The sequence below is a fragment of the Alteromonas sp. BMJM2 genome, from assembly GCF_027257845.1.
Taxonomy (GTDB): Bacteria; Pseudomonadota; Gammaproteobacteria; order Enterobacterales; family Alteromonadaceae; genus Alteromonas.
The window spans coordinates 173015-230685 of sequence record NZ_JAPVOT010000005.1 but is presented as its reverse complement, the minus strand read 5'-3'; the positions used below and the strand labels follow the sequence as shown (position 1 = coordinate 230685).

The following is a 57671-nucleotide window of genomic DNA, read 5'->3' as shown; positions in this document are numbered from 1 at the left end:
TTCAGGTGCGAAGGTAGCTAAAAGAGTTTTAGTACGCGGCAACAATGACAAGTTAGTAGGTGTGGTATCGGTATTTGAAAAAAGTATTGATAGTAATTAAAAGTGGTAACAATGACCGAAGCTGAAAATAGAATAGCAAACATAAAATCGAAGCATGGCGAGTACATCATTGAACTCCTTGGCAACATCATACGAGTTGATGGTAAAGGCGTGGTGACTAAGCCAATACTAGAGCAGTACCTTGAGGATGTTAAAACAGTCACACGAGTGTTAAACGGGAAACCTTGGGGTTTCATAGGGTTTGTCTGCGGTACAGGTATTCTCACACCAGAAGCCGAGCACGCATTGGTTTTATCTATTAATGCGCGCAAGCAAGTGGGTATGAAGGCATGCGCCCTAGTGACTACTAATGCAGATATTCCAAGTCTGGTAAAAAGCCAATTTGAACGGGTTTATCAACGTGCACAAATTGATTACCGTTTTTGTGCAAGCGAAGATGAAGCCTACATATGGCTTGATACGCAAGGGTGCTCAAGCTCTTTTACGTACTAACTGCTCACGAATTAATATAGCCAGTAGTTTGCACTCGGGGCCGGAGTCAGAGATTGACACGCGCTCTTAAGCGCGCATCAACATAGTTACAATAGCGGCCGCTAATATATGTAGTCATGTATGTAGTGGCTTATTTAGTAGCTTATGCAGTAGCCTTGTCTTTTAACTCAGGCTCAAGCGGTGCAACCGCATCGTTGGCGGTTTGCAAGTGCGCTGGCGTAAATTCTACACTATCCATATTGCGCTGCGCCATAAGGCGCTTAACCGTATCTTCACAGTATGCTTTTCTGCAACATTGCGACAATAACAATTCATGGCGCTTAACCCGTTCACGAATAAATTTTACGACCAGCCCCCGCAACCATTGCAACCCAGCGTCTTGATCTTGGCGTTTATGCCACATTATCGAAAGCGGTGAGCTGACAATTTCCACCGGCGTTTCGAACACAGCCAACTCGCCAGAAAATATTTCTTTTTCTACCACCAGAGATGGCGCAACGCAGATAAGATTACTCTCCTTCAAAAGTGGGGTGGCGTTATAAAACTGATTAACCGACATGGCAACCCGTCTTTTCAAGCCAAGATTAGCCAGTACCTGATCGGTTGGGCCAGTGACATCGCCTGTGACCGACACCAGCAAGTGATCGGCTGCTACAAAATCATCCAGTGTAAGTTGAGACGCAGCAAGAGGATGATCGGGGCGCATTATTACCACCCAACTCGGATCTAACACATGCTCTGCACGTATCACTGAATCAGGCTCTTGATGCTTTGAAAACGTTAACTCAGCCTCGGCATCTTTTAATATTTTGTCCGTTTCCATATCGTAATTAGGAATAGCGTGAATATTAATGCCAGGTGCTTCATTCTCAATCACCTTTCGAAGCGGGCCCCATACCATAGATACAATACTGTCAGTGGCGGCTATACGAAAGGTGCGTTTGGCAGTAGCCGGATTGAAATCGGTGGGGTTAACCGCCACTTCAAGCTCACCCAGTGGCCCTTGAATTTGACTCCAAAGATTCTTTGCGTAAGACGTGGGCTGTATGCCTCTGCCGTCTTTTACAAACAGCTCATCTTTCCATGCGGTGCGCATTCTAGATAAGGCGTTCGATACAGCAGGCTGGGTCATCGAAAGCCTATCTGCTGCACGCGTAATCGCGCCCTCTGTCATGATGGCATCGAAAATCATCAATAAATTTAAGTCATGTGGACGCATTGCAGTCTCCATTAAAACCTGAATATAGCCTCAATATTAAGCGTTTATAGCCAATTTTTACGCTATATATATGTGCGGTTAACAAGGGTGTTACATACTCTCAAAGCATCATATTAAATGATGTGTTGCATATGAAAAGATAATTATTTTTATTGTTTAGACTTTAGCATAATGCGCGCCATCAAACCTATAGCTAATTTCAAAAGAGTATCTTGCAATGAAAAGTTTAACCCGTTTTATGGCAGTGGTAGGTCTCACTGCACTTATCGCTGCATGCGGTGATAAGCAGGAATCTGATCAAATGATGCAAGCGAGTAAAGGTGTACCGGTAGATGTAGCTACTGTGGTATCACAACGCTTGACCGAGTGGGACAACTTTACTGGTCGCCTAGAATCGCCGCATATTGTAGCGCTTCGCCCTCGTGTATCAGGCTATGTTGATTTTGTTGCCTATGAAGAGGGTGAATATGTTGAGCAAGGACAAACCCTATTTCTTATCGACAACAGAATGTTTAAAGCAGAGGTATCCCGTTTAACGGCGCAGCTTGAAGAAGCCAAAAGCCGACTATCTCTTGCCAAGCAAAATTACGACCGTGCCTTTAAGCTGCGCAAAACTCAAGCGGTATCAGAAGAAGTGTTAGATGCTCGACTAGCCGAAAAGAATCAAGCGACGGCGAGTTTAAATCAAACTCAAGCTTCTTTAGAAGTTGCTAGATTAAATCGCGGTTTTGCCCGTGTTGAAGCACCTATTTCAGGTCGTGTATCGCGCGCCAATATCACCGAAGGTAACTTTGTTACCGCAGGGCAGACCGAACTTACCCGTATCGTGTCTACCGACCGTCTGTATGCCTACTTCGATATTGACGAGCAAACCTACCTTAATTACCTATCTGATAAAACTAATACCTCTACCGCGGTGAGTGAGCAGCCAGTAGCAATGCGCCTAGCGAATGAGACCGATTATATGCACTGGGGGCAAATCGACTTTATTGACAACCAGGTTAATGCAAATACCGGCACTCTTCGCGTACGCGCTGTGTTCGACAATGAAAACGGCCGTTTAATTCCAGGTTTGTTCGCTCATTTGAAACTTGCTGGTGATACCAATGAGAAGGGTATATTAATTAAAGAAAGAGCCATAGGAACCGACCTTAATAATAAGTATGTACTTGTGGTAAATGATGACAATAAAGCGGAGTACCGCCCAGTCACGTTAGGCGACAAAGTAGGAAGCATGCGCATTATTAAACAGGGACTGTCTACAGACGACACGATTGTAGTTAACGGACTTCAACGAGTTCGCCCAGGCGCAACCGTAGCCAGAAACAAAGTTCCCATGAGTGATGAAGATGCCCTTGCAAACCTAAAGCATTGGCAGTCTCGCGTTGATAGCGCAACGCAAGTGTCCCAAAACATGGCGCAAGTGGAAGACGTGTTATCAGGAGGTTCATTTTCTACCGGTTCAGCAACGGCAGGCCTTAAGTAATGAATGTTTCGCAATTCTTTATTAGCCGGCCAATATTCGCCGGCGTATTGTCCTTACTTATTTTCATCGGTGGTGCCATTGCGGTATGGCAGCTACCCATTACTGAATACCCAGAAGTGGTGCCACCCACAGTGGTAGTCACGGCGAACTATCCTGGTGCTAACCCTGAAGTAATAGCAGAAACCGTGGCAACGCCGTTAGAGCAAGAAATTAACGGCGTAGAAAATATGTTGTATATGTCGTCGCAGGCTACAAGCGACGGACGTATGACGCTCACTATCACTTTTGCCATTGGTACCGACCCAGACGATGCCACAACCCTAGTACAAAACCGTGTTAATCGCGCGACCCCTCGATTGCCACAAGAAGTACAGCGCCTTGGTGTAGTGACCGAAAAGTCATCCCCAAATTTAACCATGGTGGTGCATTTAACGTCACCGGATAATCGTTACGACATGCTGTACTTGTCGAATTATGCCGATCAAAATGTGAAAGATGAACTAGCCCGAATTGATGGTGTTGGTCAGGTGCGTTTATTTGGCGCAGGTGAGTTCAGCATGCGTGTATGGCTTAACCCAAATAAGCTAGCTGCACTGCAAATGAACCCCGGCGACGTGGTTGCTGCCATTGCTGATCAAAATCAACAGGCTGCGGCTGGTAGTTTAGGTGCTCAGCCTACAGGAACGAGTGAATTTCAACTGTTAATCAACGTTCGCGGACGTTTAAAAGACGAGTCAGAGTTTGAGAATATCATCGTTAAAACTGGCGATGACGGTGAAATTACGCGATTAAAAGATATAGCGCGCATAGAGCTGGGAGCAAACACTTACTCGCTGCGTTCGCTGCTTAATAATAAGCCGGCTGCGGCAATCCCTATTTTTCAGGCCCCAGGTTCAAATGCAATACAGATCTCTGACGATGTCCGCGCTCGCATGGATGAATTATCTCAGCTGTTCCCTGAAGGGCTAGAGTTCGACATTGTTTACGATCCCACTGTGTTTGTTAGGGGCTCCATAGAAGCGGTAGTGAACACCCTTTTTGAAGCCGTGTTGTTGGTGGTACTGGTCGTGGTTCTGTTTTTACAGACGTGGCGCGCCTCAATTATTCCCTTAGTAGCGGTTCCTATTTCCTTGGTAGGTACCTTTGCATTTATGCAGCTAATGGGCTTTTCCCTCAATGCGCTGTCTCTGTTCGGGTTAGTACTGGCAATAGGTATTGTTGTTGACGATGCCATTGTGGTGGTGGAAAACGTTGAGCGAAATATCGCAGACGGTAAAACACCTTTTGATGCCACCGTACAGGCGATGAAAGAGGTAACTGGGCCTATCATTGCCACCACGTTAGTACTGGCTGCAGTATTTGTTCCCACTGCCTTTATGAGCGGTTTAACGGGGCAATTCTATAAACAGTTTGCATTAACCATTACCATTTCTACGGTTATCTCTGCGATAAACTCTTTAACGCTTAGCCCAGCGCTGTCTGCGCTTTTGCTAAAACCTCATGGCAAGTCTAATGATTGGCTAACACGAGGCATGAACAAAGTGTTTGGCAGATTTGTGTTTGCCCCGTTCAATCGCTTTTTCGAACGCAGTGCAAAAGGGTATACCAATGCGGTTGGGGGATTAATCCGCAAAAGTAGCATTGTATTAGTGCTATACGCCGGCCTTATTGCGCTAACTTACAATCAATTTGCTACCACGCCAACGGGGTATGTGCCTCCTCAAGATAAGCAATATCTTGTGGCGTTTGCTCAGCTTCCTAATGCAGCAAGTTTGGACAGAACTGAAGAAGTTATTCGAGAGATGTCGAGTATTGCTATGGAACACCCTGGCGTTTCAGACGCGGTAGCATTTCCTGGGCTAAATATTAACGGATTTACCAACAGTCCCAGCTCGGGCATCTTGTTTACGCCGTTAAAACCTTTCGATGAGCGCGAGTCTCCAGAGCTATCGGCAGGTGCCATTGCCGCTAAATTGAATCAACAGTTTGGCTCGATTAAAGGCGCCTATGTGGCTATTTTTCCACCGCCTCCGGTAAATGGGTTAGGTACGATTGGTGGCTTTAGACTGCAGGTTGAAGATAGAGGCAATCTTGGGTTTGAAGAGCTAGAGCGAGTCACTCAAGAAGTGATTGGCAAAGCGTGGCAGCATCCTGCGCTTACCGATGCCTTCACCAGCTTTACTGTTGCCGTTCCGCAATTAGATGTAGATGTGGATCGGGAAAAAGCAGTGAGCCAAGGAGTGAACATAGATACGTTATTCACCACTATGCAAGCTTACCTAGGCTCGCTGTATGTGAACGACTTCAATCTATTTGGGCAAACTTATCAGGTGAACGTGCAGGCCGATGCACAATACCGTCAAGATATAGAGGATATTAGCCAATTCAAAATACGAAACGCTCAGGGCGACATGATCCCACTTGGTTCATTTTTAGATGTTGAGCATAGCGCCGGCCCAGACAGAGTGATGCATTACAACGGCTACATTACGGCGGAAATTAATGGCGCACCTGCACCTGGCTATTCCTCTGATCAGGCTAGAGCCGCTATTGAGGAGATTCTTGCCGAGACATTACCGTTAGGCATGACCTACGAATGGACAGAGCTCACCTACCAGCAAATACTGGCAGGTAACGCAGCGGCTTACATTTTCCCACTTGTTGTGCTGTTGGTGTTTCTTGTACTCGCGGCGCAATATGAAAGCTTGCGTTTGCCGTTAGCCATTATTCTTATTGTGCCTATGACCCTGCTAAGCGCGTTAATAGGGGTTAAGATTTATGGTGGAGATAACAACATATTCACCCAAATAGGGTTAATCGTGTTGGTTGGCTTGGCAACTAAAAACGCCATTCTTATTGTGGAATTTGCGAAAGAGTTACAAGACAGCGGCATGAGCGCGCTAGCGGCAATAAAGGAAGCAAGTCGACTGCGTTTACGCCCTATTTTAATGACTTCAATCGCATTCATCATGGGTGTACTGCCAATGGTGCTCTCTACTGGTGCTGGGGCTGAAATGCGTCAAGCCATGGGCGTGGCAGTTTTCTCTGGCATGATAGGAGTTACCGTCTTTGGCCTTATCCTTACACCGGTGTTTTATTACCTACTGAAACGGAAAGGCTAGAGCGTATCGATTAGCGCTTTTAATCTACGTTTCTATTAATTGAACATTCCCGTCTACCCAAGCGTTGCTCTCTTAAAGAGCATTTTTAGGCCACTCTATTGAGTGGCCTTTTTTTAGCTAACGGTTTTTCGCATCTTCAAATTTTGTCTTCGCCTCTACGTATTGAGTATAGCGCTTGGTAAGTTCAGGGTGTGAGTTGATAAGCTCAGCCATTTTAGTGGCCATCTGTTTTTTCTTCTTCTCATAAACTAAGCGCAAGCCGGCACGGTCGGGAACAGCGCCTAAGAAAGACGCTGCGTCAACCCGGCCATTTCTCAGTGCCGCTTCTCGTAACTGTTTGGCATTTTCAATCTCTACATAACGGGGTATACATTCTCGTTTCTTTACTCTTGTATCAAGGTGCCTTAAACGCATTTCACAATCCATGCGAAATTGATTTTCATCCACAAGTTCGTTGTAAAGGTCAAAAAAATTATCTTCATGGCGATAGAAAGCTTTTCGCAAAAGGTTGGGAGGTTGCTTTCCTATTACATCAATTTTCTCTATTTCTTTAGCAGCCGTTATTTCTTTTTCTGCTTGCCAGCCCTCTTTTTGATAAGCCTCTGTTTGAAGTGTCGCCGTCTTAAAAATAGTATCTGCCTGCACATGACAGGCCACCAATAAAAGCATCAAAGCAGTGCATTGGCCTATTACGACAAACGTTTTATCCTTACTCATCATTTCGTCCTTTTTATGAATTCATTACAACCATAGACGAGTGAAGGTAGAAATCAAACGGGACTAAACGTCCTTGTCGTTTTCTATTTATTAGAGTCTATCGTTTCAAACGTGTATATTAACTGGTGGTTTCCTGTGTGGCATGCAAAGCAAACATGAGCAAATTAAGCCAATTTTATTCGCTCTACCACAACCAAGCGCTAGAATTCATTATAGCCTTTATATTTTATGCCTAAGCGAAAATGGCAAACGAAAGAGCACAGGTAATAGAGCGCAATGAAAATCTAGCTGGTAAACATACATACTGAGTACAAAAGCATAAAGGAGGTCAGTCACATGAAAGTAGGTGCGGCAATTGTTATCGCAGTAGGTATGATCCTCGCTGTTGCGTTTCTTGGTACGACGATATCTGCATCGATGAAAGATATGCAAACTTGGAATAGGGTGGTGACGGTAAAGGGGTTGTCAGAGAGAGAGTTTGTAGCCGACCAAGTTATTTGGCCAATTCAGTTTGTGGATGCCGGTAACGACTTACCCGAGCTTTACGATCGTATTGAGTTAAACAGTGAAACAGTAGTACGTTTTTTACAAGATAGCGGTATTAAGTCAGATAGCATTACTACCGGCAAACCCCAGATAACAGACAAGCTTGCACAGCAGTATGGTGGAAGCGAAAGAGCGCCATTTAGGTATAGCAGCGTACAAACCATTACGGTTTTTTCATCGCAGGTTGAAACGGTTCGCACAGCGATGCAGCAAATGGGTAAACTTATTAAGTCGGGAATAGTGTTATCTGAAAACCGCTACGAGGCCCAGCCCGACTATGTGTTTACACGGTTAAACGAAGTGAAGCCCTCTATGATTGAAGAAGCCACATTAAACGCGAGGGAAGTGGCTGAAAAATTTGCAACAGATTCCCAGAGTACGTTGGGCAAAATTAAGCGAGCCAATCAAGGTCGCTTTAGCATTAGCAGCAGAGATAGCTACCACCCTCATATCAAAAAGGTGCGAGTGGTATCGACCATAGATTATACGTTAGTCGATTAGTAGAACTGAGCTACTGGCGTTATTTATTGGCTATCCAGATTTCTTCGGCACCCTTATCGGCATCAATTTGATGCTAATGTCTAGTGGCGCAATAGTTACGTATAGTGTTTAATCGCGCCCGTGGCGCAGCGAGTGTTAATAAATGCATCTATTAGCAATAAAAATTGAGAGATAATGTCACAGCAGAAGCCACAGTCTGAACAACTGGAGTTCTTTGAGATACCAAGCCCGTGTATTGGGGTTTGTGAGTCTGGGCCTCGTGGTTTTTGTAAAGGCTGCTTGAGAAGCCGAGATGAACGGCTCTATTGGCTTCAAGTTAACGATGCTACCAAACGCCAAATTATTAACGCGTGCAACCGCCGAAAGCGCGCCATTATTGCCAGAGCACGCAAGCAGCAAATAGAAGCACAAAATACGAAAGCAAATAGCCAAATAGGTCTATTTGAGAATGAACAACGCGATGGTAGATAGCTACTGAGCAGAGATGCATAAGGCGTTAGTGTCCGCGTCCAGTAGTTACATTTGCTAGCCACTGTCATTAGTCGTGGCCGCGTCAAATACCAACTGAGAATGAGTTAATGTCGATAAAGAAATACGTAAAATTTGCCACTAAATCTTATGCGCTTCCTGATGTTTGTGTAAAGTTACGTGAATTAATCGACTGTCCGCGCTCAAGTGCTGAAGATATTGGCAATTTAATCAGCGTAGACTCTTCGCTTACGGCAAAGGTACTTCGCCTTGCTAACAGTTCTTTGTTCCGCTTTCCCTCTCAAATCGACTCGGTGGCTAAGGCTATAAATGTGATTGGCGGCGAGGCGCTATATAATTTGGTAGTGTCCGAAACCGCTAGTAGCGCATTTAAATGTTTCGATTCCGAGTTGATAGATTTACAGCAGCACTGGTATGAATCTGTCTATTTAGGCATGTTAGCGAAACACATAGCGATGCGCAGTAATGTAAAAGTGGTAGAGCGTTTTTTTGTAATGGGAATATTGCAAAACTTAAGTGAGCTTGTAGTGGCAAAGCGTTCGCCTGAACTTTATCAGCAATATTTAAATACGGATAAGTCATTGCTCCCTTACCAGCGGCAGATGCAGGTTTTCGGTTTTACCTTCTCACGGTGTAGCGGTATCATATTAGAGGGATGGAATTTACCCATTAGTTTGTTTTATCCAATTACCCATGTTAACGACGAAGCAAGACAACAATCAGATCGAGAAATTGGGTTGCTGGCACTGTCTAACCGGATTGCATTAAGCCAGTTAGATAAAGAAAATTATGCCGATATTGAACTTTTCTCACCTGAAATAGCCAATATTATTGGTTCAGACATAGAAATTGTAAGCAATGCCACTGACTATGCGGAACAAGAGACTGCGAAAATCGCAGAATTAATAAATTAGTTTTTAGGTAAACTTCGGTGTTTTTAGTTGAATAGTGTTCGTTATTAAGTTGCTGGTAACTAAAGGGTGAGCATGAAAAAACATCGTCGATCTTCGCTTTTTCGCGAACAGTGCGTCTGAACACACGCCTAACAAGCGAGAGTTGAAAGCAACGATCAAAAGCCTATAGTAAGAACGAATACCAATAATCAAAACTAAGAACGAATAATAATAACGAATAAGCCCAACATTAATTTATTTATGCTCACTGATCTCATTAAAATTTGCGTCGCGCTTTGTGTAATGAGCACTAGTCATTACTCGTATGCGCAAGCGACCGATCTCATTCAAACTCTGTATCATGCTGATTATACGCCTGATACAGATGATTCTATTCCTCGGTTTAATCTTGATGGCGAGTTGGGTGTGTTGGTGAATACCGGAAATACATCAGCAGCAAGTGTTAAGGCAGCGGTTAATGCCGACCATGAAACGGAAACATGGAGCAGTGTTTACTTTGCTGAGCTTCTTTATAAAGAAAGCGCAACCATTGGTGCTAAGCGAGATATCAGCGCGCAACGCTTCTATAGCAGCGCACAATTTGATTACAAGCTTGTTGCTAGCGGACGCCGAGTTTTTATGTATGGCGACTATGAAGACGATAGATTTACTGGTTACGAACATCGCGCGTCTCTGGCAGCAGGTTATTCAGAGCGTCTTTGGCGTAATGAAGACAGTGAGTTTCGCTACAGTATAGGGCCGGGTTACAGCTTTATTGAAGCGGTTGCTGATAATAACACTATGGTGAACGACGGCATAATAGTGAGGGCGTCAGCAGAATACAAATACCGCTGGAACTCAGGTGCCAAACTTAGGCAGTTTGTGAGCACAGAAGCCGGGGAGGAGAATACCAAGTCACGCAGTGAAACATCGCTATCTGCTAACGTTTTTGGCTCCCTTGCCATGAAGCTATCATTCATTTTAAATCACGAAACCGATACCGCAGAAAACATAGCCCCCCTAAGTACTGAAACCTCAGTGGCCCTTGTTTACCAATTTTTTTAAATCGTATAAATTTCTTCGTCGCTTTTATTATTTTTGTTGGTTTTTTGACCTTTTCTCGTTGACTGTCAATTTTTAATCGGTACACTGCGCGGCACACATCATCAGCAGCGATTTGTATCGTTGTTAATATCCTGAAAATGGTTGTGTTGCGTCGTCAATGAAGTGATCGCAGCGTAACGAAGGGAAAGTTAATCAATAGGACTGTTCAATGAATAAGCGCGTTCTCGCATCCATAATCGCATTTTCACTTGCACCATCTGCTTTTGCTCAAGACAAGCCAAAGCCATTTACGATGGAAGGTGAACTTGGATTTATCTCAACCACCGGTAACACGGAAACTACATCAATAAATGCCGGTATCACCGCGCATCAAGAGCTAGAGATGTGGAGCAACGATTACCTAATCGAAGGTCTTTACAAAGAAGAGACGGTAGAAGGTAAAGACGGTGAAGACGTTGAATTTACATCAGCGCAAAAGTTTTTCGCCTCTGCACAGGGTAACTACAAACTAGATAATCCCGATTATCGTTTGTTTGGATTTGCATCTTATGAAGATGACCGCTTAAGCAGCTTTAACTACCAATCTACTATTGCTTTGGGTTGGAACCAAAAAGTACTACAAACTGAAAAGCACACGTTAGAGTACTCGGTGGGTCCAGGTTATTCATTTGTCGAAACACAAGACGGTGAAGAGCAAGATAGTGTTATTGTTCGTGCTTCAACGGCATACACATGGTTAATTTCAGACACGTCTAAGTTTACTCAAACACTGAGTACGGAAGTAGGTTCTGAGAATACAAAGTCTCGTGCTGAATCAGCGCTTACTGCAGTGATTACGGGCAATCTTTCAATGCGTTTGTCGTTTAAGATGGACCACAACTCAGACGTTGCGGCAAACAGAGATAACCTTGATACCGAAACAGCAGTTAGCTTGGTATACAACTTCTTTTAAAGAGCGGTTATAACGGCGAGTACTTAAGCAGTATTCGCTAGTTAACTATAAAAAAACGCTGCATCGACATTTATCGATGCAGCGTTTTTTGTTTGTGGCAATATACTTGGAAACTATTGCTGTGCTCTTAATTAGCCGGGCACTTAATTAGCCGCATTGCACTGAACACGATGTCAGCCTTAAACACACATTTTTACCAGATTAGTGCAAAATACGTGTTTTAATAGTGCCGTCAATCTGTTGAAGTTCAGCAAGGGCTTCGTAGCCTCTGTCTTCTTTAACATCTACGACAACATAACCAATCTCGGCGTTAGTTTGTAGATATTGCGCTTCAATGTTGATGCCCTTCTCGGCAAACGCTTGGTTTATTTGAGTAAGAATTCCCGGCTGATTTTTATGTACATGTAGTAAGCGCGAGCGACTGTTATGCTCTGGCAGAGATACTTCTGGAAAGTTAACCGCAGACAGGGTTGAGCCGTTATCACTATATTTCGCAAGCTTTCCTGCCACCTCAATACCAATATTTTCTTGCGCTTCTTGAGTACTCCCACCAACGTGCGGCGTAAGAATAACGTTGTCGAATTCACGTAGTGGAGACTCAAACTCTTCGCCGTTTGACTTGGGTTCAACGGGAAAAACGTCAATGGCAGCACCATTTAACTGGCCGCTCTTCAGTGCTCCTGATAGCGCATCAATATCAACTACTGTGCCGCGAGAGGCATTGATGAGAATACTGCCAGGCTTCATTTGAGATAGCTGCTTTTCGCCAATCATATTTTGCGTTTCAGGTGTTTCTGGCACATGAAGTGTTACAACGTCTGAGGTGCTAAGCAGTTTATCAAGAGACTTAACTTGAGCTGAATTACCAAGCACAAGCTTATCTTCAATGTCAAAGAACTGCACGCGCATACCTAAGTGTTCTGCAAGAATACTCAGCTGCGTACCAATATGGCCATAACCAATAATCCCCAGCGTTTTGCCTCTTGCTTCGTATGAACCGGCTGCCGTTTTTTCCCACTCACCGCGGTGTGCTTTTGCGTTTTTGCTTGGCACTTGGCGAAGTAAAAGAATAATTTGGCCTAAAACTAGCTCGGCAACTGAGCGAGTGTTTGAAAAGGGCGCGTTAAATACCGGTATACCGCGACGCTGTGTGGCAGCTAGGTCTACTTGATTCGTACCAATACAAAAACAACCAATGGCAACAAGCTTTTTAGCGGCATCTACTACCTTCTCAGTAATTTGGGTACGAGAACGAAGTCCGACGAAATGGGCATCTTTAATTTTTTCAATCAACTCATCTTCTGGAAGAGAAGTTTTAAGATACTCAATGTTTGTGTAGCCGTTATTTTTAAGTGTTTCAAGCGCGCTATGGTGAACACCCTCTAACAATAAAATTCGGATTTTGTCCTTCTCAAGTGAAACTTTACTCATGAACTCGCTGTCTCTCGCTGTTGTGTGTCGGTTCGAAAATATGTATCGAGCCATCTAGACGTCTAAAAGAAAAATAACAGAAAACGCCCTCAGTTAAAAGGAGTATTTCACTTAAAGGTTTTTACGCCTTCATCGGTGGCAGATAGCACGATATCTGCGCCGCGCAAAGCGAAAATTCCGTTAGTTACAACGCCTGGAATATTATTGATCGCCTGCTCTAACTCTCGCGGGTTGAGTATGTCTAAATTGTGCACGTCTAAAATGACGTTTCCATTATCGGTTACCACTCCCTGACGGTATTCAGGATCGCCACCCAATTTCACTAGCTCTCTAGCCACAAAAGAGCGCGCCATAGGAATAACTTCCACCGGAAGGGGGAAATTACCGAGGACAGGAACGCGCTTACTGTCATCAACAATACACACGAAAGTTTTTGCCACGCCGGCCACTATTTTTTCCCGTGTAAGCGCAGCGCCTCCGCCCTTAATCATATGCTTGTGCTCTGTAACTTCGTCGGCACCGTCAATATACACCGATAGGTTACTTACGTCGTTAAGCTCGAAAACCTCAATTCCCAGTGCTTTAAGCTTTTCAGTGGACGCCTCAGAACTCGACACGGCACCTTCTATTTTATGCTTTATTTTACCTAACTCTTCGATGAAAAAGTTAACGGTTGAACCCGTACCTACTCCAACAATGCTGTCTTGTTCAACATAGTCTATTGCGGCTTTTGCTACTGCTTGTTTTTTCGCGTTCTGATCCATGGTTACTCTCCTTCTGGTTTGTGTGAAGTGTAACCGATATGAGCGGTTTTACCCACTAATACAGTACCTAGTTTTTAAGCAATAATGACTGATGAAGGGCTAAGTCGCTCAAGTGAAAATACAGATAAATGAATAGATTAAAGGATATTGTAACTGTGAAGTGAATCGTTCACGTACTGCTATGTTTTAGGTGTCAGGAAATGGGTTTGAGCTAAATATTGGAAAAAGTGAGAATTCTCTTAGGCGTTACAATGACATCTAAAGGAATATCCCAAGAAGCATAGGGCAGGGAATCAACTTCTTGCTCATCGTGTGCGATGCCAACAAGGATGGGGCGTTGCTGAGTAAATTGAGTAAATTGAGTGAATGCTAGCGTACGGTCGTAATAGCCGCCACCCATGCCCAATCGATTGCCCTTGTTATCGAAGCCCACTAAAGGCATTAAAATTACGTCTATACAGTGAGTAGGCATCACGTTGTGGCACGCCAGTTCGGGCTCGTCAATATTGTATCTATTTTTTACCAGTGGGGTATCAGGGCCGTATTCTAGAAACAGCAGGTGTCCTTTGCAAATAGGGTGTAATACGGGAAGCGAAAACGTGGTTGAGGAGGATAAATGCGGCGTGCTTTTTATTGCAGTGTTTGCCATTAGTTTCGTATTTGAATTTTCATCGCGCATGAATGTGTTTTGTATAAATGCGCTAAGGTCTATTTCTCCATCGTTCACCAAATATCCTGCAATAGACGATGCTGTAGCTACGTACTGCAACGAATTCAACTGATTGTTAATTAGCAGGGCAGAGTGTGCCCGTTGTTCAGGTGATATGCTGTTTCTTATTTCACGCAATGTTTTGCGTAAGTTTACTCTGCTCTCATCTCTTGCAGTGTTCATTACAACCTTACTCATCGCCAGACTGCTCTCAAATCAAATCGCTATTTACACATACACTTCTAATTAAGATGCTTTTAACCAAGATAGTGGTTTAACACTTTCACAAGTGCTGCAGCATTAATCGGTTTTGTTAATACGTCGTCCAGTCCTCTCTCAATCAATCTGTCTGAAGAGGTAATAGCGTCGGCGGTTAATGCCACGACAGGAAGATTAGGATATTGGCTTTTGATGAGTCTTGATGCTTGGTCGCCCTGAATGCCAGGTAGATTAATATCCATTAAAACCAGATCGGCATGGTTAGACTCAATATACTCAACGCCTTCTTCACCGGTATCCACGATGGTGAAAGCCAGTCCTAACTTTTCAAAAAGTGCCGCGATGACCGCTTGGTTAATCTGATGGTCTTCAACGATTAGAATATTAACTGGCTTAGAGATTGAAAGCTGTGCAGAACTACTTGCAGGTGATGCTTCGTCTATTTGATTCTGATCCATCTTCGCGGACGGGATACTAATACTCACCCGTGTACCTTCCCCCAGTTTACTAGTAAGCTTTATTGAGCCATCCATAAGTTCAACAAGCTGCTTAGAAATACTCAACCCTAGACCAGACCCCGGTATTTTATGTGCATTATCCATGCGCTCAAATCGAGTAAACAGGCGCTGTTGGTCTTCGTTACTAATCCCAATACCCTCATCGGTAACAGAAAATACTAACGCCCCTTTCTTATATTTTACAAGGCAAGATGCAGCTCTATGTCTAGGAGTAAACTTGATTGCATTAGACAGAATATTCAGTGCAACTTGCCCAAACTTTGTATCGTCTAAATAAATAGATGCAGGAAGACTACTGTCTATTGTTGCAGTAAATGTAATGTCATTTTGTTCTGCTCGAACTCGAGTTACTGAGAACAAGTGAGTGAAAAAATCGTTAGTATTGACAGCGCGAGGCATTACCCGCATTTTACCCGCTTCTATCTGCTTGATATCAAGTACCGAATTAACTATTTCTAGTAAGCGTTCACCGCTTTTGCTTATATGAGATAGTGAAGAGCTAAACTGAGACGGCAGCGAAAGCCTTCTGGCCTCACCTTCTAGTAAGTTGCTAAACGTATTGATCGCATTAAGCGGCGTGCGAATTTCATGACTGACATAAGATAAAAAATCAGACTTAAATTGGCTAGTGCGCTCTAGTTCTCTATTCTTTCGTCTTAACTCTAAATGAGCAACGACAGATTGGCCCAGCGTTTCCAGCGCTTGTCTTTGTTCTTTAGTCAGCTTGTTGGGCTTTTTATCAATGGCGCAAAGCGTGCCAATAGGATAACCAGCAGGGCTAATAAGCGGTGCGCCGGCATAAAACCGAATATCAGGAGAGCCTGTTACAAGCGGGTTGTCGCGAAAACGTTCGTCTTTTGTGGCATCAGGAACTTCAAAAACTTCCTGTTGTAAAATAGCGTGAGAGCAAAATGCAATATCGCGAGATGTCTCTTCAGCATCAAGACCCACGCGAGATTTAAACCATTGCCTATCTGGGTCAATCAGGCTTATTAGTGCAATGGGAGTGCCGCAGATTTGAGAGGCTAAGGCAGTGAGGTCGTCGAATAGCTTTTCTGCTTCAGTGTCTAATACGTCATAGCTGAGAAGTTCTGCTAGCCGTTCTTTTTCGTTCTCGGGAATAGGGGCAGACTTCATAGCACTGGCTTTTAACCTCAAAAGTACACGTTAGCAGGGGGAATCGACCGATCCCCCTAACATTATTACTAAAGAGCGTAAGTGTCTATAAACAATTTCTCAAGTCTACTATGATCTACCTTCGTCGCTACCTTAATAGTATTTGCGTCGTTCCACAGCGGGCTCGGAGTTGTGCCTTTAGGCGCAACTACCGTTTGGCCTCTGTCTAAGGTGCCCGTTCCAACTCTTACGTGGCCTTCAGTTAACTCAAAAAGCTCTGGATGGCGCAGGTGGGCAATAGGAAAAGCGTCGTGGAAGAAACACACTCTGTCTTCTCTGTTTTGCGAGTAAAAATCCATGTAGAACTGAGCGCTTTCTTGAACGAACCCACCAAGTGTTGGGTTTTTCTCAGCAAGCACGTCAACAAATGTCGGGGCGAATGGCACGTCGTTAGTAACGTCTAAACCAAACATGACCAAATCCCAGTCGGCCGCGAACACTATCTCTGCTGCATGAGCATCATTCCAAATGTTTGCTTCTGCAACGGGTGTGACGTTGCCAGGTACAAACGCAGCACCGCCCATAATGCTTACGCCTTTAACCAGCTTAGGAAGTTCTGGCTCTAAACGAAGTGCTAGCGCTAGGTTTCCAAGTGGGCCTATTGCAACTAATGTGATTTCACCTGGGTATTTACGCGCCATATCAACGATAAACTGCGCAGAGCTTCGCGGATCCAGTTCACCCTTTGGTGGCTCTGGCTTGATGTGGCCAAACCCGTGCTCTCCATGAACGAAGTGAGCATAAGTCGACTCTTCACCAACCCACGGCATGCCAACGCCTTTAGTTACTGGAATGTCGTTTTTGCCAGCCAGTTCGCAAAGCGTTAGGGCATTTTGCGCCGCCATAGTAACGGGTACATTACCGTAAACCGTTGTTAAGCCAAGCAGTTCAATATCAGGTGATTGAAATGCAAAAAATATGGCCATTGCATCATCAATGCCCGGGTCGGTATCTAGTATTATTTTATGTGCCATGAAATTCTCTCTGGAATAATTTTAGCCTGAATGCTTTGCTAAGAAACGGTCTACTTCTTTTTGAGTTGGAATGCTTTGCGCCGCGCCTTCTCGCGTGACGGCTATTGCAGATGCGGCGCAGCCTCGTTTAAGCGCTTGTTTAGCATCAGTGTGGTTGCTATAAGCTGATAAAAAGTACCCAATGAAAGTATCGCCAGCGGCGGTGGTGTCGACCGCATCAACAGAAAACGCATCAACGTTAATCGCTTCGCTTTTTCTAAGCATCATTACACCGGCTTTGCCTAACGTGATAATCACTTCACAGTGGGCCCACTGCTGCTTAAATTCAGCAACAATGTCATCCATTGATTCTTTACCGGTTAGCGCAGCTGCTTCTGTTTCGTTAACGATAAGCAAGTCTATACAATCGTGAGGCAACGCTTTAACCGATTCGCTCATAGGCGCTGGATTAAAGGCAACTTTAAGCTGTTTTTCTTTTGCTTGGCGAAGCACTTCGTCAATGCTGCTCGTTTCGTTTTGCGTTAGCACCCAGTCTGAGGGTTTTGTGTCATCTAACGCAGCCATAACGGTTTTAGCAGTAATGGTTTGATTAGCACCGCCAAATAGTACGATGGCATTTTCGCCGCTTGGAGTCACTTGAATGATGGCATGACCTGAAGGCGTTTCAGAGCATCGTACGCCTCGACAATCCACCCCTTTTTTAATTAACGCCTGCTTAAACGAAGCGTCATTTTCGTGGATGCTGCCTACATGTTTTACATCGGCACCAGCTTGCGCTAGCGCGATAGATTGATTTGCGCCTTTACCACCTAACAGGGTTTGGTAGTGCGTGGAGGCGATGGTTTCACCAGGTTGCACAAAATGCTCTACTTGGTAAACGTGGTCTATATTAATGGAGCCAAAATTTATTATTGCCATTTCTTCTTCCGTCGAAAGAGGGCGTCTCCCAGAATGCCGCGTGTCCATTTTCGCCCGTGAACCGAAATGTTCAGGGCGGAAGAATCACTATGACCGTAGGCTTCTCGATACGAGCCGAGCTTGCACAATAGTTACAGTTTCAACTTCCTAGGTTTAAAGCATCGGCCAGGGACATGAATGAACTAGCAAACATCCCAGGAAACATTGTTGTTGTATTAACGCAACAGGGTATATGAAACGCGCGTACTAGTGAAGGAGATCACTCTTGTGCGAAGCAAAACATTGCGTTGTTGAATATAGCTGCTTTAAGAATGACTTATTCTTGACCATTTGGTCAGCACTCTTTGGTCAGCAAGTATACACGCATATGCGATAAGCTCAAGAAAACCGAACGCTCTCATTTCGCCAGTACTTATTTACTGTTGCAAGGGGAAGTCCTTGTCCACCCGTTAATGGTAGTAGAAATACAACTAGGTTGCCAGAGAAGTTAAAGGTTTAACTGCTTTTGCGCGGTTGTTTGAACAGTGAGTAATCAAATCGGCAAAAGTAGGTTTTGTATCCCGATTTTGCTACTATAAATACAGAGTATAGCTACGGCAGTTATCTTTTCGCATTAGCCACTTATTAGTCGCTGAGCATGGTTCAACGCATAAACCAATGTGTGTGCTTATGTCTCAAAAAGCGAACAAAAGTGAGCCGAATAATGTTCAAATATAGTATCAAATTTTAAATATAAAGAGAGTCATCAGTGGAAAAGCAGCTTGATTACGATAGCGTTACCAATACATTGTCTCAACACGGCGTTATAGTAGACGGTGCCGAAATTCACGGCATACTTTGCGGCATGCTGTGTGGCGGAATGTCTCTTACTGACCAAAAATGGTTAGAAGCGCTAAGCGAAACGGTGAATCAAGATGAAAGCTTTAGCGAGCCGGTTGTTTTTACGCTAACGACGCTATTTAACCAAACTTGCCAGCAGTTGCTAGAACCTGAGTTTGCACTTAATTTACTGCTTCCAGAAGACCACGCACCTATTAATGACCGAGGCGCTGCCCTTATCAACTGGGTACAAGGGTTTATGCTTGGATTTGGATTGCACCAGCAAGATTTAGTGAAGTGTAGTGACGATGTAAAAGAAGCACTAGAAGACTTTTCAGATATCTCGAGGATGGAAGAGCCTATGGATGCTGATGAAGAATCTGAAAAAGCCCTCTTTGAAGTTGAGGAATATGTGAAAATTTCAGCAATTCTTTGCTTTAGCGAGCTTGGTCAGTCGTTGCTGGACGATCAAAAAGATAAACCTTCAATACACTAATCGACTACTAGCACGGTAAGTATAGATAGCTCGGTAATTGTTAAATAGCGTACATGCTAGCAAAACATCGTTTAATAGAAGTTAACAAAAGACGCCGACAGGGCTTATGAATATATGATTAGCGCGCAAGAGTTTATTTCAAGGCAAGATAGGTTATTGGCACAATGCCAACCAAACAGTGTATGCATCGTCCCTGCGGCGTCATTAGTGACTCGCAGTCGAGATACAGAATACCTGTTCAGGCAAGATAGCGACTTTTGGTATTTAACGGGTTTTGAAGAGCCAAACGCATGGTTAATCATTTCAAATCATCCCCGCTATGGTGAAAGCTACCGCGCAATGGTAGTACAAGCTAAAGACCAGCAAGCGGAAGTGTGGCAAGGAAAACGATTAGGCGCCGAGGCTGCATTGTCTCGGTTTAGCCTAGACGAAGCATTTGAAGAGCAAGAGTTGGAAGAAGCCATTCTTGAAGCCATGCAGGGACAAAAACACCTTTATGTGGCTCTTGGTGCAAATGAGCAACATGAGAAGTTAATCTTAAACGCCTTAAAAACGCTTAAAGAGGCACCGAAAGAGTCTCTTGCACCTGCTTCTGTGCACGATGTACAGCCTCTGCTGCATGAGATGCGCGTGTATAAGTCGGCAAGTGAAGTTGCGGTGATGAAAGCGGCCTGTGAAATAAGTGCACGTGCTCATAAACGGGCCATGCAGTTTGCACATCCGGGGTGCTTTGAGTATCAGTTAGAGGCTGAACTTCATCATGAATTTGCTATGGCGGGCGTACGAAGTCCTGCGTATGGCACCATTGTTGGAAGCGGGGAAAATGCATGCATATTGCATTACACGCAAAACAGCGCGCAGATTAACAATGGCGATTTAGTGCTTATTGATGCGGGTGCCGAATATCAAGGGTACGCTGCTGATATTACGCGTACATTTCCAGTGAACGGTAAGTTTAGCGACGCACAAAGCGCCATATACAGTTTGGTCTTAAAAGCGCAAAAAAGCGTTTTAGATATGCTGGCACCGGGCGTTACTTTACCCCAGGCAATGACTCACAGCGCAGAAGTGATCACCGAAGGTTTAATTGAGCTGGGCATATTAACCGGCAGTATTGCGGAAAATTTAGATAATCAAACCTGGCGACAATTTTATATGCACGGTTTAGGGCACCTTTTAGGCTTGGATGTGCACGATGTTGGCGACTACAAACACGATGGTGAAGACCGAGCGCTTAGCCCTGGCATGGTCATTACCGTAGAGCCTGGTATCTATATTAGCAGCGATTGTGATGCGCCAGAGCGTTACAAAGGTATTGGCGTAAGAATAGAAGACGATGTGGCTATAACCGCTACCGGCGTTGAGATACTCACTAAAGACGTGCCAAAAGAGATTGATGAAATTGAAGCACTTATGGCGTAATTTAGCCAGTCAAAAAGACTGGGCTAAACAAATGCACCTAGAAGGAACGTACTGAGTGAAGAGTGTTGATGTAGTTGTTGTGGGCGGCGGAATTGTCGGTTGCGTTCTCGCAAAAGGGCTGTCTCAAAGCTCAGGGCTATCTAAGCGCTCAGGGCTGAACGTAGCTCTGATTGATTCGGCTGCGCCAGTTTCATCGAGCTCGCTGAAAACAAAAGCCCCAACTAAAGCACCTGTCGCCAACGATTTCAATCCATTTACCGACACCCGTGTTATCGCCCTTGCTCGGCGCACGGTACAAGAGCTAACCGCGCTCAACATACAGTTAGATAAGCTGGCAGAATACAGCTTTGGCGAATTACCGCCTACCATCGACGCCATTGAAGTAAGTGACCGTGGGCATCTAGGGTTAGTGAATTTAGCCGCAAAAGACTTTCATATTCCTTCGTTTGGGCAGGTGGTTTCGTTAAGTGCGTTAACCCAACTTGTTTCTGATTCCGATGACAGTTACGAGCATGTTGCTCCTGTGAAAGTAGTGAGTGTAAAGCAGCATGTTGCACACACCGATGTTACCTTAGACAACGGAGAATGTTATCGGGCTAAGCTGTTGGTGCTGGCCGATGGCGGCCGCTCTCCACTGGCTGAGCAGGTGGGCATAGGCAGAAGCGAAAGCGACTATGGTCAAACCGCCATTGTGTTTAATGTGCATACGCAGCTAGCCCACAATAATAAAGCTTACGAGCGTTTTACCGACTCTGGCCCATTAGCGTTTTTACCCTTCGATAACGAAATAGACGGTGATAAGTCGTCAGGGAATGGTTTTTCAGTAGTGTGGACAGTAAAGTCTGACAAAGCTGCACATCTATTAGCCTTGTCACCCAATGACTTTGCTAGCGCTCTGCAAGAAGCGTTTGGCTATCGCCAAGGCAAAATAGAAAAGGTAAGCGATAAAAGCAGCTATCCACTTTCACTAAAACTTGCCAGCGCTGTGACAGCTCACCGAACAGTAATTGTGGGTAATGCTGCACAGGCGCTTCATCCCATAGCGGGGCAGGGCTTTAACCTTGGCCTTAGGGATATTCATACATTCATATCGGTGCTTAATAGCAGTAACTCAGTATCCTTCGATCCCGGTCAGTTTTCTACGTTGCATGAATACGCAAGTAAGAGAAGCAAAGATAGAGAAGCCACGGTGGCCCTTACCGACACCTTAGTACATACATTTTCTAACCGTCACTTTCCCCTAGTAGTGGGGCGAAACTTATCGTTACTTGCGCTTGGAATGTTGCCTGCAGCTAAAAAGCAGTTTGTTAAGCAAACTACAGGCTATGGCCTAGGCGCTTAGGGAGAGCGTACCTAGTTCAGACTAGTGCAAATACCAATTTAAATGGTGTTGACCAAACGCACCGAACCCGAACCAAGCCTCTAACAGGCTTTTATCGAGTCTGTACCTATAAAATAAGAGAGAGATATGCAACACGTTGATATTGGAATAGTGGGTGGCGGAATTGTTGGCTTGACGCTAGCCACTGCGCTAAAAGAAAGTTCGCTGTCTGTTGCGATAATTGATAAGCACCCTTTATCAACAGCCCTAGGCGAGAAGCCTACCGCACGAGTCAGTGCTATTAATCAGGCCAATATTGCTGCCTTGCAGTCGTTAGGCGCATGGCAACACCTGCAAAAAGATCGCGCCAATGCTTACGTGGCCATGCATGTGTGGGATAAAGACAGCTTTGGCGATATTCATTTTAGCTGCGAAGAAATGGGCAGCGATGCCCTTGGCGTTATTGTTGAAAACCAGGCATTAATTAATGCGTTAGCGCAGAGCGTGGAAAGTCAGGCTAACGTTCAGGTATTTGAGTCTGGCATAGAGCGGGTGTTATCAGGGCCAAATCAAAATATGGTGATGTTTGACAATAACGACGCCCTTAGCTGCCGACTGCTCATTGGCGCAGATGGTGCTAACTCCTTTGTTCGTCAGCAGGCAGGTTTTCCAATCACCTTTAAAGACTACGAACATACGGCCATTGTTGCCAATATCAAAACAGCGCTGCCCCATGAAAACGTGGCAAGGCAAGCTTTCACCCCAACAGGGCCTCTTGCGCTATTGCCTATGGCAGAGCCCAACGTTTGTTCTATCGTGTGGTCACAAACACCAGATGCTGCCGCTAAGCTTACCGCAATGAGCGACAGTGACTTCTGCAATGCCCTCACCGCCGCAAGTAACAGCATTCTTGGCATAACCGCTCTAGAAACTCAGCGTTCAGCATTTCCATTAACCATGCGCTACGCCAGAGAATGGGCTAAAGACGGCATCGCGTTAGTGGGAGATGCCGCTCACACCATTCATCCTCTTGCTGGACAAGGCGCAAACTTAGGTATGCAAGACGCGCTATCACTGGCCGAATTATTGATACAGCTGTCGAAAGAGGGCGGCGATATTGGGTTACACAAAAACCTACGACCTTACGAGCGCAGCCGTAAAACCGAAGCGATGAAGATGATTGCAGCCATGGACGGCTTTAAGTTGCTATTTGACGGTGACGACCCGCTTAAAAAACTGATCCGCGGCGTGGGCTTGGCGGCAACTGATAAAGTGGGGGCGATTAAGCAGGCCTTCGTTAGCCATGCGATGGGGTTATAAACCGTCTTGCGCATTTTAAAAAAAGCGGTAATAAGAACGTAGTTTAAAGAAACAATCTAAAAAAAATAATATACACGACAGGTGAATTTCATGGATAAACGACATTTTTTAAAGTTTGCAGGCGCTGGGCTCGCACTCTCCCCCGCACTTTCGGTGGCGGCCAGTGCCTCTTCTGGTGCTGAGGGCAGCGGCACTGCTTCTATACCATCGCTATCAACACTAAAACCCCTCACAGAAAACGTGAAACCGATAAACGTAGCAGAGCGAAAAGCAAGAATAGAAAACGCACAGTCTTTGATGAAAGCACAAGGCATAGCGGCCATTCTTATAGAGCCTGGCGCGGCAATGGACTATTTCTCAGGTATTCAGTGGTGGCGCAGTGAAAGACTAACGGCGCTTATTATTCCTCAAAAAGGGGATATTGCTGTCGTTACTCCGTTTTTTGAAAAGCCAAGCGTACTAGAGTCGCTTAAAGTAGGCGATGACGTTCGCGTATGGCAAGAGCACGAAAGCCCTTTTGACGTAGTTGCCGACATTCTAAAATCAAGAGGCGTTACCAGCGGCAAGTTAGGTGTAGAAAATAGCGTTCGTTACTTTGTTGTGAACGGCGTGAGCAATGCTATGCCTAGCTTGGATATTGTGCCCGCAGAGCCTATTACCCGTGGCTGCAGAATGTATAAAACGGCTGCCGAGTTAACGCTTATGCACAAAGCGAATGAAGTCACGCTTACAGCTTACAATATTGTTTTTAAGCATCTTAAGCTAGGCATGAGCCAATCTGACGTAAAGGCCTTAATGCACAAAGCGCAGCAACAGTTAGGTGGCAGCAACACATGGTGTTTGGCCTTGTTTAATGACGCCAGTGCGTACCCGCATGGCACCAATGCAAAACAAGTTATTCAACAAGGCTCCGTGGTGTTGCTTGATAGCGGATGTAGTGTGCATGGGTATCAAAGCGATATTAGCCGTACGCTTGTGTTTGGTAAGTCATCGCAAAAAGTGACAGACGTATGGAATACCGTACGAGAAGGGCAAAATGTCGCGTTTGAAGCAGCTAAAGTGGGCACACCTGCCGGTAAGGTAGATGACGCCGTGCGTGCCTATTACGTAACTCAAGGTTACGACAAAGACTATGCATTACCTGGGCTAAGTCATCGCACCGGGCACGGCATTGGCATGGAGGGCCACGAAAGCGTGAACTTTGTGCGCGGCGAAACAGCACCGCTTAAAAAGGGTATGTGTTTTTCTAACGAGCCAGGCTTATACATTCCTGGCGAATTTGGCGTGCGGTTAGAAGATTGTTTGTATATGACAGACAAAGGCCCACGATACTTTACTGAGCCACCTGCATCATTAGAAGAACCGCTAGGTGGTTTAGTACCTCTTGCTTCGTGATTTTCAAACAAACATGGTTAATTTAGCTTATGTAGCAAAAGGGCGCGCATTGCTTATGCGCGCTTTTTCAACACCCCAAAGCACACCTTCAAAGCACATCTTCAGAGACCACTCTCAAAAACGACTTTAAATACCACCTTAAAAACCACCTTCAGAGGCACTTTCACCCGTTAGTTATTTTTAAGTCGTGTAGTAAAAAACTCCGCCAAGGTCTTACTTATAACAGGGTGCTGGGTGTCTTGGTTAAACAGGCAAATATTTACCTTGCCCAGCTTGGGTAAGTGAGGGTGCTTTAGTAAAGTCAGGTTGGCAGGTAGGCTTGATTTTGCCAACGCGGTAACGCCTAAGCCCTGCTGAATAGCCGCAGTTATGCCTCCCAAGTCAGCGTTGGTATACGTGATTTTCCACGCAAAGGTTTGCTGCTTGAGTTGTTCTATTACCCGGCTTCTATACATACAGCCATCTGGGGCAAGTACAAGGGGAATAGTGCTACCTACCAGAGGATGTGCACTATCTCCTACCCACACCACATCATCTTCTAACACCACTTCGCCTTCAGTGTCTTCATCGGGATTAACCAAGGCCAAAATAAGGTCAAAATGATCGCGCTGGCTAGGGTGCAGCAAGTCTCTGCTGAGAGAGGAAGTGACTTCTAATGATACATCAGGGTAGCGCTTCGAAAATTCACCAATTAACCCTGGCAAAAGGGTAGAGGCAAACTCATTGGGAATGCCCAACCGAAGGCGGCCGCTAAGTGGGGCAGGGGTTAAACTTCGAAATATGCTGTCGTTGAGTTCAAGTAACTCTTTGGCTTTTGCGTAAAGCCAATTGCCATCTGCACTGGGCACATGTCGCTGGCCTAGCTTGATAAAAAGTTTTCGGTCTAGCTGCGATTCCAGCTTCTTAATTTGCAAGCTGATAGCTGGCTGAGAACGACCAAGAAAGTCGCCAGCTTTAGCGTACCCACCAAGCTCTATAACACTTACAAACGTACGCAAGTTATCTAACGAAAGCTGTTTCATTATATAAGTATTTCTAATTATCTACCCTATCAACATTATATTTGTAAATGTTAATATTGAAAACCGCTATTACAAGTAGTCGCTTTTAATGCTGAGCAGTATCTGTGGTTGTATCTGCCGTTGAACCTTTTTTTAGCTCATATTTAATAGGGCTTATGCTGGTTTTTATATATCGCTCATGCTGGAATTGTTTTAGGCTTAACTCAATTTCATCATCAAGCTACATAGGGTAAGTAACCTATTATGAAAAAAACGATGTACGTTGATTCCATCTTAGTGAAAGGCGAATGGAAGACGAAGCAAGTAATGACTATTGAAGACGGCAGTATTTTAGACATTGTCGATAGTAGTGATGAAGAAAGCAAAAAATTAGAGAGCGAATACGTAAAGGGCATCCACGAGCGTATTACAGGAACGGTTATCCCCGGATATGTAGACACCCAAGTTAATGGCGGTGGCGGCGTTATGTTTAATCATGCCCCCACACTGGAAAGCGTAAACATTATCGCTGATGCCCACGCGCAATTTGGCACTACGAGTTTGTTTCCTACTCTTATCACCGATGATTTTGCTACCATTTGCAGTGCCGCAGATGCTATATCTCAGGCTATACGCTTAAATCACCCCTCCATCATGGGCGTTCATTTTGAAGGGCCGCATTTGTCGGTAGCGAAAAAAGGGGTTCATAAGGCCGCTCATATCAGATCCATCTCAGATGAAGAATTAGCGGTGTATACCCGTAAAGATCTTGGCCAAGTTATTGTGACTGTAGCGCCAGAGAATGTGTCGCCAGAGGTAATACAAACCCTTGTTAAAGAGAATGTGATTGTGGCGCTAGGGCACTCAAATGCGCCATATGAGGTGGTGCAACGAGCCCTTAATGCAGGCGCGACTGGTTTTACTCATTTATTTAATGCCATGTCGCCACTAACCTCTAGAGAGCCAGGAATGGTAGGTGCTGCACTTTTATCTGATGGCATTTGCGGGCTCATTGTTGATCATCAACACCTTCACAAAAAGTCGGCAGAACTTGCCTGCAAAGTAAAAGGTGAAAAGGGCATTATGCTTGTAACCGATGCGATGGCACATGTTGGGGGGACGGAAGATACCGTTGCCTTCTTCGATACGAATATTACCCGCACTAAAACCTCCACGGGCGAGAAGCTAACCACACCAGATGGCACGCTAGCAGGGAGTTGTTTAGATATGCATTCGGCGCTAGTTAACTGTGTAAACGATTTAGGCGTAACCCTTAAAAGTGCCAGTGTGATGGCAAGTACTACTGCGTCTTACTTCACCCGTAGTCTAGATACCATTGGGCAGTTAGTACCAGGCGCAGCCGCTAATTTTGTCGAACTCGACGATAAGCTTAACCTTAAAGCCGTGTGGCAACGGGGCGTCAATATTCAAAAATAACGACTAGCCGAAAAATCAGAACAAGTAAAAAAGACTGCTCGGTGTGTTTGAACTTTTAACTCTCGCTATTGCCCCACATTATTCAACTGGTGTGAAACCCAAAAACTGCAAAGCTTTATGGGTACAACGAAGTTGTTCACAATTGGCTAAGAGAACTGCTTTCAAATAACGAAGTTATCGCAGCCAATTGACATTCATGAAATGACAAGGAGCTTTAATGAAGCTTATTAAGACAACATTGCTCACCGCCGCCTTAACCGCAGGACTAAGTGCAGGTGCAGCCATTGCACAGGAAACAAATACACAAGCCTCCAAGGCACAAGGCGTAAAGGCTCAAGAACAGCAGGGCGCCACACAACAGATACAAATTTCTGAAAAGCAGGTGGATCAGTTTGTTGATGCCTATTTAACGGTTCAGTTAATAGGGCAGAAGTATCAAGCAGAAATTCAGGCTGCTGGCGATCAGGCAAAGGCCAAAGATCTCCAGCAAGAAGCCAGAGAAAAAATGCAAACCGCGATTTCCGACAGCGGTATAGCCATGCAGAAATACCGTGAAATTTCTCTTGCCGCTAATCAAGACGAAGCATTACGAGGCCGCATTTCCGAAAAGCTTACCGTAGAGCTAGAGTCGCGCCAGCAGGCCCAAAACGTCGACAGTTAAGTCGCATCGTATTCACGCATTCTCAATAAAACGCTGCATCAATATGTAGCGTTTTTTATTTTGGCCTTATGAATATAACCTTTTCTGATGTTCTCTAGTATCTACATCAGGTTTTCAAATGTAGTGATAAGAATTATCAATTTGTTGCGCGATTGTTACCTATCTATACTCATTATCGTTTTCTATCTTTCAACAAGAGTAAAGTGGAATGTCTAACACCACCGCCCTACATGCGAAGCACCTAGAAGCTGGTGCCAAAATGGTCGACTTTTTCGGCTGGGATATGCCGATTAACTATGGTTCTCAAATTGAAGAACATCACGCCGTGCGTCAAGACGCTGGTATGTTTGATGTGTCTCACATGACCATTGTTGATGCTAAAGGCCCGCAGGCAAAAGCGTATCTTCAATACCTATTGGCAAACGACGTTGCCAAGCTTAAAGACAAAGGCAAAGCCCTTTACAGCGGTATGCTAAACGAAGAGGGTGGGGTTGTTGACGACCTTATCGTGTATCACTTTGACGAAACCAATTACCGCTTAGTGGTTAACTCAGCCACTCGCGAAAAAGATATGAACTGGCTGTTGAGCAAAGCAGAAGGTTTTGACGTAACCATCAACGAGCGTTCTGAGTTCGCGATGATTGCAGTACAAGGCCCAAATGCAAAAGAAAAAGCGGCAACGCTTTTCAGCGCGGCGCAAAAAGAAGCAGTAGCCGGCATGAAGCCATTCTTTGGTGTACAAGCTGAAGACCTTTTCATTGCAACAACAGGCTATACCGGTGAAGCGGGCTACGAAATTATGGTGCCAACGGCGCAAGCGGCAAGCTTTTGGCAAAGCTTGCTAGACGCAGGCGTTAAGCCATGCGGCCTAGGCGCACGAGATACATTGCGCTTAGAAGCAGGTATGAACCTTTACGGCCAAGATATGGATGAAACCATATCACCTCTGGCGGCTAACATGGGTTGGACAATTACCTGGGAGCCAGCAGACAGACAGTTTATGGGGCGAGAAGCATTAGAAGCGCAGCGTGAGTCGGGTACCGACAAGCTTGTTGGCTTGGTAATGACTGAAAAAGGCGTACTGCGCCACGGCCTAAAAGTAAAAACAGAAAGCGGCGAAGGGGTTATCACTTCAGGTACGTTTTCACCTACATTAGGCCACTCTATTGCCATGGCACGAGTACCTAGCAATGTGGGTGACACAGTAGAAGTGGAAATGCGCAAAAAGTGGGTTACAGTAAAAGTGGTTAAGCCCTCCTTTGTTCGCAACGGAAAAAGTGTTTTATAAGTTTACGTCTCAAGTTTGTAAAATTGACAAAGATTAATAGGAACGATTATGAGCAACATCCCAACTGATTTACGTTATGCCGCTACCCACGAATGGGTTCGCTCTGAAGGCGACGGTGTTTTTACTGTAGGTATTTCTGAGCACGCACAAGGTTTACTTGGCGACATGGTTTTCGTTGAGCTACCTGATGTGGGTGACGCGGTAACTACTGGCGACGACGTGTGTGTTGCTGAGTCGGTTAAAGCGGCTTCTGATGTTTACACGCCAATTACGGGTGAAGTAATAGAAGTTAATGCAGACCTAGAAGACTCGCCAGAGCTAGTAAACTCTGACCCATACGGCGAAGGCTGGATGTTTAAGATTAAAGCGGAAGACCCTGCAGAAGTAGAAAGCTTGCTTGACGCAGAAGGTTATGAAAACAGCATTGACGAAGAGTAATTCGTTACGCTGATAGAAAGATACACAGTTGAAAAAGGGGCATGAATATTATTCAGCCCCTTTTTAACTTTTAGATTTAACGACGCCCTTGCGGCAACCATTAAGAGTGCTTAACAACGTTATGTCGAATACTTCTCCTACATTGGCTCAATTAGAGCAAAAAGATACGTTTATCCGCCGTCATATTGGCCCGGGAAAAGGCGAAATTGAAGAAATGCTGTCTGCCATTGGTGCTAGCTCATTAGATGATTTAATTGAGCAAACCGTACCGGCAGGTATTGCGCTACCAGAACCGCTAAAATGCGGCGAAGGTGCGACAGAAGTTGAAGCATTAAGTGAATTAAAAGCGGTTGCGGCGAAAAACAAAATTAACCGTTCGTTTATCGGAATGGGTTACTACGATACCCACGTACCGAACGTAATTTTGCGTAACGTGCTAGAAAATCCAGGTTGGTACACGGCGTACACGCCTTATCAGCCAGAGATTGCGCAAGGGCGTTTAGAAGCTATTTTGAACTTCCAGCAAGTAACCATCGATTTAACAGGTCTTGAGCTAGCTTCTGCATCATTACTAGATGAAAGTACAGCAGCCGCAGAGGCGATGGGCCTTGCCAAGCGTGTATCGAAAAACAAAAAAGCAAACATCTTTTTTGTGTCTGACGATGTGCACCCACAAACATTAGACGTAGTGCAAACTCGTGCCGACATGTTTGGTTTTGAAATTGTAACTGGCCCTGCAGAAGAAGCGGCAGAGCACGATGTGTTCGGTGCGCTTTTACAGTACCCAACTAGCACAGGCGAAATTAAAGATATTTCTGACATTATTGCCGCAGTACAAGCGAAAAAAGGCATTGTGGCAGTAGCGGCAGACCTAATGAGCTTAGTTATGCTTAAATCGCCTGGCGAGCTAGGCGCAGACGTAGCACTAGGTAGTGCGCAGCGCTTTGGTGTACCAATGGGCTATGGCGGTCCACACGCTGCTTTCTTCGCCACCCGTGAAAGCTACAAGCGTTCATTGCCAGGGCGTATTATTGGTGTAAGTAAAGACACACGCAATCGCCCAGCCCTGCGTATGGCACTGCAAACGCGCGAGCAACACATTCGCCGCGAAAAAGCGAACTCGAACATCTGTACCGCGCAGGTATTACTTGCCAACATGGCAAGTTTTTACGCCGTGTACCACGGCCCGCAAGGCTTAAAAACCATTGCCGAGCGCATTCACCGTTTTGCTGACATTCTTGCTACCGGCTTATCTAAATCAAGAGCTCAAAAGGGCGCTAGCAAAGGCGTAGCCCTTAAGCACAGCACGTACTTCGATACACTTACTGTAATGGTTGAAAACAAAGAAGACGTACTCGCAAAAGCGTATGCCAATGGCATGAACTTACGTTCAGACCTTGAAGGCGCAGTAGGCGTAGCGCTAGATGAAACCACTAATCGCGAAGATATCTTAGCGTTATTTAACGTTATTTTAGGTGATGAGCACGGGCTAAGTGTTGAAGACCTAGACGCAGAAGTAACGACACAAGCCGTTAGGTCTATTCCAGAAGAGCTAGTACGTACTAGCGACATTTTGACTCATGAAGTGTTCAACAAGTATCACTCTGAAACTGAAATGCTGCGTTATATCAAAAGCCTTGAAAACAAAGATTTGGCATTAAACCATTCAATGATTTCATTGGGCTCTTGCACCATGAAGCTCAACGCGACGGCAGAAATGATTCCCGTAACCTGGGCTGAATTTGGACAATTGCACCCGTTCGCGCCACTTGATCAAGCCGTAGGCTATCAAGAAATGATTGCAGAATTAGCCGAGTGGCTCATTGATGTAACGGGTTACGACGCACTTTCAATGCAGCCTAACTCAGGTGCACAGGGCGAATATGCTGGCCTATTGGCTATTCAGCGTTACCATGAAAGCCGCGGCGACAGCCACAGAAACGTATGCTTAATTCCAAGCTCTGCCCACGGTACTAACCCAGCTTCGGCGCAAATGGTTAGCTTAAAAGTAGTGGTAGTAGCGTGTGATTCAAACGGAAACGTAGACCTTAACGACCTTCGCAAAAAAGCGGAAGAAGTGGGCGACAACCTATCGTGCGCAATGATCACATACCCGTCTACTCACGGTGTTTATGAAGAAACGGTGAAAGAAATATGTGACATCGTTCACGAGCACGGCGGCCAGGTTTACATGGACGGCGCTAATATGAACGCGCAGGTGGGCATTACATCACCAGGCTTCATTGGCTCAGACGTATCGCACCTTAACTTGCACAAAACATTCTGTATACCACACGGTGGCGGCGGCCCAGGTATGGGACCTATTGGCGTTAAATCGCACCTTGCACCGTTTTTACCTAATCACACTGTGATTAACGTAGAAACAGCGGGTAAAGATTGCGGCGCGGTAAGTGGTGCACCATGGGGTAGTGCATCTATTTTGCCTATCAGCTACATGTACATCAAAATGATGGGTAGCGAAGGCCTGCGCCGTGCAACTGAAGTGGCCATTCTTAACGCGAACTACGTGGCTAAGAAGCTAGAAGGGCACTTTGAAATACTTTACAAAGGCAACAACGACCGTGTAGCCCACGAATGTATTATCGACCTTCGGCCACTAAAAGAAGCCAGTGGCGTAACCGAGCTAGACATTGCTAAGCGCTTAAACGACTACGGTTTCCACTCACCAACAATGAGCTTCCCAGTGGCAGGCACATTAATGGTAGAGCCAACCGAGTCTGAAGCGAAGTACGAGCTAGACCGTTTCATTAACGCCATGATAAGCATTCGCCAAGAAATAGCGAAAGTGGAAAGCGGAGAGTGGGATGCAACAGACAACCCACTGCACAATGCACCACACACGCTAGCTGACATCTGTGACAGCGACTGGAACCGCAGCTACGACCGCATGCTAGCGGCGTACCCAGCACCAGAAGTACACAGAAACAAATTCTGGCCAACGGTTAACCGTATTGATGACGTATACGGCGACCGTAACTTAATTTGTTCTTGCCCAAGTATAGAGAGTTATATTGAGGGGTAGGTTGGTTGACTAACTGCAATTAAAATTGTGAACGCGACAATTAAATTTGTGAATGCAATTAAGATTGTGAATAGCTAGATATGAAATAGGCGAATCAGAGTTGTTTCGCCTTTTTGATGTCGGGTCGATTCAGTCGAAACTCGTTTCTAGCTAAACATATCTCTTAGGCATAAAATGAGCATCTGCGCCACCATGACCAAAGTAAAAAGTTTTTTCATTGTCGTCCATGTTGGAAAAAAAGCCAATTCCAACATTTGGCGCTTCAATACTTAACATATCATTGGTAACATTTCTTGAGGAAAATAATTGATATTCAGGCCCCTGTTGCCTAATCATTTTGTAGAGATCAATTTGCAGGCACTTTTTAGTGGCCGGTTTTAGCTTCAAATTTTTTCTGCTTTAAAAAATTGGCTGAAATCTGATACCATATACGAAACGGGAATAACCCATACAATAATCAGTCTTTGTTTAATTTATCACCAAAGAAAGAGTTGCCCCACACTCTTATTTTAAATAAAGGTTGCTTATTCTTGAGCATTTTTTTTACGATAAAGAGTATGAAGTGATAAGTGTGTTGGTAAGTAATCTGATTAAAGCCAATTTTTTATATTCTAATGTTTTTTGCGAGGATTTTGCGTTATAAGTATCTAAAAAAAATGAAAGTAAATGGAATTTTGATTTAATAGGAATATCTTAGATTTTGAAAAATTTAATGCGTTATTTTTATCATTTGGCAACGTGTCGTGGTTTAGGTTTTTTAGCTCTACTGGTTTTTATATTTTCTTATTATAAAATAAAGGATTTTGAAAGTAATCTGTTGTATGGAAATACTTCATTTTTGATAATAGAAGTTTTACTTTGCTCAGTTTTTTATGTGTTTCTGAAGTGCTTTCAAAAAAATAACCTTCGCGCAAAGTTATATTCACTAGGTCTTATTTTTTCGTACTATAGTTTCTATGAGTTTTTCTTTACTCAATTCGGCGGAGTTTTAAAATTACAGGATTTTTTATTGTTCTCAGAATTTTTAGACGTTCTTCCGCTTATAGGAAGTATCGTTTTATTCATTTTGATTTTTTCTCCTGTAGCTTTATATTTATCAAATTTTAGCTTTGTATTTAGCATAAATAAATTATTAGTTCCTGCAGTCACCGTTTCAATTTTCTCCGTAGTATTCTCCTTTCCATTCAATACTAAAAAATCAATCTACGAGTCCATCCCAATAAAAAGTTTTTCCGCCGAGCATGTCGTCGCTTTTTACGGCGTCATTACCACGGCAATAATATTTGAATTTGAAAGGCAGTTTTTTAAAGATAAGCTGTCGAAGGACGGAACTTTTTCTTCAGAATCTATTTCTGGTTTGGTGAATCTACCAGATAAAGAATTTTTAGAAAAAAAGAATATTCATATGATTATTTACGAAAGTTATATCGATGTTCGAAGGTTCACATCAATAGAAATCCCAGACGTTCTCAATGATGAGATAAACAATTCATTATTATCATCGTCGTCAATTTCAATTGCCCCTGGGTTTGGTAACGGCACAGCACGTTCCGAGTTTGAAATACTCTGTGGTGTTCCCAGCTTACAACTGGTTAGTTCTATCGAATTTAACCTCTTTGAGGGTGAAAAAATAATTGATTGTCTACCTAGTTTGTTGGCTCGACAAGGGTTCAAAACTATTGCAAGTCATCCATTTAAACCTAATTACTATAATAGAATAAAGGCTTACCAAACACTGTCATTTAATGAGATAAGGTTTGGCGAAAAATACAGTAAAATATTAGGTGGAATAAAAATTGATGATGCACCAGCTGGTTGGTTATTTGACAAATCACTCTTCAATCAAAATTTGTCACTAGTAAAAGAGAACCTTGATAAAGGAAATCTTATATTTAATTACGTACTTACTGCTTATGGACATTATCCATTCGAACGAAGTGAAATACTGAGGCCAAGTGTCATAAATTTAGAGGGAGTAGAGCCAGAGGTAAACAGGCTCCTTAATCAAACTTATTATCGAATTAAAGAGCTAAAAAATTACATAAAAAATCTGAGGCAGATAGATCCAAAATCATTGATTATAATAGTAGGTGATCATTTACCACCATTGACTGGGGGAGAAATTGCTTACCAAAAGATAGGGCTAAGGTCTAGTTTGAAGCATGACGACAGTACGGAGTACTCTGAACGAACAAAGTATTTTGAATCTTTTGCTACAATGCTAAATAGCGAAAATGAAAATGAACTTCCAAATATAAGTCATTTTAATTTAAAAAATATAATATTGGATAATTTATATAAAAAAGAGTTTTGTAAAATAAATGATTGTAATCTAAAGAAAACAAAAAAAGAGTATGCGGACGAATATATGAAACTAATATCTACCGCCTTTTAATTCGAATTGATAGTAAGTCAATTATATCAATATATTCGGCTGCATAAATCAGAGCTTATCTCGAACCGCGCTGATCCAAAAGCTACCACCGTACACAGTCAGATTTATTGACATGATAGACACCTTTTCATTCTGTAAGTTACGCCGTTCGATGCGCTTCTATAAGCAACTGTCAAAATTTCAAATGGTTGCTATTACTCATCAAATTTCTTGGCGAGATCTAGCCTCGATTTTGACAGATCAATTTTTTCATCAAAGTCGTTGATCAAATCAAACACAAGGGTCTCACCATTTTTCTTATTAATTATTTTAAACAAAGCGCCTTCCTGTTGAAAAATTAAGCCTCTGTCGCCTCGTTTATTATTTAGTAATGCCCCTTTTTTATTTTTTAAAATTTGGAGCGGATAACCAAGATAATTCGAGGGAACATTTAACTCTAATGAATAAAGTAATGTAGGAGCTATATCCATTAACGTACTAAATTGATTGGATTTAAGATTAAGTTTAATATTTCGACTTGTCCAAAAAATAATAGGTACATGTATTTCTTCATTATAAAGAGATTGATAATGCCCAATTTGTTCATGCTCTCCCATGGCATCCCCATGGTCGCCATAAATCACAACGATGGTATTATCTAAAAACCCTTTTTTCCCAAATATTGCAAATATATCTGCAAGGTAAGCATCAAACTGGTGTGCCATATTATCGTGAGCGTTTACGAGTTGTTCATATGAACTTTTTCCAAAAAATATAGAAAATAGGCTCCCGGGTACCGGGGCATATTTTTTGAATTTGTCACGGTGGCTACCTAAAGGGTGTGAAGACATTAATCTTAAGTAAAAGAATGTAGGGATATCTTGATATTTAGGAAATGAATGCAATGTTTTTAGGATAAAGCGATCGTCATGTTTGTAATAGTTTTCACTCTGATCGGCTCGAAGAAAGTTATCAACTCTATTATTAAAAAATGTATTTAAGCCAGCATGATTAAGATCACCTGTTCCAATAAAATTTGTAAAATATCCTTGTGAGGTAAGCCTTTCGAGCAACCCATTACTTGCGCCATGAAGTTCGAAGGATGAGTTGAGAACTGAAGAAAAACCGCATATTGACTCACTACAGTTTGAAAAGCTGTAGAGAAAGTGTGTTGCACCATTCTTTATTAGAGTATCGGCAAAAGGAGTCACATTTCTTGGATTTTTGTATGCGTCTAACCTATCGGCTCTCAATGCGTCTGCATGGATAAGAATAATATTGGGTAATCGCTGAACGTTGCGATTCGAAGAGGTGGGCGCTGGAGCAAATATTTCCGGTGAGTGGAGAGTAGAGGCAAAGTCAAATTTGAAAAGTTCGTAAACAGGTTCACCTTGCCATATTTGATCTAAATTCGATGTTATTGATTTTGAAAAGCCATAAAAAAGAACTAGGACTATTGGCAAGAAAATTAGCGCACCAAAATCGTCCTCCCGGTTTATTCTGCGAGGCAAGTACCGTCGGTAAAACATAAATAAGGCTATTGGAACAATAATGAAAACACAAAATATAGCCCAAGGAAAATTAATTGCATGGGTAACAAAAACTTCTATATTGCTGTACAGGAATCCTATTGTTATTTGCTCGTTCCAAAATTTTAACGATACAAAATTAAATAGGTAAAGCAGTAAGAAAAACATTGTAAGCAGTGTTGTCAAAAACGGTCTTAAAGTATTCGAACTCAAATATAAAACGACTACATAGCTACTTATCACTACTAGAGAGTTTAAGAGTACAGCGTTGTATGACGACAAAAAAATTACAGAAAATAGAGCGAATACAGCTGTGAATACTAACGTGTGTAGATAAATTGCCCATTTGGCCGTAGTTTTAATTCGCATGATGTTGATTCAACAGGCTGAGTTTTGGTTTAAATTATAGTTTTTAGAGGGGGAACGAATATCAAACTTCAATTTATTAATTTTTATCATTTTTTTTACGATAGCATCTTAAGCGATAACTGTCATCACTCGAATCTTTGTTACATAGTAACCTTGACGATTACTCGTTAATACCTTCTTCAATCTTCTTGCGCAAATTAATTAACCGCGTCATATAAGCACCATTCTCAACATTTTCCTCATAGCTCATTGCCAATGCTTTTTCTCTCATTTTAAGCGCCATGGCTAAATCGCCTTTTGCCTCATATCCATCTGCTAAGCTGTCGTAGGCATCTGCTTTGTTTGGAAAACGTGACACGTTTTTCTTAAAAATCGCAATGGCGGATTCAAATTCTTGCTGCTTCAGCGCGGCATAGCCAGCGTGATTTACCGCTTTATATTCTGGTTTTGCTTGAAAGCTATATTTTTGAGAAAGGTCTTTGTAGAACTGCTGTACCGCAGGAAGGCCTTTCTGTATTAGCGAGCCTGAAGGGCGTATGGAGTTTAGCTGCTTCTGTAGGGCCAAGCTCATACCTGCGAGTGCCGTTGTATTGTGGCTTTCAGATATATTTAGCTCAGCATCAAAAGTAAATCCATTCCGCGTGTTGTTTTTCAATAGTTCGGAATACCGTTCAAATGCGCTAAGCATGTGTCCACCTTCGCTGCCCATATTTACATAAAGGTATTTATTGAGATCGCTATCGGCATTGAAAAATTTTTCTGCTTTTGGAAATATCACTTTGTCGTGCCACCACAAACTTGGGCTAAAAGCGAAGTAGGCTTGAAACATATCGGGCCGTTCATGCAAAGCGTACACAGTGAATAAAGCGCTCAACGAATGCCCAGCAATAATTGCGTAGTTGTTGGTACGATAGTTCGATGCGACATAAGGCTTTAGCTCTTGTTCTAGAAAATCTAAAAAGTTGTTTGCGCCACCTGATACTCCCCACTCGTTATAGCTTTCATCATACGTAGGTGTGAAATCTCGCGTGCGCTCGGTGTTGGCAATACCGATAACAATCATTTCCTGCGCCATACCAGACTGATTCAGCAGGTCTAGCGTACCAACGGTATGTGCGAAGTTGCGCTGACCGTCCAGCAAATATAGAACAGGGTAGGTGGTGTCTTTATAGCGTGCATAATTGTTGGGTAGGTGAATAAGCAAATCTCGCGACTCATTCAGTACTTCTGAGGTTATCGTTATAACTTCCGCATTGCCTCGTACTTTAGCATTTACGTGAAAGCTAAGGCTCAATACTATGCCAATCAAAATGCTGGCGAGCTTTTTATACATTCGAAATTCCTTTTTCACTGTTGATGGGTGTCTCGGTGTTTGGTTATTAAATTATAAAAAAGAGAACTTAACAAGACAGGCATGTTAAGAAACGCTGTAAGAAATCTGGTTTTGTTTGTCATAGTAATATTTAGATTCAAAAAAGTCGCGCTCGCGCTTCACACTCGTGTTTGTGCAAATATTGGTTACAACTTACTCAGATAGTGCGGGGTTTGGTTAAAGAAGCTAAAGAAGTAAGCCTTACTGGCGTGAAGTCAGACATAAACACGCTGATTAACAGGAAAGCCGGATAATTTAGTTTGATGTTATCCAAGCAATCGCATGGCGTTTCGTCGGCCGTGAATTCGCTGCTGATTTTGATTAAGTGCGTATTCTTCAAGATGAATCACTTTTCCGGCAGCATGCTTAAAACAGCGTTCAAACTGAGTAGTCAGTGCTAGCCAATTTTCGTTTTCTATATTCAAGCGTTCTAAAATGTGTGGTAAGTTGCTATCAAGTTTTCCGCGTTTATTCGGATGAATACATCGGCTTGTTGTATCCACAAGCTGAAGATAATCGGTGAGTGTGAAAGGTAAACCATTAGGCATATCTCGCCGTGGGTTGCCCGCAAAAGGCATGAGTCGTTTGGGGGTTTTACCCACTTTAGCCGCGCGAATGCGATACTGAATACTGGTATGGTTAGAGGCTTCTGGCGTTTTCGCCATATTGGCGCGTACCGGGTTTAGGTCAACATAGGCCATGCAGGCGGCAAGCGCAGATTCATCTAAGAGTGCCTGCGATTTAAATCGTCCTTCCCAAAAGTGTCCTGTACACTCATCTTCTTTGTTGGCCGCCCGGGCAATATATTCATTGAGTGCGCGCATAAACCAGCTGATATCGTACAACCGCTTTCGCCATACGTCTGCTGTGTATTCTACGGTTTTTATCTGTGAGTCACTGAGGTCCTCGCGTGTTGAAAGCGAAGAATATTGATGCGTCAATAACGTTCCTTTGTAGAGTGAATGCCAGCGTAGAATAACCTCTTCGGTTGAGAGTAATGACGCTTTCTCCTTATTCACATGTAGCACCAAGTGGGTATGGTTACTCATTACCGCGTAAGCACAAACCCCTATTGTAAAGACATCGCTTAACACATGAATGCGGTCTTCAACCCATTGACGGCGATGCTCAAAGTTTTTTCCGCCTTGCTCACCACACAAAAATGCACGGCGAACACAGCGAGAGACGCAGTGGTAATAGGGTGTATCTAACAAGCTAATTTGAGACTTTCTGGTTTTTGGCATCGGTGAATTTTAACTTTGATTTATACTGCAACCAGTGTGAATAAATAAACACTTTGAGGTAAGTGTATTAAGGGGCAGTTTTTTATGTTTTTGTGTCTGTCTCGTTAGTTACTGAAAAGGAAGTATATTGGGTTTAAGTATTACAGTGATTTTAAGCCTGTCCCGTTATTTCTTTCGTCCCGTTGTTTCTCCCATTATTTCAGCCAAGCCTTTTATTGCGGCGGTAGCGTGTTCAAACACATCAATGCTGTCCAATGTTTTACTGATCATCAATGCGCCTTCAAGTAAAGCCAAGGTAGTCATAGCTTTACTGGTAATTTCGCTTTCGCTGTTGGTGATGTGAAGGCTTGTGTAAGCTTGTTCAAGCCAATTAATGTTGCGCTTAAAAAAACGCTTGGTTTCATGTTTCACTTTTTCAGGCAAAGATCCAGACTCGGCGCCCAGTAAACCGCATAAACACATTTGTTTATCAACGAGTAGAGCATGTCTAAAATGCTCGGTATATACTTCTATTGGGTTTTTACCTTGCTGCACGTAAGCAGATGGGTCACCCAAACTTGTTAAAAAACGCTCTGTATATTGATATGCTAATTCAGCAGCTAAATCTTCTTTGGTAGGGAAATGATAATGCACACTCGCGCTTTTTATGCCTACTTCACTGGCTAATTCTCTAAAACTGAAATTTGCATACCCACCGTCCCGCACTCGTAATTCCGCAGCAGCTAAAAGCTCACTTTTCTTCGACATTCATCACCTTTCACTACTTTTTCTTCATACTTAATCAAACCAGCAACCCAATAATAATAACCAAATTACCTATCTAATGATAGGTGAATGTTGACAGATGTAAAATTCAACACTAAGCTATCTATCAGTTGATAGGTTTGTCTGTCAGCATAAATAACTTTATGGAGAACTTAACATGCTTGCATATTCAACAATTGGCGTAACTGACATGGCGCGAGCTACCGCCTTTTATGATGAACTATTGGCGATTGTAGGTGCAAAACAATCCATGATTGCCCGTGACGGTGACTTTGTAGCCTATGGCTCTGGTGAGGGTGCCTTGTTTGGTTTAGCAGTGCCCTTTAACGGACAGGCAGCCACCCCAGGCAACGGTAATATGATTGCCATTGCTGCTGATTCGCCGCAACAAATTCAGGCGCTTTATGACAAAGCATTGTCGTTAGGTGCTACCGATGCCGGCGCACCTGGACCGCGTGCAGACGGCGCTTTTAGCTGTGGGTATGTATATGATTTAGATGGTAATAAGCTTAACTTTTTCAGCATGTAAGGAAATAGTTTACGAAGGGGCACAATAGAGTAAGTCCCTTTGTAAACCTAAATCATGTATGTACGATTTACATTTGGGAGTAACATCTCCCTGTAATTAATAAGATGACAATATGAACGAACACGTGAACACAGACTTTTCACAACGAGTCGTTATTCATAGCAAGCAATTACCGTGGATGACGTCTCCTATGCCAGGAGTAGAACGCCGCGCACTAGACCGTATTGGCGGTGAAATAGCACGCGCAACCAGTATAGTAAGATACGCTGCTGGCAGTAAATTCTCAGGCCATTTGCATAGCGGTGGCGAAGAATTTATTGTACTTGAAGGCGTATTTCAAGATGAAAATGGCGACTACCCCGCTGGCTCATACGTGCGTAACCCGCCGCAGTCTAGTCATGTGCCATATTCAAACGATGGCTGCATCATTTTTGTTAAATTATGGCAGTTTCAACCCAGCGACCGCCACCAAAAAAAAGTGCAAATGAATACGCTTGGACCTCAAGCAGTAATGTATAGCGACGATCATGAGCAAGTCAGTTATTTTGATATAGCACCTAACGACACTCTATACATTGACGCCCACAGCGGTATTGAGGTGTTAGTGATGTCGGGCACATTAAACGAGAGCAATGACGTGCTTGAGCAGCACAGCTGGTTAAGACTGCCCAAAGACACTAACTTACATGCAGTTGCCGGTAACGAAGGCGCCAAATTGTGGTTAAAACGCAATCATCTAAACGATGTACATAAGCAAGTAGAAAGAGTGCAAGCGGCAGCGAAGAGTAAACAATGCCAAACAAGACAGGCATGCTAAAAAATAAACAAAAGCTTTTGAAGATAGTGTATTCAGATTCAGCTTTGAAATAGATTTATGCCTGTCTCATTAAATATACTGACAGTTACGTGTTCCAGTAACAATAAAGATTCCCTAACGTTACAGGCAGAGAGTGTAGGCACCGCTAAGGTTACGGTAGTGAGCAATAGTGGAGAATTAACAACGGTTGACGTCATCGTTAAAGAGATTTGATTAACTAAATAAGACAGGCATATTAAAGGGTAAATAAAAGCTTTGAAGAGAGTGTATCTAGATTCAGCTTTGAAATAGTTTTAATGCCTGTCTCGTTAGCTTTAGGGTTTTCAAAAAGACTCTTACTTACTTTTACCCGCCTGCCGACTTTATGGCACCAAATTAAACAGTCTCACGTCGCCTTCAGCATAAATCTCACATTTATTATTAACGTTATGTTTATACCGGTACTGTTCGCATTGGCTAAGTGCTAGCTGGTTGGCTTCATTTTGAGAGGGTTTATTAACCACATAGAAGTATGCGTAGGCTTCATTGTCCCCTAAGGCAAGCGCAAAAGCCTTCTTATATTTGAAGTCAAAATATTTGTTAAAAGCCTGATTAATTTTAGCGATTCGGTTATTACCAGAGTTTTTGTTTTCTGCCGCTACATCGAGTATCTCATCCTTAAATGAAAGGGTATTTAGAAACTGCTCAGCATCTTCGCTACTTTTGCTCTTAAAGCTATTGTATAAATTACGATAGAAATTTATCTTCTCGTCGTCATTTAAGTTGATATCAGCTAAATGAGATTGCACAAATTTCGGTTCGGAATAACTCAGTCTTTTTAAGTAATCAATTTTATATCGATTAGTATCAATATTACTTTGCTTAGATATCCACGCTAATGCATCAGCGGCTCTGTCTTCCGGCCACGCGCGAGTTATATCCTTTAGCGTTTTAATTTCATTTGAAGCATTTGTTAAAAAATGGTCGGCGGCATCTTCCGGTGAATTGATCATCCAAAAGTAAAAAGCGGTTTGTTCCAAATTTTCGCGCTCAGCGATATCTTCAATCTGGTTTAAGCGGTCAAATAAAGCGGTAGGGTCTATTTTAACCCAATTAATAATCGCCGAATTTAATATCGACATATCATCTAAGCGCCTTAGTTCATTAAATAGGTTTAGATGTTCTTCGCTTGTCTTTAGCTCTAAGCCTATGGAAGACAAGCTATTCTCAAGACTAACTCCCTTATCTTTGAATATTTCGAGTGTGTCTATTAACTGCGTTAAATCTGCCTTAGCTAGCACATTTATCAAAGTGGAGTTTGCACTTAAATCGATGTCTTCGTGAGCAAGGTCTAGCATTTGGTTTAAATATTCAAAGCCGAGATCAGGTCTTTTTTCAGCAACTTGTGCCTTTACTATTTCTAAGTAAATTGGAAATTCTGGCATCGGGTTGTAACGTTGTGCGAAAGCGAGTGCCTGTTCAGGAGCTTTTTGTATTAATTGCGCAGTAATCATCTGATTCAGCTGATTTCGTTGGAATTCACTGCTATTTTCGAACAACGGCGCTAATGCTGTTAGCTTATCGGTAGGTAACTCTTCTAGTAATGCAGCCAGTTTTAGAATTGACTTTGTTTGTTTAGGGTTTTCTTCTATCGCAGCTAATAGTTCGCCCACTTCAGCAGTAATATCTTCCATTGAAGTAGGGGAGGTTTCGGACAGATTTAAAAATAATTTATCTGCGGAATTGTGATTAACACTAAGCGTGTTTTTTGCCTCTAGTGACGATTCTCTATCATTTGACGTGCTTTTTGAATAAACAATTTCATCTGAATTTGGCGTTACTTGTTGCGCTGTATTACGACCAACCGCAAAGGCTATAGCGGATGTGACAATGATGAGAATTATCCAATAACTTGCTTTCATGTGACCTCTCGAAGATGAATAATATAGTGGAGAGATACAATTGAATAGACAGCCCTCCTTAGCTACTAAGTTCTAAGCCTAACAGTTTTTTTTACGAGTCACACATAATTAAGCATCTTTTCAAAACAGCTATTTAGCGTAAGGTTTTGCTGATAGTTTAGGGCTGCAAAATATTGCTCACCACACTTTTCAGTTAACTACACTAGAAAACTTACCCCAAGCGCGAGCATAACAATCCCTATTATAAATTCGTGTACCTTCCAGGCTTTTGGATTTTTGAAAACAAGAATCAATAATTTTGCGCCGTATCTGAGTGAAAAGAAGAACACAAAACAACCTAAAATTACGCTCAAACCAAACGCAACTTGCTGCCCTTCATGTTGCGTAGATATTGAGCCTAATAACACAAAAGTGTCGAGGTACACATGCGGATTAAGCCAAGTAAAAGCAAGGCATATCATTGTAGCTGCTAAAAGGTTTCTAACTTCTTTTCCCTGTGCCTGCAAAGCGTGATCTGTCGTAAACGCTGACTTAGCAGCTAAACATGACAGGCATGCTAAAAAGTAAATAAGCGCTTTTAGGTAAGTGTATTTGGTGTAGCTTTGAAATGATTTTATGTATGTTTCGTTTGTTATTAAAATTTCATCGAAGCATACTACCAGAATGAATATTGTGCTTGAGTCGTATACAGGGATCCAAAAATGGACAAAACTTTCTGCTATTTTATGTCTCGCTTACTAAGTATTGCATGCTTATCGGTGTTGGCATTGAGTGCAAACGCCAAATATTTAGAGATTTATCCAGATAAAGAGCTCATGGTGCCGGTTGATGGCGGGAAAGTGTATGTCAGGCTTAATGGCGTGCAACACACAGACGCCATTCCGGTGGTTTTTATTCACGGTGGTCCTGGTGGAACACACAACGGCTTTGTGGGTATTACAGACCTGGCCGATGAGCGCATGGTGATCATGTATGACCAACTCGATAGCGGAAAATCTGCGCGGCCAAACGACCCAGCAAACTGGCGTGTTGCTCGTTTTGTTGACTCCTTAGATGCTATTCGCAAGCATTTAAAAGTAGAGAAATGGCATCTGGTAGGGCAAAGTTGGGGTTCTGCTATTGCCTTGGAGTACACTGCAAAATATCCACAGCACACGGTATCCACTGTGCTAGGCGGTACATTTATTTCTACGCCCCACTGGGTCATGGATGCAAAGTTGTTGATAAACGCTGCTCCTCAAACAGTACAAGACACACTTAAACAGTGTGAATCATCCCAACCGCCAGAAGCGTCTGTATGCAGTGCTGCATATATCAAATTATATTCTGCACATTATTCACCAAGCAAAATCGATGAAGCGATTATCGCTTACGAAGAAAACATAGGGGGAAGTGGTTTTAATCCAGTGATTTACAATGCCATGTGGGGGCCAAGTGAATTCTCGTCAACCGGCGTATTAAAACACTACGACGCCACGCATTTATTGGCCGATATCGACCCTAACAGAACACTTTTTATGATTGGTCAATACGATTCCGCACGCATTGATACCGTTCAAAATTATCTCGCGTTGACGCCCGGCGCCGAATTGGCCGTTGTACCAGGTGGTGCTCATGGAATTTACGACGACAGGCCTTTGGTGACATTGGCGTTGCTGCGAAGTTGGCTAAGGCGAAAAGATGCTGAGTAGTTTGGTCGATATGTACTCTTTTAACTGAATCCTTCAGCCACTGAATTTCTTTGTCTTAAGCTCTATAAACTCGCTGACACTCCTTGTGCTTGCAAAGCGTGGTCTGTGGTAAAAGGCGGATTTAAGGCTTAGTACAGCATAAAAAAACAAAAATACTGACCCTATATAACGTGCCGCCTGCTCGATAAGTGGAAACTTTTGTGCAACCACACCAAAACCTGCCACACCAAGCGTGATTGAAATAGCATCCGGTAATGCACAAATTAAACAAACAGCAAAGACGTGTTGTTGTTTTAACCCTTGTTTTCCTTACTTTTCTTTTTGTATAAAACACGAGGCCATTTTAATTGGTAACAGGGGCGGGTGCTTGTTAAGAGGAGATTGCAGTATGCAATCGCCCAAAGTATTCAAGCTGATAAAGTCACAAGTACAAGTAAAAGCGCCAAAGTCATTTTAGATCAGGCAACTGAGGGTGAATGGCGCGTGTTTCAAAAAATAGGGTGGGGCCAAGTGACACTCGCGGTACCACAGAGGTAGTAGTGCTTGCACATGTGTGTTTGCCTTATTATCAAGGTGGTCGAGAGTTCACTGTTAGCGCACAGGTGTCTGTGGCTAACGCACATGAAAATCTACTTCCTGCTGCCGGTAAAAAAATGCAGAGATTATTAGAAAAAAGCATGAATAAGCTTTTATAAATGTATCTCGTTTTTGGCTTCTATCGTTTTCGCTTCCTTTAAAGCAAACCGTTTAATGCTCACCTGCTGTTAATCTGTTTTTAATGTTCAGTAAAAGTACTCTTAACCATAGATGTATATGCTTAACAGCATCAAATACAAAGCGACTTGCCTTGTATTATTCAATGTTATTTAGGTGGGAGTTTACTTATGAAAATACGTCCTCAATCAATAATGAAAGCTACTCTTTTAACTGCTTCAGTGATTATTGCGTCTGGCTGCGCCGCTGTGGCAAAACCCCAAATGAGTAACGCTTCAACCGAAAGCGCGGCTATGATAAATGCGAATAGCGCAGATGATGTGCTTTTGTATTCAAACCAGTGCATTACTGAACGAGAGGTAGTGAACGCACAGAAAATGTGGGGTGACGGCATTGTAAGAATTGGCAGCGTCTTTTCTAACAAAGGCGATTATTCTACCGAAGCCGCTGACTTTATTCAGGAAATGTACGGCTATGATTTAAGCAGCGTTTTATTTAAGCCCACGCTAGCGGCCAACGATCAGTTTAGATCGAGTTTTGATGCTGCACTGTCGTACTTCGTAGGTGGTAACGATGCCTACGAAGAAGATAAGGGTTTTGCCATAAAGCCGTATACCAAAGTGAAGTTCGACAACGTGGGAATTATCAACAATAGCTGTCGTATGGCAGTTGCAATGGGTAACTATTATTTCACTGACACCACAGGTGGCGAAACCAAAGTGGAATATACATTTGCGTACGTGAAAGACAGCGAAGGTGATTTGCGTATTGTCGCTCATCAGTCGTCACTTCCCTATAACCCATTATCAAATTAAACCTCGCTATTAGCGCGATATGAAATACTTCATATCGCGCTACCTCTCATTTAAGCACCATAAAGCTCATCACACCGAGGTTTCTATGCGCACGATAAAAAATACAATAACCACTATTACCGCCTTATCACTACTGCTGATGTGCACCGCTGAGTCGCACGCAACAACAAACGATTTTCAATCTTGGAATGCTGTTGCCCTTGCCGGTAACGCCGATAAAGCGGGCGCCCTGCAATTCTGGTTTGATGGGCACCTGCGATTTAAAGACGATGCCTCTCAACTGGGTGTGTCGATATTTCGCCCTGGTATTGGCTATCGTATGTCTGACGACCTCACACTGTGGTTAGGTGTCGCTAGAATCGCGATAGATTCAGAGGCCGGTACTGTAGAAGAAGACCGTCTTTGGCAGCAAGCAACCTACTCGCTTCGACCATTTTTAGGTGGCAACGTGTCTGCACGAACCCGTCTTGAACAGCGCTATCGCAACGATCAAGGTGACGACGTGGGCCATAGAATTAGACAATTTGTTCGTTGGGAAAAGTCACTAGGCGACAAGTGGTCTTTTGTTGTGTGGGATGAGCTATTCGTTACGCTAAATGATACTCAGTGGGGGCAAGCAAGTGGGTTTGATCAAAATCGATTCTATGCGGGCCCAGCTTATCAACTTAACGACACATGGCGCGTTGAAATGGGATATATGAATAACTACATTCATTCGCCCGGAGCTTCTTCAGCAGAGGCTCAAATCAACCACAATCTTTCTCTTACGTTTTTTGGATCGTGGTTTTAAGGATGAACAAAAAGCAGAACTACTTGGAGTTGCGTTTATCCAACGCATATTGAACCGCCATTCTTGCGGCGCCTGCACCAATGCCTGATACCACGGCCCAAGTTACGGCTTCTTGAAGATCGGTATTTTCACTTCCTTTATCTTTAGGAGCAGGTTCGTTAGTCACCTTTTCCCACGATTTTTGAAGTGTTTTTCTGGCCAGCATGCCTGCTGATGCAGCGGCAAGGCCAATGCCTACGGTAGTAATTAATTTGTCACTCATAGTATTCCCCTTAAATTGGTAGTGAGAAGTAAGTAGTGAAATTTACTGGTGAGAAATGAGATGTAGAAAGTCTGTGAGAAACAGCTATCGCAAGCTGCGATGGGTAATTAAACCCATCGCTCGGCTTGCGGTTGTCTACTTACCTCTCACCATGTTCATCACTAGTGATACAACTAATAAGATAAGAAACACGCCAAAGATAATCTTGGCTATACCTGCCGCAGAACCGGCAATTCCACCAAATCCTAAAACGGCAGCAACTATTGCAACAACTAAAAATATTAATGCCCAACGTAACATAATGTATCCCTTCATTTTGTGAGTTCACAATTGAAGGTGCAAAGCATAGGCCTACTTTAAAAAGTTGCTTAAATTATTGTATGAAATGTAGCCGCAGCGTGGCCTGTAGAGCGATGGTGTAGGAAAAAGAAAGTCCATATTTTTATGCTATTGCAAAACTAGCACAGGTCGATGATGAGTATTTTTCCCTATAAATCTGTAAATATTTCTTAATTTTAATTTGCATTTATTACCAATAATGTTGTGCCGCATTAATTCTTTTCTCACTTTGTTACAAGTTTCGCATTAACACACGCATCATTTAGGGGTAGTTTAGAATTTGAACAATAAATAAAAAGAACGCTTCACAAACAATTACTACAAAGGAATGATCATGCTCAACATTAGCGGTCTCACCAAAACGTACCCCAATGGAGTTAAAGCCCTTAACGGCATCAACCTATCAATTCCCAAGGGAATGTTTGGGTTACTTGGCCCTAACGGAGCCGGCAAATCCTCTTTAATGCGCACAATTGCTACCCTTCAAACACCTGATACAGGTTCTATTCAATTTAATGGTATTGATGTGCTGGCCGATCCTAATGGGTTACGACAATGCCTTGGTTACTTACCGCAAGACTTTGGGGTGTACCCGCGCATTAGTGCAGAAAAGCTGCTAGACCATCTAGCCGTGTTAAAGGGAATTAGCAGCAAGTCTGAGCGTAAAGACGCGGTGGAAAGCTTGTTGGTCCACACCAATTTGTGGCAGCACAGAGACAAAGCAGTAAGTGGTTATTCTGGTGGTATGCGTCAGCGCTTTGGTATTGCGCAGGCATTATTGGGCGACCCCGATCTTATTATTGTGGATGAGCCTACCGCTGGCCTCGACCCTGAAGAGCGCAATCGCTTTCACAACTTGTTAGTAAGCTTAGGTGAAGAGAAGGTTATTATACTCTCTACACACATTGTTGATGATGTATCAGAACTTTGCCCGAAAATGGCCGTGCTAGGGCAGGGAGAAATTTTATTAGAAGGTAACCCTATTAGTCTCACTACAGAACTGGCGGGACGCATTTGGCGCAAGCAGGTGAGTCAAGATGAGTACCGCGAACTTGAGCAGAGCCTGAATATCATTTCTGCCCGTTTAATTGCCGGTAAGCACGTTATTCATGTAATGGCCGACACGCCGCCAGAAGGATTCGAACAAGCGCCAGCTAATTTAGAAGACGTGTATTTTTCCACCTTGCACAATAGCCGCGCTGCAACTGCTGCGTAAGGGGAATAGCCATGTTTTTAAATAGCCTTACGTTTGAATGGCGATATTACCTTCGCCAACCTTCCTTTTACGTCACCATGCTGGCGTTTTTCTTATTACCTTTTTTGGCAACTACTACCGATAATGTTCGTATTGGTGGCGGTGGAAACGTGCTGTATAACGGCTCGTTTGCTATTACTCAAACCGCGCTCATTATGGGTATTTTTGCGCTGTTTTTGTTGGTTAACTTTGTTTCTGGTACTGCCACTCGAAACCACTCCAGCAATATGGGCGAGCTAATATACACTCGGCCTATTACGCCGCTGTCGTACCATTTGGGCCGGTTTTTAGGTGCCTATTTGGTCAGTATTTGCGTGTTTGCTATGGTGCCTATTGCTATTTTACTAGGCTCGTTAATGCCTTGGATAGATCAAGAGCGAATAGGGCCCACTAATCTTAGTTTCTATCTAACTACCTTTTTCTACTTCTCAGTACCCAGCATGCTAGCGCTTGGTATGATTTTTTATGCCGTTGCCCAGCGCCTTCGCTCAATTATGGCCGCATACTTGGTCGCAATGGGTATATTCATTTTCTACCTAATTAGCGGCGTAGTCACTTCTGAGCCGGAATACCGCACCATTGGCGCATTGATAGACCCCTTTGGTCTTCGTACCTACGCCGAGATAACCCGTTATTGGACAGTGTTTGATAAAAACACCACCGTTGTGTCGTTAGAAGGTGTGTTACTGCAAAACCGTTTGATATGGCTTGGCATTGGCGCATTTATTCTCGCCACTGTTGGCAGTATTTATCAAATGCGCTGGCAGCAAAAAAGCCGTAAAGAAAAACCAAGTAAAGCCTCCACTGTGGCTCCACCGAAAACCCTTAACCTTACTATTAAAGCAAAGGCGGGTGGGCAGTTTGGTAAGTTACTTACCCGCATTGGCTTTGAAATGCGCCAAGTTATGTTTAGCCCAGCCCTTCTTGTGCTCATGATTTTTACGCTGTTCAACCTGTCTGCCCTGTACTTTGTGCCTATAGGCGGTATGTACGGTACGCCAGACTGGCCGCTTACCTATAAAATGGTTGAATTTGTTCGCGAAAGTTTTGGGTTGATGATGCTAATAGTTATCACCTATTACAGTGGCGAAATTGTATGGCGTGAGCGCGGCTCTGGTATGGGCGATATCGTCGATTCAACACCCGCTTTCAACCTGATTTTTTGGGTTTCTAAGTTACTTGCGATGTGGGCAGTAACTGCAGTGTTATTTGCTATTGGCATTGTTTTTACCGTTATCTATCAGGCTACCCAGGGGTATTTCGACTTTGATTTTAGTACGTATTTAATTGGGATCTATTTTGTATCATGGGTTCCCTGGGCGCTATTGGCGGTTCTGGCATTCTTTATTCAGGTACTAAGCCCGAATAAATTTGTGGGTATGCTGCTGTTTGTGGCGTACTTCATTGTTAGCTTAGTATTTGCTGAGCTAGGTTTAGAGCACAACATGTACAGCTTTAGCGAAGCGCCAAGAGTGTTGTATTCCGACCTTAACGGCTGGGGATGGTTCTTAGCTCCGTTCGCTTGGTATATGGTTTACTGGGGCGCACTGTCGCTAGCTCTATTCACCATTGGTTATGCATTGTGGCAGCGTGGTCCAGAAGTATCACTTAAACACCGTTTTAAGCTGCTAGGTTATCAGTTAGGGGCGTCTGGAAAGGTCGTGTTAGCAGCAAGCCTTCTCGTATTCGTACTTACGGGTGGCTATATTCACTACAATACCAAGGTAGTTAACACTTACCTTACCCAAGATGAAACCTTCGAGCGTCAAGCTGAATACGAGAGTCAGTTTAGCCAGTATGAAGACGACCTCATTCCGATAGTAACCCAAGTTAATGCGAACGTTGATATTTATCCAGAGGCCCGCCGTGTAGAAGTGTTGGCAGATATGACCATCAGCAATCCGTTTGATGAGCCAATTTCCCGCACCTTGCTGTCGATTCCACGATTTACGACTACATGGGATGTAGTGATACCTGGCGCGCAAATTACCGAACGCTTCGACCACCTGTCTGCGGCGTGGCTAACCTTTGACAAACCACTAATGCCAGGTGAAACCAGGAAAGGAACGCTATCAGCACTGCGTGAGCATAAGGGGTTCAAAGATGGCGGCTTCGATTTGCAGGTAGCCGAAAATGGCACATTTATCGATAATTTCTCGCTGTTTCCATCTTTTGGGTTTAACGGGCGTTATGTAATTTCAGACCGACACGAGCGACGTAAGCGGGATCTGCCAGAGCGCCCTCGTGCCTATAAACTGGAAGATACCTCACGTTATGCTGAGAGTGGGTTTGGTAAGGGAGTCACCTTTATCGACTTTGAAACTACGGTGTCGACCAGCGGCGACCAAATTGCTATTGCGCCGGGTTACCTGCAAAAAGAGTGGCAGGAGAACGGACGTAACTATTTTCATTACAAAATGGATGCGCCAATAGTCAATTTCTTCTCCTACCTTTCTGCGCGCCACGACGTTAGTAGAGAAGAGTATAACGGTGTGAATATAGAGGTGTACTATCACCCTGATCACCATTGGAATGTGGATGTAATGGTGCAAAGCGTGAAAGATTCTCTTGATTACTTCACCAACGCCTTTGGCCCTTATCAGCACAAGCAGATGCGCATTATTGAGTTTCCAGGGTATCGGTCGTTTGCGCAGAGTTTTGCCAATACGGTGCCTTACTCAGAGAATATTGGGTTTATTGCCGACCTGCGCGATCCTGAAGATATAGACTATGTGTACTATGTTACCGCCCACGAAGTAGCTCACCAGTGGTGGGGACATCAGGTAGGTGCTGCCAATGTTCAGGGCCAATCAATTATTATTGAAAGTTTGTCTCAGTACAGTGCCATTATGGTATTGCGTGAACGCTTTGGCGAAGAGAAGATGCGTCGCTTCCTCAAGTATGAACTGGATCGCTATCTTCGCGACCGCGGTAGCGAGCTGATTGAAGAAATGCCGTTTATGCGCAGCGAAGAACAGCAGTATATTCATTACCGTAAAGGCTCGGTAGTCATGATGGCAATTCTAGACAGGTTAGGTGAGAAGCGTGTTAATACGGCACTGAAAAACTTTCTTGAGGCATATAAGTTTAAAAACGACCCGTATCCAACTACGTTAGATTTACAGGCTGCCCTTAATGCTGAGGCGACAAGCGAGGAACAGCAGTTTATCGCAGACTTGTTTGAGCGCATTACCCTATACGACTTAAAAATGCTGTCAGCTGAGGTTGAAGAAATTAGCGACGGTAAGTTTGCCGTCACCATGACAGTATCGGCGGCTAAGTTTGAGGCTAATGGCGATGGACGCGAAACCGAAGGTAATGTTGATGAATATATCGATATTGCGTTGTTTACCGGCGATCCAGAAGATATTTCTGGCGACACTACGGTGATTTATAACCAGAAACACAAGTTAACCAGTGGAGAAAATACAATAACGGTAACGGTGGATGAAAAGCCCGCTTACGTGGGAGTAGACCCCTTCGTTAAAATGATTGATAGAGACAGTGGAGACAACGTGATTCAGCTGTAATTTTGTCGGATAAAAAAGCGGAGCAGGGCATATTTCATATTTTGGAATGTGCTCTGATTTTGTCCAAATACCATATCAAATCTGCTCGAGCTGCCCAACCTTGAGTGTCCGCATTCTTTACATTTTTTTAATAAGATTTTTTTAGTCTTTGTTTTTTAAGGTTTTTATTTTTGGTTTGGATCTTGCTAGACCAGTTTTACTTTTAAACACATGGAATTACCTAAACATGGATAAGTTCATTTCACGAAAGCTAACAGCCAGTGCTGTTGTTGCTGCACTAACAATCTGTTCTACAAGCATAATCGCTGCACCAATCGTTCTAAATAACCACGGTTTTGAAACCGGCGATTTAAGTGGCTGGGATTTTATTGGAGACGTAGTTGCATCAAATTCAACGGATGTGACGACTGACAATGGTACAGTTTATTCGATTAGCCCTTTTCAAACTCATATGGCCTATTTGGATTCTCAAGGTGCTACTGTTACTGAAATAGAAGAGTTCTTAGGTATACAAGTCGGTAGTTTATTTGAAGCGCAAAGTGTCGGCAACTCTACAAACGATAGCGGTAACTTTGAAGGTGGCCCTGAAATTCCACAAGAGGTAATTTCTAATGCAAATAGCGCTGAATCGGGCGACGTAAATACACAAAATCAAAGTCCAGTTGAAATAGCAGATATTGAACCAGTGAGTAACGGCAATTTTTCACTAACTAATGGTTCTGCAATTTCTCAAAGCTTTTTTGCCGAGGCGGGCGATACTATTTCCATGTCTTGGAATTACGTAGCGCGAGACTATATACCTTATACTGACCCGTCGTTTGCTATTCTTGTAGGCCCGAATGGTGAAACGATAGTTGACGTACTAGCGACAACTACTGGGCCAGGTTTTGCTACAGGCTCAGATGGTATCTCAGGTGTATTTCAATTTACAGAAGAGTTAACTGAAGCTGGTGAATATACAATCGCATTTGCGGTTACTAATTCGGGTGATACAGCATTAAACTCGGCATTGTTTTTAGACAATGGGACTAGTTTGTGTGAACCTAATTGTAATGAAGAAGGTTCGCCTGAAAACCCACTTTTACCAGAAGAAGATGATACTCCAGACGTATTTGATTTTACGTTTGAGGTAACAGAGCCAAGTACCCCTATATTTATCGACCCTATCGTAGCTATTGGATACGACTACGTAGTTCACGACGGTCCCAATGTTGCGAGTGTCATTTTACCTAGTATCGGTGATGGTGTTTTCGATCTTTATGGTTGGGACGGCGGCGACTACACTAATTTCTTAGGCTCAGTTAATGCGGGAGTTGAATTTGATTTTGGAAGCCTTGGTGTAGACCGATTCAGAGTTTCTGGTATTGAGGTAGAAGCTGGTTTGGATCCTACAGATTCAACTGCCTTTATTACGGGACTAACATTCGTTAGTGCGGGAACGGTAGATATAAGTCAAACACCTATTAGCATTGAAGTAGCTGCAGTTCCTTCACCATCTACGCTTCCTCTTATTGGACTTAGCTTATTGGCTGGGTTCTTCATGAGAAGAAAACGTAAATAATTGAGTTGTCGAACTGTATGATCGCTATAAGAGGGGGGAAGCAAGTGCAAAAATTTACTTTCCCAAAAACGGTATTATTGCTTTTAGCATTGTTTAGCTTTAGCAATCTAGCTTGGGTAGAAGAGTTGGGCGACGAGAGCCCAACAAATCTACACAATAGCGTTGTTAACGAGACGTTGTACTCCGACAGTTGGCAGTTGAATTGTGAACCTGCAAAATCTAACGAGGGGCTCAGTTGTGTAGCGTCTCAGCAGGTGAAAGTTAAGCCCAGTGAAGGCACCGTTTTAGGCGTAATGTTGGCCAAAAAGAAGAAGGACGCTAAACCGCATTTAGTTCTTCGGCTGAGTGCTTTGGCCAATGTTGATAAGGGCGTCGCAATAAAAGTCGACAAACACTCTTTTTATAGAGCGCCGATTAACGGATGCAACAGCAGCGTCTGTGAAGTCAAAACGTTAATTGATGATCAATTGCTATTGCAAATGCTTAAAGGCAGCAATATGTACGTTGCGTTTTTTATCGATGACTCCCAAGTGACCTATCCGGTGTCATTAGACAATTTTGACGAAACACTCAAGAAAGTGATTGAGTCAATTTGATGTAAGTCACTGCCTGATATTTGCGTATACAATATACCAAAAGCCAAAGGCGCTCATTCGAGCGCCTTTTTTATGGATTTTTCAGCTATGCTACAAGCTTACTTATCGCCTCTACAAAAGCCGGAATATCGTTTGGGTTTCTGCTGGTAACCAACTTCCCATCTTGTACTACTTCTTCATCTTTCCAGTGTGCTCCGGCATTAATCAAATCGGTTTTGATGCTAGGGAAACTCGTAAGCTGCTTATCTTCGGCTAAATTTGCTTCTACAAGCAGCCATGGGCCGTGGCAAATAGCACCAATTGCTTTAATGTTTTGCTCTGAATAAGCACTTTTGATGAAAGAGACCGCTGCATCGTTCGTACGCAGAATATCTGGATTTATTTGGCCGCCAGGTAAAATCAGCGCATCGTAGTCACTAGAGTTTACAGAGGAAACTTGCGCATCTACATCTACATTATCGCCCCAATTGTCTTCATCCCACGCCGTGATGGTGGTTTGATCATTGATAGACAAAATGTCTACGGTAGCACCTTGCTTAATGAGTTCATCTCTGGGTTGAACTAATTCACTTTGCTCAAATCCATTAGTGGCCAAAATGGCAATTTTTTTACCTTTCAGGTTTTGATCGTTACCCATAATTAAGTACTCCTTTTAGTGTGAATAAGCTTGTTTTTATGCCGATGCAGCATCACAAATATTACTAGCTGCACTGCAGTGACTAACTAATATTAGTGACACTTGAATTGTTTGCGGACAATAAAAACATTCAATAAACGTTTTGCAATAAACAAACCATGTGCGAAATTTTTGTAAGCTTTTGAATTTATTTGGCATTTTTTTATTTGTGGACGGCGAAGAAGATAGCGGGCTGTTTCATTTGCAAACTATGCGTAGGTTTTACAAGAATAGAATATTCAATTAAGCGAATACTGAAATCAATTTGGGTAAGTAATTTGAAGTACAAAGCGCCCCAGCTGTATCCTCGAGTTAGCGATTATAAAGATACAGCGATGAACGCATATTGAGCCAACAAATGGCTTCCTCACAGATAGCCTAAAACTCGTACAACAAAGATCAATACGCCCAAGATTAACCTTTATGATGTTTTTTTAAGCTCGCTATGGGACTTAAGCACCTTGCTTCCATCGTCTTGTTCAATCATATAAGCAGGGTCTGACTCGCTCGCATTGCGGTTAACTGTAGAGCCTTTTATGGTGCGTTCAACATCACTTGTAAACTTCTCTCGAATATTGCCCGACGCACTGCCTTTCCCCCATTCCCATTCAACTTCGGTGTTAATAGCATAATGTTTCATTTCAAAATCCTTGTATTGCTGGCTATATAATCAATCGCCATAGAGACAATTTGTATTAGCCACTATTGAAGAAATACATTTTTTCTAACAGAAATGTAAACGCAATCGACGAGTTAAAGGTTCATTAAATAAGCAGTGTCGATTTAAACGACTCACTGTACGTCTATGCTATTGTCTGCTTCGGAATTATTGCTTTATGTTATACACTTGCCGAAATTATAGATATTGCAGCGCCTATTTTTATGAATAAGTACAACAGCAGTAAAGGCTTTACCCTAATTGAGTTAATTATCGTAATAGTCGTTTTAGGAATACTTGCAGTTACCGCTGCGCCAAAGTTTCTAAATCTGCAAAAAGATGCCCAAGCAGGGTCTCTTGAAGGACTTAAATCGGCGCTTTTAGGGGCTTCGGAAATTGTTTATGCAAAGGCGCTGATTGAAGGGGCGCAGGGGAGTGCCGATACTACCTTAACTTCCGGCATTCGTGTGCGTTACGGCTACCCTTATGCAACGCAAACAAACTTAAAAGAAGTGGCTGATTTTTCAGAAGACGATTGGAAATTAAGTGGCTCTGCACCTGAAGTCACCTTTACGTTAGAGCGTCAAACTGCAGACTTAACTAACGCTGAGATTGCGGCAAGTGATGTGTGCAAACTTACCTATCGTCATCCCAATCAAGGTGAGCAGCCAACAATTACGGTAACCGATTGCAATTAGGCCGAAACTTAGAAACGAAGTGTATCGATAGAAAATTATGACAACAGAGAAGATTACTATTGAACAACCGAGATCAGCACTTAGCACTTTTTTTATAAGCGCTCGCTCTTCAGGTGTATTTTCTATCGTTAATTTTACCAGCATTATCTACATTATTGTGCTGGGGTTAACCTTTAAAGACTTGTACAGCTTTATGGAAGATTGGGTAGTCATTACTCAGGCTGTAGGTGTGTTTGTCATTCTTGTAAACGTTTTAGCCTTAAAAAAAACCAACAATGTACCGCTAGCAGCAGC

General features: G+C 43.3%; 53 protein-coding genes and 1 other RNA gene (2 of these 54 running past the window's edge). 32 read left to right on the top strand and 22 right to left on the bottom strand.

Annotated features, from left to right (window positions below; all coding sequences use genetic code 11):
• On the top strand, positions 1–100 hold the 3' portion of the coding sequence (locus tag O9X84_RS08110) for a hypothetical protein (RefSeq protein ID WP_269519186.1). 26 nt of this gene lie to the left of the window's left edge; 100 of the gene's 126 nt are visible here — the last part of the coding sequence; the start codon falls outside the window, past its left edge; its stop codon occupies positions 98–100.
• Between the two features lie 11 nt (positions 101–111).
• Positions 112–552: a hypothetical protein gene (locus tag O9X84_RS08105; protein WP_269519185.1), complete on the top strand. Its 441-nt coding sequence runs from the start codon at positions 112–114 to the stop codon at positions 550–552.
• A gap of 142 nt (positions 553–694) precedes the next feature.
• Here O9X84_RS08105 and O9X84_RS08100 read toward each other — a convergent pair whose 3' ends face one another.
• The gene (locus O9X84_RS08100) at positions 695–1771 is read right to left on the bottom strand and encodes a LysR family transcriptional regulator (protein ID WP_269519184.1); all 1077 of its coding nucleotides are present in this window, start codon (positions 1769–1771) and stop codon (positions 695–697) included.
• A gap of 217 nt (positions 1772–1988) precedes the next feature.
• Here O9X84_RS08100 and O9X84_RS08095 point away from each other — a divergent pair, with 217 nt between their 5' ends.
• Both O9X84_RS08095 and O9X84_RS08090 read left to right on the top strand, forming a co-directional pair.
• Positions 1989–3257, top strand: coding sequence for an efflux RND transporter periplasmic adaptor subunit (locus O9X84_RS08095; protein ID WP_269519183.1), 1269 nt, complete (start codon positions 1989–1991; stop codon positions 3255–3257).
• The gene (locus O9X84_RS08090; RefSeq protein WP_269519182.1) at positions 3257–6379 is read left to right on the top strand and encodes an efflux RND transporter permease subunit; all 3123 of its coding nucleotides are present in this window, start codon (positions 3257–3259) and stop codon (positions 6377–6379) included. The genes O9X84_RS08095 and O9X84_RS08090 overlap by 1 nt, the downstream gene beginning before the upstream one ends.
• Before the next feature lie 117 nt (positions 6380–6496).
• Here O9X84_RS08090 and O9X84_RS08085 read toward each other — a convergent pair whose 3' ends face one another.
• Positions 6497–7096: a hypothetical protein gene (locus tag O9X84_RS08085; RefSeq protein ID WP_269519181.1), complete on the bottom strand. Its 600-nt coding sequence runs from the start codon at positions 7094–7096 to the stop codon at positions 6497–6499.
• Positions 7097–7432: 336 nt separating this feature from the next.
• On the opposite strand from O9X84_RS08085, the gene O9X84_RS08080 reads away from it, so the two are divergent.
• From O9X84_RS08080 to O9X84_RS08060, 5 genes are all read left to right on the top strand, one after another.
• A complete protein-coding gene (locus O9X84_RS08080; protein ID WP_269519179.1) occupies positions 7433–8143 on the top strand; it encodes an SIMPL domain-containing protein in 711 nt (236 codons plus the stop codon).
• A gap of 174 nt (positions 8144–8317) precedes the next feature.
• A complete protein-coding gene (locus O9X84_RS08075) occupies positions 8318–8614 on the top strand; it encodes a DUF1289 domain-containing protein (protein WP_269519178.1) in 297 nt (98 codons plus the stop codon).
• Between the two features lie 107 nt (positions 8615–8721).
• The gene (locus O9X84_RS08070) at positions 8722–9546 is read left to right on the top strand and encodes an HDOD domain-containing protein (RefSeq protein ID WP_269519177.1); all 825 of its coding nucleotides are present in this window, start codon (positions 8722–8724) and stop codon (positions 9544–9546) included.
• A 282-nt stretch (positions 9547–9828) separates the two neighbouring features.
• Positions 9829–10590: a DUF481 domain-containing protein gene (locus O9X84_RS08065; RefSeq protein WP_269519176.1), complete on the top strand. Its 762-nt coding sequence runs from the start codon at positions 9829–9831 to the stop codon at positions 10588–10590.
• Between the two features lie 208 nt (positions 10591–10798).
• Positions 10799–11542 (top strand): DUF481 domain-containing protein, encoded by a 744-nt coding sequence (locus O9X84_RS08060; RefSeq protein WP_269519175.1) that lies wholly within the window; start codon positions 10799–10801, stop codon positions 11540–11542.
• 201 nt (positions 11543–11743) lie between these two features.
• Here O9X84_RS08060 and serA read toward each other — a convergent pair whose 3' ends face one another.
• The 7 genes from serA to ssrS form a co-directional block, all read right to left on the bottom strand.
• Positions 11744–12973 carry a phosphoglycerate dehydrogenase gene (serA, locus tag O9X84_RS08055; protein ID WP_269519174.1) on the bottom strand — a complete coding sequence of 410 codons (1230 nt, stop codon included), beginning with the start codon at positions 12971–12973 and terminating at the stop codon, positions 11744–11746.
• A gap of 107 nt (positions 12974–13080) precedes the next feature.
• On the bottom strand, positions 13081–13737 hold the full coding sequence (rpiA, locus tag O9X84_RS08050) for a ribose-5-phosphate isomerase RpiA (RefSeq protein WP_163104663.1): 657 nt from the start codon (positions 13735–13737) through the stop codon (positions 13081–13083).
• A gap of 211 nt (positions 13738–13948) precedes the next feature.
• The gene (locus tag O9X84_RS08045) at positions 13949–14644 is read right to left on the bottom strand and encodes a 5-formyltetrahydrofolate cyclo-ligase (protein ID WP_269519173.1); all 696 of its coding nucleotides are present in this window, start codon (positions 14642–14644) and stop codon (positions 13949–13951) included.
• A 59-nt stretch (positions 14645–14703) separates the two neighbouring features.
• Positions 14704–16320 (bottom strand): GAF domain-containing hybrid sensor histidine kinase/response regulator, encoded by a 1617-nt coding sequence (locus O9X84_RS08040; protein ID WP_269519172.1) that lies wholly within the window; start codon positions 16318–16320, stop codon positions 14704–14706.
• Between the two features lie 68 nt (positions 16321–16388).
• Complete coding sequence (locus O9X84_RS08035; protein WP_269519171.1) at positions 16389–17333, bottom strand: nucleoside hydrolase; 945 nt, start codon at positions 17331–17333, stop codon at positions 16389–16391.
• 21 nt (positions 17334–17354) lie between these two features.
• On the bottom strand, positions 17355–18251 hold the full coding sequence (locus O9X84_RS08030; protein ID WP_269519170.1) for a ribokinase: 897 nt from the start codon (positions 18249–18251) through the stop codon (positions 17355–17357).
• 21 nt (positions 18252–18272) lie between these two features.
• A non-coding RNA gene (gene ssrS, locus O9X84_RS08025) (6S RNA) lies at positions 18273–18455 on the bottom strand.
• 544 nt (positions 18456–18999) lie between these two features.
• On the opposite strand from ssrS, the gene O9X84_RS08020 reads away from it, so the two are divergent.
• The 5 genes from O9X84_RS08020 (at position 19000) to O9X84_RS08000 (ending at position 25024) form a co-directional block, all read left to right on the top strand.
• Entirely contained in the window at positions 19000–19566 is a 567-nt protein-coding gene (locus tag O9X84_RS08020; RefSeq protein WP_269519169.1) for a UPF0149 family protein, read from the top strand.
• Between the two features lie 114 nt (positions 19567–19680).
• Entirely contained in the window at positions 19681–20988 is a 1308-nt protein-coding gene (gene pepP / locus O9X84_RS08015; protein WP_269519168.1) for a Xaa-Pro aminopeptidase, read from the top strand.
• A 55-nt stretch (positions 20989–21043) separates the two neighbouring features.
• On the top strand, positions 21044–22330 hold the full coding sequence (locus tag O9X84_RS08010; RefSeq protein WP_269519167.1) for an FAD-dependent monooxygenase: 1287 nt from the start codon (positions 21044–21046) through the stop codon (positions 22328–22330).
• Positions 22331–22456: 126 nt separating this feature from the next.
• The gene (locus O9X84_RS08005) at positions 22457–23629 is read left to right on the top strand and encodes an FAD-dependent monooxygenase (protein ID WP_269519166.1); all 1173 of its coding nucleotides are present in this window, start codon (positions 22457–22459) and stop codon (positions 23627–23629) included.
• 90 nt (positions 23630–23719) lie between these two features.
• Positions 23720–25024 (top strand): M24 family metallopeptidase, encoded by a 1305-nt coding sequence (locus O9X84_RS08000; RefSeq protein ID WP_269519165.1) that lies wholly within the window; start codon positions 23720–23722, stop codon positions 25022–25024.
• A 170-nt stretch (positions 25025–25194) separates the two neighbouring features.
• On the opposite strand, the gene O9X84_RS07995 is transcribed toward O9X84_RS08000, so the two are convergent.
• On the bottom strand, positions 25195–26046 hold the full coding sequence (locus O9X84_RS07995) for a LysR family transcriptional regulator (protein WP_032097514.1): 852 nt from the start codon (positions 26044–26046) through the stop codon (positions 25195–25197).
• 243 nt (positions 26047–26289) lie between these two features.
• On the opposite strand from O9X84_RS07995, the gene nagA reads away from it, so the two are divergent.
• The 5 genes from nagA to gcvP all read left to right on the top strand — a co-directional run bounded on the left by nagA (position 26290) and on the right by gcvP (position 32892).
• A complete protein-coding gene (nagA, locus tag O9X84_RS07990) occupies positions 26290–27462 on the top strand; it encodes an N-acetylglucosamine-6-phosphate deacetylase (protein ID WP_269519164.1) in 1173 nt (390 codons plus the stop codon).
• A 217-nt stretch (positions 27463–27679) separates the two neighbouring features.
• The gene (locus O9X84_RS07985) at positions 27680–28123 is read left to right on the top strand and encodes a DUF4168 domain-containing protein (RefSeq protein ID WP_269519163.1); all 444 of its coding nucleotides are present in this window, start codon (positions 27680–27682) and stop codon (positions 28121–28123) included.
• Positions 28124–28331: 208 nt separating this feature from the next.
• The gene (gcvT, locus tag O9X84_RS07980; RefSeq protein WP_269519162.1) at positions 28332–29411 is read left to right on the top strand and encodes a glycine cleavage system aminomethyltransferase GcvT; all 1080 of its coding nucleotides are present in this window, start codon (positions 28332–28334) and stop codon (positions 29409–29411) included.
• A 48-nt stretch (positions 29412–29459) separates the two neighbouring features.
• Positions 29460–29849: a glycine cleavage system protein GcvH gene (gcvH, locus tag O9X84_RS07975; protein ID WP_032097526.1), complete on the top strand. Its 390-nt coding sequence runs from the start codon at positions 29460–29462 to the stop codon at positions 29847–29849.
• A 121-nt stretch (positions 29850–29970) separates the two neighbouring features.
• Entirely contained in the window at positions 29971–32892 is a 2922-nt protein-coding gene (gene gcvP, locus O9X84_RS07970) for an aminomethyl-transferring glycine dehydrogenase (protein ID WP_269519160.1), read from the top strand.
• A 150-nt stretch (positions 32893–33042) separates the two neighbouring features.
• Here the strand turns inward: gcvP and O9X84_RS07965 are convergent, their stop codons facing one another.
• On the bottom strand, positions 33043–33279 hold the full coding sequence (locus O9X84_RS07965; RefSeq protein WP_269519159.1) for a hypothetical protein: 237 nt from the start codon (positions 33277–33279) through the stop codon (positions 33043–33045).
• 313 nt (positions 33280–33592) lie between these two features.
• Between O9X84_RS07965 and O9X84_RS07960 the strand changes: the two genes are divergently transcribed.
• On the top strand, positions 33593–35287 hold the full coding sequence (locus O9X84_RS07960; protein WP_269519158.1) for a sulfatase-like hydrolase/transferase: 1695 nt from the start codon (positions 33593–33595) through the stop codon (positions 35285–35287).
• A gap of 194 nt (positions 35288–35481) precedes the next feature.
• Here O9X84_RS07960 and O9X84_RS07955 read toward each other — a convergent pair whose 3' ends face one another.
• The 4 genes from O9X84_RS07955 to O9X84_RS07940 form a co-directional block, all read right to left on the bottom strand.
• Positions 35482–36777: a sulfatase family protein gene (locus O9X84_RS07955; RefSeq protein ID WP_269519157.1), complete on the bottom strand. Its 1296-nt coding sequence runs from the start codon at positions 36775–36777 to the stop codon at positions 35482–35484.
• A 547-nt stretch (positions 36778–37324) separates the two neighbouring features.
• On the bottom strand, positions 37325–38497 hold the full coding sequence (locus tag O9X84_RS07950) for an alpha/beta hydrolase-fold protein (protein WP_269519156.1): 1173 nt from the start codon (positions 38495–38497) through the stop codon (positions 37325–37327).
• 305 nt (positions 38498–38802) lie between these two features.
• Positions 38803–39780, bottom strand: coding sequence for a transposase (locus tag O9X84_RS07945; RefSeq protein WP_269519155.1), 978 nt, complete (start codon positions 39778–39780; stop codon positions 38803–38805).
• A gap of 165 nt (positions 39781–39945) precedes the next feature.
• Entirely contained in the window at positions 39946–40527 is a 582-nt protein-coding gene (locus O9X84_RS07940; RefSeq protein ID WP_269519153.1) for a TetR/AcrR family transcriptional regulator, read from the bottom strand.
• A 175-nt stretch (positions 40528–40702) separates the two neighbouring features.
• Between O9X84_RS07940 and O9X84_RS07935 the strand changes: the two genes are divergently transcribed.
• Positions 40703–41074 carry a VOC family protein gene (locus O9X84_RS07935; protein ID WP_269519152.1) on the top strand — a complete coding sequence of 124 codons (372 nt, stop codon included), beginning with the start codon at positions 40703–40705 and terminating at the stop codon, positions 41072–41074.
• A 112-nt stretch (positions 41075–41186) separates the two neighbouring features.
• Positions 41187–41891, top strand: coding sequence for a cupin domain-containing protein (locus O9X84_RS07930; RefSeq protein ID WP_269519151.1), 705 nt, complete (start codon positions 41187–41189; stop codon positions 41889–41891).
• A 362-nt stretch (positions 41892–42253) separates the two neighbouring features.
• Here O9X84_RS07930 and O9X84_RS07925 read toward each other — a convergent pair whose 3' ends face one another.
• Positions 42254–43792, bottom strand: coding sequence for a hypothetical protein (locus O9X84_RS07925; RefSeq protein WP_269519150.1), 1539 nt, complete (start codon positions 43790–43792; stop codon positions 42254–42256).
• A gap of 197 nt (positions 43793–43989) precedes the next feature.
• The gene (locus tag O9X84_RS07920) at positions 43990–44361 is read right to left on the bottom strand and encodes a LysE/ArgO family amino acid transporter (protein WP_269519197.1); all 372 of its coding nucleotides are present in this window, start codon (positions 44359–44361) and stop codon (positions 43990–43992) included.
• A gap of 132 nt (positions 44362–44493) precedes the next feature.
• On the opposite strand from O9X84_RS07920, the gene O9X84_RS07915 reads away from it, so the two are divergent.
• Positions 44494–45483 carry a proline iminopeptidase-family hydrolase gene (locus O9X84_RS07915; RefSeq protein ID WP_269519149.1) on the top strand — a complete coding sequence of 330 codons (990 nt, stop codon included), beginning with the start codon at positions 44494–44496 and terminating at the stop codon, positions 45481–45483.
• Between the two features lie 33 nt (positions 45484–45516).
• Here O9X84_RS07915 and O9X84_RS07910 read toward each other — a convergent pair whose 3' ends face one another.
• Entirely contained in the window at positions 45517–45747 is a 231-nt protein-coding gene (locus O9X84_RS07910) for a LysE family transporter (protein WP_269519195.1), read from the bottom strand.
• 212 nt (positions 45748–45959) lie between these two features.
• Between O9X84_RS07910 and O9X84_RS07905 the strand changes: the two genes are divergently transcribed.
• The 3 genes from O9X84_RS07905 (at position 45960) to O9X84_RS07895 (ending at position 47802) form a co-directional block, all read left to right on the top strand.
• Positions 45960–46178: a hypothetical protein gene (locus O9X84_RS07905; protein WP_269519148.1), complete on the top strand. Its 219-nt coding sequence runs from the start codon at positions 45960–45962 to the stop codon at positions 46176–46178.
• A 189-nt stretch (positions 46179–46367) separates the two neighbouring features.
• The gene (locus tag O9X84_RS07900; RefSeq protein ID WP_269519147.1) at positions 46368–47012 is read left to right on the top strand and encodes a phosphoribosyl-AMP cyclohydrolase; all 645 of its coding nucleotides are present in this window, start codon (positions 46368–46370) and stop codon (positions 47010–47012) included.
• An 85-nt stretch (positions 47013–47097) separates the two neighbouring features.
• The gene (locus O9X84_RS07895) at positions 47098–47802 is read left to right on the top strand and encodes a DUF2490 domain-containing protein (RefSeq protein WP_269519146.1); all 705 of its coding nucleotides are present in this window, start codon (positions 47098–47100) and stop codon (positions 47800–47802) included.
• A 19-nt stretch (positions 47803–47821) separates the two neighbouring features.
• Here the strand turns inward: O9X84_RS07895 and O9X84_RS07890 are convergent, their stop codons facing one another.
• Together O9X84_RS07890 and O9X84_RS07885 are read right to left on the bottom strand one after the other, a co-directional pair.
• Complete coding sequence (locus O9X84_RS07890; RefSeq protein WP_032097533.1) at positions 47822–48064, bottom strand: DUF4235 domain-containing protein; 243 nt, start codon at positions 48062–48064, stop codon at positions 47822–47824.
• 135 nt (positions 48065–48199) lie between these two features.
• A complete protein-coding gene (locus tag O9X84_RS07885; RefSeq protein ID WP_032097534.1) occupies positions 48200–48364 on the bottom strand; it encodes a DUF1328 domain-containing protein in 165 nt (54 codons plus the stop codon).
• Positions 48365–48737: 373 nt separating this feature from the next.
• Here O9X84_RS07885 and O9X84_RS07880 point away from each other — a divergent pair, with 373 nt between their 5' ends.
• The 4 genes from O9X84_RS07880 to O9X84_RS07865 all read left to right on the top strand — a co-directional run bounded on the left by O9X84_RS07880 (position 48738) and on the right by O9X84_RS07865 (position 55345).
• A complete protein-coding gene (locus O9X84_RS07880) occupies positions 48738–49619 on the top strand; it encodes an ABC transporter ATP-binding protein (RefSeq protein WP_032097535.1) in 882 nt (293 codons plus the stop codon).
• Between the two features lie 11 nt (positions 49620–49630).
• A complete protein-coding gene (locus tag O9X84_RS07875; protein ID WP_269519144.1) occupies positions 49631–53188 on the top strand; it encodes a M1 family aminopeptidase in 3558 nt (1185 codons plus the stop codon).
• Positions 53189–53414: 226 nt separating this feature from the next.
• Positions 53415–54749 carry a PEP-CTERM sorting domain-containing protein gene (locus O9X84_RS07870; RefSeq protein WP_269519143.1) on the top strand — a complete coding sequence of 445 codons (1335 nt, stop codon included), beginning with the start codon at positions 53415–53417 and terminating at the stop codon, positions 54747–54749.
• Positions 54750–54793: 44 nt separating this feature from the next.
• Positions 54794–55345 carry an invasion associated locus B family protein gene (locus O9X84_RS07865; protein WP_269519142.1) on the top strand — a complete coding sequence of 184 codons (552 nt, stop codon included), beginning with the start codon at positions 54794–54796 and terminating at the stop codon, positions 55343–55345.
• Between the two features lie 85 nt (positions 55346–55430).
• On the opposite strand, the gene O9X84_RS07860 is transcribed toward O9X84_RS07865, so the two are convergent.
• Both O9X84_RS07860 and O9X84_RS07855 read right to left on the bottom strand, forming a co-directional pair.
• The gene (locus tag O9X84_RS07860) at positions 55431–55982 is read right to left on the bottom strand and encodes a type 1 glutamine amidotransferase domain-containing protein (RefSeq protein WP_269519141.1); all 552 of its coding nucleotides are present in this window, start codon (positions 55980–55982) and stop codon (positions 55431–55433) included.
• 460 nt (positions 55983–56442) lie between these two features.
• The gene (locus tag O9X84_RS07855; protein WP_269519140.1) at positions 56443–56661 is read right to left on the bottom strand and encodes a DUF2945 domain-containing protein; all 219 of its coding nucleotides are present in this window, start codon (positions 56659–56661) and stop codon (positions 56443–56445) included.
• A gap of 242 nt (positions 56662–56903) precedes the next feature.
• Here O9X84_RS07855 and O9X84_RS07850 point away from each other — a divergent pair, with 242 nt between their 5' ends.
• Positions 56904–57377, top strand: coding sequence for a type II secretion system protein (locus O9X84_RS07850; protein WP_269519138.1), 474 nt, complete (start codon positions 56904–56906; stop codon positions 57375–57377).
• Positions 57378–57414: 37 nt separating this feature from the next.
• A protein-coding gene (locus O9X84_RS07845; RefSeq protein ID WP_269519137.1) for a putative bifunctional diguanylate cyclase/phosphodiesterase crosses the window boundary here: on the top strand, positions 57415–57671 show its 5' portion. It continues 1969 nt past the right edge of the window; 257 of the gene's 2226 nt are visible here — the first part of the coding sequence; it begins with the start codon at positions 57415–57417; its stop codon lies off the right edge, out of view.

Excerpts from the sequence above, each read along its gene's own strand:
- O9X84_RS08105 (WP_269519185.1), top strand. The coding sequence starts at position 112 with ATGACCGAAGCTGAAAATAGAATAGCAAACATAAAATCGAAGCATGGC.
- O9X84_RS08100 (WP_269519184.1), bottom strand. The coding sequence starts at position 1,771 with ATGCGTCCACATGACTTAAATTTATTGATGATTTTCGATGCCATCATG.
- O9X84_RS08095 (WP_269519183.1), top strand. The coding sequence starts at position 1,989 with ATGAAAAGTTTAACCCGTTTTATGGCAGTGGTAGGTCTCACTGCACTT.
- O9X84_RS08090 (WP_269519182.1), top strand. The coding sequence starts at position 3,257 with ATGAATGTTTCGCAATTCTTTATTAGCCGGCCAATATTCGCCGGCGTA.
- O9X84_RS08085 (WP_269519181.1), bottom strand. The coding sequence starts at position 7,096 with ATGAGTAAGGATAAAACGTTTGTCGTAATAGGCCAATGCACTGCTTTG.
- O9X84_RS08080 (WP_269519179.1), top strand. The coding sequence starts at position 7,433 with ATGAAAGTAGGTGCGGCAATTGTTATCGCAGTAGGTATGATCCTCGCT.
- O9X84_RS08075 (WP_269519178.1), top strand. The coding sequence starts at position 8,318 with ATGTCACAGCAGAAGCCACAGTCTGAACAACTGGAGTTCTTTGAGATA.
- O9X84_RS08070 (WP_269519177.1), top strand. The coding sequence starts at position 8,722 with ATGTCGATAAAGAAATACGTAAAATTTGCCACTAAATCTTATGCGCTT.
- O9X84_RS08065 (WP_269519176.1), top strand. The coding sequence starts at position 9,829 with ATGAGCACTAGTCATTACTCGTATGCGCAAGCGACCGATCTCATTCAA.
- O9X84_RS08060 (WP_269519175.1), top strand. The coding sequence starts at position 10,799 with ATGAATAAGCGCGTTCTCGCATCCATAATCGCATTTTCACTTGCACCA.
- serA (WP_269519174.1), bottom strand. The coding sequence starts at position 12,973 with ATGAGTAAAGTTTCACTTGAGAAGGACAAAATCCGAATTTTATTGTTA.
- rpiA (WP_163104663.1), bottom strand. The coding sequence starts at position 13,737 with ATGGATCAGAACGCGAAAAAACAAGCAGTAGCAAAAGCCGCAATAGAC.
- O9X84_RS08045 (WP_269519173.1), bottom strand. The coding sequence starts at position 14,644 with ATGAGTAAGGTTGTAATGAACACTGCAAGAGATGAGAGCAGAGTAAAC.
- O9X84_RS08040 (WP_269519172.1), bottom strand. The coding sequence starts at position 16,320 with ATGAAGTCTGCCCCTATTCCCGAGAACGAAAAAGAACGGCTAGCAGAA.
- O9X84_RS08035 (WP_269519171.1), bottom strand. The coding sequence starts at position 17,333 with ATGGCACATAAAATAATACTAGATACCGACCCGGGCATTGATGATGCA.
- O9X84_RS08030 (WP_269519170.1), bottom strand. The coding sequence starts at position 18,251 with ATGGCAATAATAAATTTTGGCTCCATTAATATAGACCACGTTTACCAA.
- pepP (WP_269519168.1), top strand. The coding sequence starts at position 19,681 with ATGATTAGCGCGCAAGAGTTTATTTCAAGGCAAGATAGGTTATTGGCA.
- O9X84_RS08005 (WP_269519166.1), top strand. The coding sequence starts at position 22,457 with ATGCAACACGTTGATATTGGAATAGTGGGTGGCGGAATTGTTGGCTTG.
- O9X84_RS08000 (WP_269519165.1), top strand. The coding sequence starts at position 23,720 with ATGGATAAACGACATTTTTTAAAGTTTGCAGGCGCTGGGCTCGCACTC.
- O9X84_RS07995 (WP_032097514.1), bottom strand. The coding sequence starts at position 26,046 with ATGAAACAGCTTTCGTTAGATAACTTGCGTACGTTTGTAAGTGTTATA.
- nagA (WP_269519164.1), top strand. The coding sequence starts at position 26,290 with ATGAAAAAAACGATGTACGTTGATTCCATCTTAGTGAAAGGCGAATGG.
- O9X84_RS07985 (WP_269519163.1), top strand. The coding sequence starts at position 27,680 with ATGAAGCTTATTAAGACAACATTGCTCACCGCCGCCTTAACCGCAGGA.
- gcvT (WP_269519162.1), top strand. The coding sequence starts at position 28,332 with ATGTCTAACACCACCGCCCTACATGCGAAGCACCTAGAAGCTGGTGCC.
- gcvH (WP_032097526.1), top strand. The coding sequence starts at position 29,460 with ATGAGCAACATCCCAACTGATTTACGTTATGCCGCTACCCACGAATGG.
- gcvP (WP_269519160.1), top strand. The coding sequence starts at position 29,971 with ATGTCGAATACTTCTCCTACATTGGCTCAATTAGAGCAAAAAGATACG.
- O9X84_RS07950 (WP_269519156.1), bottom strand. The coding sequence starts at position 38,497 with ATGTATAAAAAGCTCGCCAGCATTTTGATTGGCATAGTATTGAGCCTT.
- O9X84_RS07945 (WP_269519155.1), bottom strand. The coding sequence starts at position 39,780 with ATGCCAAAAACCAGAAAGTCTCAAATTAGCTTGTTAGATACACCCTAT.
- O9X84_RS07940 (WP_269519153.1), bottom strand. The coding sequence starts at position 40,527 with ATGTCGAAGAAAAGTGAGCTTTTAGCTGCTGCGGAATTACGAGTGCGG.
- O9X84_RS07935 (WP_269519152.1), top strand. The coding sequence starts at position 40,703 with ATGCTTGCATATTCAACAATTGGCGTAACTGACATGGCGCGAGCTACC.
- O9X84_RS07930 (WP_269519151.1), top strand. The coding sequence starts at position 41,187 with ATGAACGAACACGTGAACACAGACTTTTCACAACGAGTCGTTATTCAT.
- O9X84_RS07925 (WP_269519150.1), bottom strand. The coding sequence starts at position 43,792 with ATGAAAGCAAGTTATTGGATAATTCTCATCATTGTCACATCCGCTATA.
- O9X84_RS07915 (WP_269519149.1), top strand. The coding sequence starts at position 44,494 with ATGGACAAAACTTTCTGCTATTTTATGTCTCGCTTACTAAGTATTGCA.
- O9X84_RS07905 (WP_269519148.1), top strand. The coding sequence starts at position 45,960 with ATGGCGCGTGTTTCAAAAAATAGGGTGGGGCCAAGTGACACTCGCGGT.
- O9X84_RS07900 (WP_269519147.1), top strand. The coding sequence starts at position 46,368 with ATGAAAATACGTCCTCAATCAATAATGAAAGCTACTCTTTTAACTGCT.
- O9X84_RS07895 (WP_269519146.1), top strand. The coding sequence starts at position 47,098 with ATGCGCACGATAAAAAATACAATAACCACTATTACCGCCTTATCACTA.
- O9X84_RS07890 (WP_032097533.1), bottom strand. The coding sequence starts at position 48,064 with ATGAGTGACAAATTAATTACTACCGTAGGCATTGGCCTTGCCGCTGCA.
- O9X84_RS07885 (WP_032097534.1), bottom strand. The coding sequence starts at position 48,364 with ATGTTACGTTGGGCATTAATATTTTTAGTTGTTGCAATAGTTGCTGCC.
- O9X84_RS07880 (WP_032097535.1), top strand. The coding sequence starts at position 48,738 with ATGCTCAACATTAGCGGTCTCACCAAAACGTACCCCAATGGAGTTAAA.
- O9X84_RS07875 (WP_269519144.1), top strand. The coding sequence starts at position 49,631 with ATGTTTTTAAATAGCCTTACGTTTGAATGGCGATATTACCTTCGCCAA.
- O9X84_RS07870 (WP_269519143.1), top strand. The coding sequence starts at position 53,415 with ATGGATAAGTTCATTTCACGAAAGCTAACAGCCAGTGCTGTTGTTGCT.
- O9X84_RS07860 (WP_269519141.1), bottom strand. The coding sequence starts at position 55,982 with ATGGGTAACGATCAAAACCTGAAAGGTAAAAAAATTGCCATTTTGGCC.
- O9X84_RS07855 (WP_269519140.1), bottom strand. The coding sequence starts at position 56,661 with ATGAAACATTATGCTATTAACACCGAAGTTGAATGGGAATGGGGGAAA.
- O9X84_RS07850 (WP_269519138.1), top strand. The coding sequence starts at position 56,904 with ATGAATAAGTACAACAGCAGTAAAGGCTTTACCCTAATTGAGTTAATT.